A 57671-nucleotide genomic window follows, 5' to 3' on the forward strand; every position below is an offset into this window, starting at 1 on the left:
CGCTGCCTCTTGCCCGGCCAGATGGTCTGATACCGCTGAATATGCGATGTGTTCTCCGGAATGGAAAGCACCGGCAGAAACGGGAAAGGCTCCAAGTCGGCTACCCGATAGAGACCCTTGAACTCCGCGGCGCGGTCCGCGGGCAAAGCGACGCCGGCAAAGCGGCTTCGGCCCAACGTGACAGATGCCGGAAATTCGTAGATTGGAAAAAAGAACAGGGTGCGCGCATTCGGCCCCGTGCCGCCCGATTGGGCGCATAGTATCCGCGAGAAATCGTTGCCGCCCTGTTCGGTCTCGAAGCGAACGGCGACAGGGCATGGCGTTGTATTGGAGGCCAGTTCCACCACGCCGTAGGACACGCGCGGATCCATTTCGTAAGCATCGAAACCACTTCCGGAACGAGGAAGGGGAGCGAGCCACCGCGTATTCGGTTCGGGAGCGCCGGCGATTGTGTTCGGGGAGGGAAAGGGTTCCCATGACGTTGGCTTGAAGACATGCCAGTTCTTGAGCAGGCTTGTTTCGGTTTCGACCGATTCGAGCTTTGCCGTCTGATAGGGTGCGAGAAGCCGGCCCACTTTCACATACTGGTAAACGCGTGCGGCGTACAACGGCGCCGCCATCACCGCGAAAGACGCCAGGGCGAACACGGCCATGCGCCGCGTCTCGACGGTACGCCACCAGCCTGTTCCGCGAAACATGTCCAGCCGGAACGCCGCCGCGGCACGGACTCCGTTTTCGATGAGCACTCCCGAGAACCAGATCGGCACGAAGACGAGATGGAAACAATGACGCAATTGAAAAAGGAGCGCCGTGTAACTCCCAAAATACAGGAGCAGAAACAACATCGCGATCGCCACGCGCGGTTCCCTGCGGCTTGCCGCGAGCAGGACGACAACCGCGGCCAGAATACCGGCCGCATTCATGACCGCGGCCACGGGTGCGTGAAGTGAGTTCATCCGATCGAGAAATTGACTGTGAGGAGGGCCATACGGCGCCCGTTCAACGGATGTGCCGCCGAGAATAAAACGCAATGCGGCGAGGCCACGCGCGATGAAATCCGCCGGAAAGGTCTTGGCGACATCAATAACATATTCCTTCGCGACGCGCGCCCCTTCCACCGTTTGATAACCGATGGGATCCTTGTTGCCCTTGATGCGGCGCGCATAACTGCATCGGGCGGCATGCGCGAAATTGTCATTGCAAAGATACTCCATGTCATAAGATGCCTTGCCCACGCCAAGCAGGTCCGAACACTCAGAGGAAAGCCCCATTATGACATTGTGGAACATCAGCGTGCCTTCGTCGGTCGAAGTGGCGCGGCACGGCCATACGGCGAAGGCGTAACTGAGGATAAACAATGCAAGAGCCGCCAGACGCCGCCCCACGGACAAGGGGCCCATTCCGCGGGCAAAGAAGGCGATGATCAAAACGCTGGGGATCAGGCAAATGAACAGATCCTGGCGAAATCCCTGGCCAAACCCGATCGTCAAGCCGATGCCCGCCGCCAACCCGAACAGACGGCGCGGGGTAAGCGGCCGGGCCACAAGATGGCCGAGCATGAGAATCACGCCCAACAGAAATGGCGCTTTCGCAAAATCGCGCAGATTGGGAAGCGTTGTCAAGACCAGGGGGGCCGTCATGAAAAACAGCGCGCCCAGCGCGCTGAACAGCCGGTTCATGCCAAGCCGGAAAAGTCCGTAAACAACACCCGCCGAGGCGCAGTACAGAACCACGAACAGCAGTTTCAACACACGCCAATCCATTCCGAACACTTTCCAGATCCATCCCGCCGCCGTCAGCAAATAGAAATGATTGTCCGTGAACCGACTGTTGCGAAATGTGGGGAAAGTATCCGGGAGTTGTTTCGGATCGAACGTGTTCGTCTTCTGCAGGAGGAAGTCCGACAAGGCGGGAATCGTGGACACAACGGGCGTGATGAATCCGCGTCCGCAGGCAATCATGACGGAGGTGCTGAAAAAATCCGGCGCGACATTCGTCGCGGACAAGTCCGGAACTTCAAACATGAATGCGCTGCCGATGCACGCGGCAAGGACCAGAACGCCCGCAAGGATTCGGCCGTCGCTAAAAATAAAAAGCCAGCGTCGCATGATTTTTACCCGAAGCCTATGCCTTGAGGACCAACACGCCGTTTCGCGCGAGGGTTATCTTCGGCCCGACCGTCTCGCCCGACAGCAGGTCGGGAAACTGGCCCGGCAGCGTCAGGGTTTGGCGCTCCCGCGTGTTGTTGAGCACGAACACAATGCGGCCCTGTTTACCGCGGCGCATCGTGACTTCGACGCCATCGGGGATATCCTTCATTGGAAACTCGGGCAATATCCCACCGAGAAACGCTTTCAAAACCGGATTGGGTAAAAACACGCCGAGATAATAGACCTTGCCCTTGCCGACGGTGTTGCAAGTGATGGCTGGTTTACCGGCGAAGGGCTCATCGCGGAATTCGGCGACAGTCTCGGCGCCAGCCGCATGCAGAATTTCGACCCATGTGCCGACGCTGCACGTTTGGCCGGCAAGGACGCCCTGCCTGAACGCGATTTCGTTAGTCTGGCCGTGGTAGTAAGGCCGGACCTCGTCCACGGTCGCGCCCACGAGCGGCGCCAGCGGACCGGGACGCGACCGGTCCCACATGGCGTTGGCCGGAGTCCGCACGCCCGATTGCGGCGTGAACACAACCGTGCCGCCGGCGTCCGCGAATGCATGCAAACGCTTCGCCAGCGCATCGTCCGCCAGCGCGAGACTCGGCGCGACGACCACGCGATAGCGGGTGAAATCCGCATCGGCATTGACGATGTCGCAATTGTGGCCGTTCTGCTTGATCGCGCGATACATCTCGAAACAATGACCGTCGTAATGAAATCCGGCCACTCCGGGCTGGCGCTCGAAGGACCAGAGCGTGTCGAAATGGCGAATCAGCGCGACCCGCACCTCGACCTGCGTGCCTTCCAACTCCGGCGCGACCTTTATGAACTCCTCGGCGGTCTTTCGGACCTCTGCGTAACGTCGGCGCGGCACCCCGTCGTGGTCGAGAATGCCGTGCCAATACTGCTCCGCGCCGAACAGGCACACGCGCCACCGGAAATACACGACGCCGTCCGCGCCGTTCGCCACCGCCTGCCACGCCCACCGGCGAATCTCTCCCGGTTCCGGCTGCTCGCCCAGCAGCCCCGCCTCCGCATCGCCGGTCGGCCCGCTTTTCTCCTCCATCACCCAGAAGCGCCCTTTGAACGACCGCGTGATTTCATGCGCATACGAGGGATGAAACGGATCGCCGTACGAGTCGGGGTAGTTGTCCCACACGGGAAAATCGAGATGCTGCGACAATTTGTAATAGTCAATTTCAGGAAAACAGCCCATGTAATTGTGCGTGACGAAATGTTTCGGACACAGCGCCTTGATCAGGTCGTACTGCGTCTTCATGAATTTCACCTGGGTGTCCGACGAAAAGCGCACGAAATCGAGCCAATGCCCCGGATTCGGCCCCGTCGGCATCGTGCGCGGAAGCGGGATTTCGTTCCACTGCCGGAAATCGAATCCCCAGAACGACGTGCCCCATGCCGCATTGAGCGCCTCGATATCGCCGTATTTCGCGATGAGCCACTCCCGAAATGCCTTTTCGCAATGCTCGCAAAAGCAACGCGTCGTGTTATGGCAGCCGAACTCGTTGTCCACCTGCCAACCGATGACCGCGGGATTGTCCTTGTAATGGCGCGCCATTTCCTGCACGATGCCCTCGCACATGAACTGGTAACCGGGCGCGTTCTTGCAGCAATGACAGCGCGCGCCGGGATTGAGTGTGTGGCCGCCCGCATTTTTCTGAAGAATGTTGGGCTGTCGCGAATAGGCCCAGTTGGGGGGGATGGCCGTTGGGGTGCCCAAAACGGTTGCAATACCCGCCTTTGCCAGCGCGTCAATGACCGGATCGAGCCAGTCAAATTTGTAACGACCCGGTTCCGGCTCGAACTTGCACCACGCAAACTCGCCCATCCGCACAACGTTGATGCCTGCCTTCTGCATCAACGGAATATGCTGACGCGCTTGTTCCGCGGTCCAATGTTCCGGATAATAACACGCGCCATATCGCAACATCGCAACGTCCTCCCTGTTCATGCCTTCAAACGTAGCATAGCATTGGGATGGAAACGGCCACAAGACACGGCGAAATCCGCACATGCCGGCAAGGTCAGCATCCTCGCCAATCGTCATTGTTGGAGGAGGATTGGCGTCCTTTCCGACCGTCAATTACGCAAATATCCCTGATTGGACAGATCAACACAAAGCGCCGCGGACGTGCGTCATCCCAAACATCAAGGTCTTGCGATTATGATTCTCCTCTGAAACGCGGCCTGCACAATATGAAACGCTGTCCCGCCCGCCTCTTGCGTTCGGATCGTGGACAAGCACGGCGAATAACTTCCGTCATCGAATCAATTTCATGTCCGGTAAACCATTGCAACCCTGGAAAATATGATGCGCAACGTCGCAACATCGCGAAGAATCGCGTTTTCGAAGGGCCTTCTTTATGGACAGGGATAATTCGCAATATCCCCGCCTGCCGCAAAGGTGTTGCAGGCTGCAGGCCCACTCCTTCAGACGATCGCCCCATGCAGTCAAACCGCCGAAACATGCCGAAAACGCAAACTTTCTTGATCCGCTCCGTTTTCCTATGCTATTGTTTTCACGTTGACCTGTCGGGGTGTAGCGCAGCCCGGTTTAGCGCGCTTGGTTCGGGACCAAGAGGTCGGAGGTTCAAATCCTCTCACCCCGACCAGTTCCATCCTCAATGTGGAACCTACGGTGCATTAGAGGTCCAACGCATCGGTACGGTGCATTTCGTCCCGCATGCGGTTTCCCGTGTGCAACATGATGACCAATCCTGTCTTACTTCTCTTGCAATTGGGCAACCGGGAACTAGAAATAAGAAACTAATCCAGGATGATTTCGCTTGATGTTTGGGAGGGCGCGCTTCCTCGCGCTCCGTTTCGCGTCGCTCTACCCAGGCAGGGGGCTTTGTAAAATAATTGGCCGGAAGAGATGCCTTTCGACTCCCACTGTGCGCCCGGTTCTTTGGACACAAGATTGCGGGCCTGTCCTGCGGTTTTCCGGCTAATTATCCGACGCTGGACGGCATGCGGGCATCGTTGTGCCCAAGCCTCAGAACCCTGGCCGCAAGCGCGTCAGCTCGGATGAGCACTTGGCGCACTTGAAGCAAGAGAGCACCAAGGATCCCGACGCCATCCTTGCCGTTCTTCGCGAACGCTGAGGGTTCAACGTGTCCCTGGTGGCCATGTACAACACGCTTCGGCGCGAGAAGACCATGTCTAAGAAGGTCGCTACCGGCCCAAGAGCAACGCTGATCACTGGAGGCCTTTCATCCAATCCTGGAATACGCCGAATTGGACGGCATGGATGATGGCAATGGGAATCATGGTGCGGAAACTCAGGAAGTAGGCGCTGGCAATAAAACCCAGGCCCGCGACACCCGCCACGTGGGCGAGTTCAATCCAGAAGCGTTCGGCCGGTGCGCTCAACGGTCCCCATAGATGCATAACGCCGAAGCAGGCGGCCAGCGTCAACGAAAGCCGCAGCCAGCCACGGAAAATGCGCATTTTGCCGAGGCTGACGAGGCCGACGGAACACAGGAAGAATTGCTGCGTAAAGCCGCTGGAGATGTACTCAATCGAACCGGTGACCATCCCCATGCTAAAGGGTAATGTTCCCGCGATGTGGATTCTGTTGATGGCCAACACAAGAACGCCGATTCCGAAGAAAGCGCATGCCACAAGAATAGCCGGCGCAGAGAGCGGAGTCGTAATGCCCCACTCGTCGAGTTTATCTGGCTGTCGGCGCGCGCGAACGAGGATGTAGGCGAATGTCAGAAAGAAACAGACCAGTGGTTCAGAGGCGTTAAAATGCCACTCCAGCCGGTACAATACGATGTATTTCGTCACCGCAAATACACACCCCACAAGCACTCCGAACTTGATATCCCGCCAATCAACCTGTTGGCCTTGCTCAATAGTTCCTGTCTTATCTGCCAGTGCGGTTGCCATTGTTCGTTGATTTCCTTTCAGATGATCTGTGCAACCATCAAGACCTTGGTCTAGCGTTGGTCAACGACGTGCCAAAGTACGACTCCCCGCCGTGTTGCTTGTGACGCTGATTCCGGCTATATTGACGCCAATCATGCAGTACCCGGTTTCACAGCGTTGCGGTTCCCGCCTTGGAAATTACGTCGTGGTTGTTTCTCCTTTTGTACGGTCTATTCAGGCCGTTTCCGGCCAAGATCACATAAATCATTGTAAATCAATGCGTTAAAACGCTTTTCCGCGTTCTGCAACTCGATTCCGCGCTACGCGGAACCATTTTTCACAGCGCGGGACGAAGTTTCTGCACAGTTTTTTTGATCCGCGCTACGCGGATTCATTCCGCGCAGCAGAAAACTCAATCCGCGCACCCGCGCATCATTCCGCGCGCCGAGAAATCATCCCGCGTTGCGAGGAACTTCCGCGCGTGCTGAGAAACCGTTCCGCGCGATATATATCCCGTTCCCCGTAGCGGCGCTTCACTTCTCCGCACGAGGAATCGCGCGTGCCCGCGAGAACCCGCCGCGCGTTGAGAGCCAGGCCCCCGCGTTGCGCGCGATGACGGTAGTCCCGATGGTCCCGGTCTTGATGTTCACGGGACGTCTTCATTCAACTTTCAGGCCTCCATTCGGTGTGAGGCATCGGTAGGCCCACCGCCGCTATCAGCCACGGGTGGCGCCCCACGGCGCTCCGAAATCCGCAGCACAACGGTACTACTTCTCGATTAATAAAGTCATTGTGCTTCCGCTTGGTCAGCGAAAGTCAGTTTCTGCTCCCTTGGCTTTGGTGAAGCACATTTATCGCCCTTTCCGGTAAGTAACCTCCGAACGAGGTTTACCGGAGACGAACCTATGACGCTGCTGCGCGAAGTGGTCGAGACCTTCATCCGCCTGGTCAAGGCGGAGATTGCCCCCAATGCCGTTCTCGTCCACCCGGACGATGTGTTCGAAGCGCCCATAAAGTACATCTCCGCGCAAGCCACCAGCAGCGCCCGTTCGCTACGCTGCCACTTCGCCAGCGGGAAAGGCTCATACGGCTCAATACCCCGTGCCTGCGGGACCGACAGCGCCAGCTCGCCCATCCGCGTCTTCACGGTCCTCGGTTTATAGCCATTGCGATGTCCCCGACGTTCTGGCGTCCGCTCGTGGCACTGCGCACCAACATGGCGCGTCATCCCTTCTTCCAGTACCGTCTGCATCATAAGCCGCAACATCTCCAGCATTACGTCTTGGGCGCCGCTGTCTTGAATCTGACTCAGGAACCCGGCACTATCTTGTTTAGCCATCGTTACTCCTCCTCGCGGTTCGGCCACGTGGGCCTTGGTTTCGGTTTTCTCCAAGAGTGGAGCAAACGATGGCCTCGTTTGTCCAGTCACTTTTACAGAAGGTTTCTTACACTATCCCGTCCGTGGTCAGCTTCGTCTGTTCGTTGGCATCATCATATACATGAGCCGGCGTTGCCCTCGCGCTTGACAAGGCGCTGGATCTCCTCCTCACGTCGCCGAAGCCTGTACCTCAGAACGCTTAGACCGGCTAAATTTATGATAGACGTTTCCAACATGAATGAATTCATTGCGGACCAGATTGTCTTTTCTTGATCTCGTCCCATGATCGGTGCTACGAAGTCATTTCCATTGACAGACGGGTGGCAAGGTCTCTACAATCATGGCATAGGCATAGGCGAGGCATGGAGTTTGTGCAAGGTGTCCCCGACGGTGTATTTGACGGTAATGCTGGGCGTGATAGCGCTGGCCTGCGTGGTCAGTATACCGTCGTTGTTTCGCAAGAAGTGCCGGAAATGCGGCGCCCGCAACGGAATCGAGGCACGCGTGTGCATCCAGTGTGGCGCACCGTTTCCGGAAGATGAGTAGCGCCATGGATCCGCGGACGTAGCGCTTGCGCCCGGCAATACGCGGGCGTGCGCCCCGCCGTGGAAAAGGGAGTGGATGCCGTGCCCCAGATGATTAGTTGTCCGTATTGCGGCAAATTGACCGACCCCAATCTCGAACACTGTCCGCATTGCGGGGGCCGTGTCGAACCCAAACGCATGACGCCGTCCCCCAAAGGTTCGACCGGTTCCACGCAACGCCAGACATGTCCGAATTGCCATGCGCTCGTGCAGGATGGCGACATCATTTGCATTGCGTGTGGCACGAACTTGCTAACCGGCCAGAAGATTGTGGGCGGACAGCAAGCCGCGGTGTCCGTTTCGGCGCCGTCGCGGAACATGACGTGGATTGTGGCTGCGGTGGTTCTGGCGATTCTGGCGTTGTTGGCGGGTATTTTTCTTTTTTTTCTCTTGACGCGTGACCCGGTGGCGCAAGCCATCGAGCTGTCACGCGCGGGCAAGGAACTGGAAGCCTCCACGGTTCTTGAAAAACATCTTGCGAAACACGATACGGATCCGCGCGCCCATTATGAAATGGGACGGATCCAATGGCGCATGAGCCAGTATTCCGCCGCGGCCGTGTCATTCGAAAAGGCCTCGCAATTGCAGCCCGGTAACAAGGATGCGGCGTGGCTGGCCGTCGTCGCGCTGGGCCAGCCGGGCGCAGGCGCCGACGCCCGTAGCCGCCAGTTGGCGGTTCTCAAGCGCCTGACCGAAAACGATCCGCGGGACGTACGGGCATGGAGGCTTACCGCCTTGCTCAAGGCGGACGGTGGCGATTCGGCGGGTGCGCGGGAAGCCATCCAACGCGTGCTCGAATTGGCGCCAGGCGATTCGCTGGTTCTCCAGCAACAGGCCATCGCAAAAGCGCTGGAAGGCGATTACGCGGGCGCCGCGCAGGATCTCAAGTCGCTTCCGCCGTCCGGGGATGTCCAAGCAGCCCTTGGTTTTGTCGCGGATGCGCAAGGCAATGCCGACGAGGCGCTGGCGAATTTCAAGGAAGCCGTAAACGCCGGCACATCGGTGCGCGCTGAAACGCTGGCGCGTCTCGGCGCCTTGCTGGTAGCGCGCGGAAACTATGAAGAGGCCACGCCGATCGTGAACGAGGCCAATTCCGCCGACAAGTCCAATGCCGCCGTGCAATTTCTGAGGGCGTCCTGCCTGCGTGTAAACGGTCTGCTTCCCGAAGCGGCGGCTGAATACGAGGCGATTGGACAGGCGGGCGGCCCGCAAGCCGCGGAGGCGCTCGTGCGCGCGGCGGATTTGTACATCGAGCAGGGTAATCCGGCAAAGGCTGCGGAACTCCTCGACAAGGCCGAACAGACCGGAAAAACCAGCGCCGCCATGCACACGATTCGCGGGCGTCTGTTCGCCGTGAACGGCGAGATGGACCGCGCCTTGGAGTTCTTTCGGCGGGCATTGCAACTTGACGCCCAATATGCTCCGGCCCATCTGGAATCGGGTCTTCTTTATGCCCGGCGCGTGGCATTTCCGGAAGCGATAGCCGCGCTGGAAAATTATATCAAGGCACTGGGCGATCGCCGGGAGGGGATGCACGCCACCGAGGTCGAATTGCTCATCGAACACCTGAAACAAGCCGCCGGCCAGACCGCCGGATCCGGGAGGATCCCGTCATGAAACGCGCTTCCATGTTTGTGTTGGCGGTATTGCTGGCGCCGGTTACCGCCGTGGCATGGTCGCCCAAGACCGATCAGGCCGTGGTTTCCACCGCCATACGCCTTCTCTCGAAGGGCCGCGTCATTCAATTGTCCAAACTGGACCGTGAAGTCATGCAGGGCGCATCCGTTACCGACGAAACGCTGGAGCGTCTTTTCCCGGGATTTGAAGCCGGTCCCATCACGGTCATTCAGAGCGAAATGCACCTGCTGGATGCCGTCCGCGGCGATGCCATCGATCCCTATCTGGCGTATCGTCTAGGCATATTGGGGCGGCTGGTGGCGCGGATTTCCGCGCCGCTCGCCCGCGATAATTCCCCCATTCGCGCCCGATATTACGCAGACGTCGAAAAGGCCCTTCCTCAGACCTCGTTGAAACCCTCGCCCAGTAAAAAAATCGAACTCGCGGCGTACATCGAACAATTGCAGCGCACGGCGGATGCACGAAAAGAGTTGATTGTCAAGGATTACCAATCCGGTCCGGGGTTCGACGGGGTGGCCCGGGCGGCGCTGTCGGACGATCTCAGCCGGTCCATTGACGCCGTGGCGAACGTGTGGTACACCCTTTTGACCGAACGGGTCGTGCAGGCCGGAGTCAGCGACACACAACGGCGGAATTACGCCGTGCAGGCCATGGCGTTTTACGTCGCGCGCGGCAACGAAAACGAGATCGAACTCCATTACAACCGCCTGACGCAATCGCCGCCCAAAACGCCGGAAATGGTCAAGCAAATCGGGGATATTTTGTATAACGGCGGATTCGCCGAACGCGCCATCAAGGAATACGAGTATGTGCTGGCGCTTGAACCGCAGCGTAAGGACGTGGTCGAACGGATTTCGGGGTTCTACATCGCCCAAGGCGACAAAGCGCTTGAAAGCAACCGCCTTGAAGAAGCCCTCGACGCCTATTCACGTGCCTCCAAGGCCGATCCCCTGCATCCGACCGCAGAGGCAAAACGCCTCGAGGTCTCGCGGATGATCGCCGAACGGGATGCGCGGCTCGAAGCGGCGCGAACCGCAATAGACGAAGGCGGGCGCTTTGAGGCCGAAGCCGAACAGTTCATTTTGAAGGGCCAAATACCCGAAGCTTTTGACGCGTTGAAAAAGGCCCAAGCCGCCTATAACCGAGTCACCGACGAATTCCGCACCGAAGCGCAGGCCGCCGCCGCCGGCGTCGGCAACATCAACGCGCGTCTGCGTGAATTGAAAAACGAACTCATCGGCAATGCACAGGCGTTGAGCGGAAGCGCATTCCGCTTCGACATCGAAAAGATGGCGGCCGCCGCCACGCGCAACACAGGCGAATCCGCGCTGCGTAAGATAGTCGCCAACCAACTGGCCGCCGAAATGGCCAAACTCAAGAACGACTATCAGAATCTCATTGCCGGAAACAAGAAGCAACCTTGATCCGCTTTGCGAAGACCTTCGCCCCAAGCGCTATTCCGAAGCGGCTTCGTTTTCCCGCGCCTTCAACAATCGCTGCAAACCCTCAAAAGGACGAAATCCCAACGACGGTTCGCCACCGCTGTCCGGCAATCGCCCGCCGGCGCGCTCATACGCCTCGTGGGCGTCGTCATGGCAGTACAGACAAAGCAATTCCCAGTTGCTTCCATCGGGCGGGTTGTTCATGTGATCGTTGTCTTTATGGTGGACAGTCAGTTCGCGGAGACGCTTGCCCGAAAATTCACGCCCGCACCGCGCGCACACATGCGGAAACAACTTGAGCGCCTGTCCTCGATAACTCTGTTCTCGATCCGCCTGTTCCTGCCGTATTCCCGCCAGAATCCGCAACTTCGCTTCCGAATCCAGCGGTTTGCCGCCGCTCGGCAACCTGTGCATAGACCATCTCTCCCGGTTCTTCAACATGGGCGCCACACGCGTTTCCAAACAAGACAAAAAATTTGGCCGCCGGGGCATCCAAGTAAATAGCCTATTTCAACCCGGCTACCCGATCAAATTGTCATGCGGATTCGTTTTCTGGAACCGGGACGGACGTTTTCGTAAAATCCCTTCCCGGGAAGGAGCGTTTGGGCATGTTGCGATGGCGTGAGGACCGTTACGGGACCGGTATCCCAATCATTGACGAGCAGCACAAGGCGCTGTTTGGCCATATCGTCGAACTGTTGAAAGCGTCCGAAGCGGAAGAACGCGTTGCGGAATTTCAATCCATGATCGAATTTCTCGGCGAGTATGCCAACAATCATTTCGACTGCGAAGAGGCCCTGATGGAACAACGCGGTTGCTCGAAACTCCGCGAAAACCGAGAGGATCACCATTGGTTTCGCGACGAATTGGGACGGATTCGCGCCATGCTCTCCCAATACGGAAACACCGAGCCGTTGCGGGAAATGGTCATGGGCCTGCTCGTGCAATGGCTCGAAGTCCATATTGCAGGCGTTGACACCGGCCTTCGCGAGCCGGTGCGCGCATGAAGGAGACCTGTCCGATGGAAGCCAATCCGTTCACGGCATGGAACCTTGGCATGATCCCGATGATCAGCGGGGCCAAAACACGCTCCATCAGCGCGGAAAATCCGACGGGCGCGCCCGGCTCCGGCGCCATGGCAGAGCCCGAACCCGAACCCGACGGGCGCGCCAATCCCGCCCGTGTGCTCGGCAAAGGCTGGAAGGCGCGGCCTTTCATTGGGATTGCCGCGGGCGCCACGGCCACGCTGGCCGATATCGAAGGGCCGGGCGTCATTCAGCATATCTGGATCACGACACGCCCGGAAGCCTACCGGACCTGCGTGCTCCGCTGTTATTGGGACGGCGAGACGGAACCCAGCGTCGAAGTTCCGCTCGGCGATTTTTTTGCGTGCGGCCATGGCCTGCGCACCCTTGTGAATTCGATGCCCATCGTGGTCAATCCCGTCGGCGGCTTCAATTCGTACTGGCCGATGCCCTTCGGGCAATCGTGCCGGATAACCATTGAAAATCAGGGCGAGGAATTTCTGCGGCTGCTTTTTTACCAGATTACCTATGCGCTGACGGATGTACCCGCCGATGCCGGCCGTTTTCACGCGCAATGGAGGCGTTCGATGACCTCGCGCGACTGCCCGGAGCATGTCATCGTGGACGGTCTTGAAGGCCGGGGCCATTATTCGGGCACATATCTGGCGTGGACCCAACTTTCCAACTGCTGGTGGGGTGAAGGCGAGGTTAAATTTTATATTGACGACGATACGGCATATCCGACGATTTGCGGAACCGGAACCGAGGACTACGTCGGCGGCGCATGGTGTTTCGCCGAAGGCGGCCAACCGCCGCAAGTGTATTCAACGCCTTTTCTCGGTCTCCCGCTCGCCCGGCAAATCGCCGGCGAAGCGCCCCGCTACGGCATGTACCGCTGGCATATTCCCGATCCTATCCGTTTCGAGCGGAAATTCCGCGCAACGGTCCAAGCCTTGGGATGGTGGCCCGGGCACCGCTTCCAGCCTCTTACCGACGACATTGCCAGCGTGGCGTACTGGTATCAAATAGAACCCCATGCACCGTATCCCGTGTTCCCCCCCATGGATGAGCGATGGCCGCGATAGCCAAACGTTATTTTATGGGGCAGCATATCGCCTTGATTCTCGGTCGAAATGCGAAAAGCGATAATTCAACGAAATCAAATCAATCCATCCAAGGCGTTTCCATCTAACGAGAAACGACGGCATACAATCTTGATTCTTGCGCTTTGCTGAAAATAATGGTATCTTTGTAAAGTGTAATATGGGGATCTGGGATGGCCAGTGCAGTAAAAGGGTATCTGGTGCTGGAAACCGGAATGCCGCAGGGTTTGCGGAAACCGGTCGGTTCATCCATTATTATTGGACGGACCCCTGATTGCGGCTTTGTGATCAATGATCCCTCGGCGTCCCGGCACCATGTCGAAATTGTGGCGCATGGGACGGTGTTCAACTGGCGGGATCTGGGCAGCACGAACGGCACCATCCTCAACGGGACGCGGATGATCGAAGGCGAACTGCGTCACGGCGACAAAATCACCATCGGCGCCACCGTGCTCCGGTTTGAAATCGAGGCGGATACGCCCGCGCGCCCGACGCCCAAGTCAAGCGCCGTCTCGGAAAGCACACTGACCTTTGGGACCGATTTCAATCCCTCCGCCCAGCAGGGTCACAGCCCGGCAGAACTACTTGAAGCCGCCTATAGCGTGCTTAATGCGATCTCGTCGAACTACGAAACATGCAGTCTTCAGGATCAAATCCTCGAAACCACGATGAAGGCTATTCGCGGACAGCATGGGGGCATCTTCTTCGCCGGCGAAGGCGAGAACCAACTCGCTCCATGTCCGGTATGCCATAAAGTCCATACGATTCGCGAAGGACGCCTTGAGCGGGTGAATGTGGACGCTGTCCGAATCAGCCGGACGGCCGCGCGGCGGGTGCTGACGGGCGGCGAAAGCGTATTGTACCGGGACAAGATCACGGATTCGGATTTAAACATGGCGGACAGCGTCATGGCGTTGAACCTGCGATCGATTATGTGCGTACCGTTGCGGGCCAAGTCAAAAATCCTCGGGATTCTTTATGTGGATGCCGATCGGGAAAACCACACGTATTCTCGCGACGATCTCCTGTTGTGCGCCGCAGTGGGCAACGGGGCCGGGTTGGCCATCGAGAACGCCTCGATGCACCAGCAAATCCTCGAACGGCAGCGCATCGAGCAGGAAATCGCGCATGCGTGGATGATTCAGCAGGGTTTTCTTATCCGCGAATGGCCAACAGCCGGCACGGGCCGGTTCGAGGTATACGGTGAAACAAGGCCCGCGCGCGTGGCCGGAGGCGATTTTTACGATTTCGTGCACGTGGACGCCGACCATGCCGGCATTCTGATAGGAAACGTAAGCGGCAAGGGCGTACCAACGTCGCTTTCGATGGCGCAACTGCTGGCGGAGTTCCGCCGGTGCGCCCATTATGTCGTTTCGCCCGTCGAGGTGCTCAAATCGCTCAACGCCGACCTTGTCAAACAGTCCCCAAACAGCACGTTCTGCACCTTGTGCTATCTCACGGTCAATTTGGCGACCGGCCGGACGCTTTGCGCCAACGCGGGACACCATCCGGCATTGCTTATCCGGCCGGATGGCGTCGAACTCGCAGGGCACGCATCGGGACAGCCGGCCGGCGTTTCGGCCTCGCCGACATGGGTTGACGCGGAATGGAACTTGTCCGCGGGCGACACCGTCCTACTGTATACGAATGGCGTTGTATCGGCGCGCCATTCGGAATCCGGCGACGAACTCGGCATCGAAGGGCTCGCTCGCATCGCCCGGAATTTTCACGCGCATCCCCCACGCGGATTGATAGAAGCCGTCAACGATGCCGTCACCGCCTATTGCGCGCCCGCCCGGCCGCACGACGATTGCACGATGATCGCCCTACGGCGGCTCTGAGCACTCGTAACGCCGAATTCCAATTCGGCCAGGCGGCCCATGTCCATGCCGATGGGGAATTCGACGTTACCGGCCCCGTTGCAATGAATTTGTTCACAGGCGCCGAGTCGAAACGGTAAGCCGCCCATTATGAAAGGTATCGCTTCTTTTCTTCGATTCGCTCCGGCGTCTCCTCGTACGACATGGCTAGGATGTCCTCCGGCGTGTCCACGACCACCACTTTGATCGCCTGTTCGGGAACCAGCCTTTCCGAAGCGACCTCGTAGGAGAATCCCTCGGCGACCAATCGCCGGACCAGTTCCTTGAAGTCTTGACACCAGCGCCTTTCCTGCCGGCGGATCTCCATCCAGTCGGACGGTGTCAAAATCCCGGCCTTGTCCAGCCGCTCATGCTGCAATTCAAAGTGGATTTGTTCATTTTCCGTGATGGCGATACAGATGCGGTCACCGCCGGGGATCTTGAAACTTGCCTCGAGATTGGGCGTTTCGGGATCGGATGGGAACGCCGAGACCATGCCGTAGCCCATGGTTCCAAGATGCCGGGTGATGGATTCGCACAGGCCTGTCCGGTGCGCTGTCCGAACGACCCGCTGTGCAATGCCCTTCTTGATCGCTTCGAGCCGCTTCTCCATCAATTCGAGTTGGCCGGTCTTGACCGTGCGCCGTTCGAACAGCGTGACGGCTTGACTCAGCAACGCTTCCAGTGCGGAACGTTCCTCATTACCCCGGGCCAATTCGCGGTGGAACAGGAGGTCGTCCAGCAGGATTTCAAGCCGGGCAAGCGCGGCCTCGTCGTGTTCCCGGCGCGCGGCCGTCCGGGCTGCATAATCTGCAACGGTGCGCGACAACGTTTCCTTAAACGAGGCCACCTCGCGCCAAGACGCGCGTCCACCGCCCGCGAATTGCGCTTCGAGACGCTTCCGCTGCTTGGCCAGTTTCGGAAAAGGTGAATCCTCCGCCGCGCGAAACGTCTCCGGCAGCGCCTCGAAGATGGCGGTCATATCGTGGAACATGGATTGGACTTGTTCAGGGGTCATGCGCGACGCGCCCAGCGAGAGATAGGCTTCTGCGGACGGCGCGGACGGTTCCCCCGCCGTTTGCGCCGCGCGTTGGGTTACGTCCGCCAGCCCCAACGAAGCCAAACGTTCCTCGGCGGCATGCAACGCCGCCTCCGTCTGGCGGAAGAGTTCCATCGAACGAAGCTGCGCCGCCTGGAACTGCATCCATTCGGCCAGCCGCTGTTTTTCCGCGGCCATGCGCGAGCGGGCGCCATCCACTTGCGACTCAACCAATTTCTTTACACCATGCGCAAGCGCATAGACGGCCAGACCCGCGGTCAATGCCGTGCCGGCCGCCGACATCGTGGCTGTCGCCACTTCCGGCGCAACGCTGGGAATCAACACCGAATGCCCGCTCACCGCCAACCTCCTTGGTCGTTGAACGCCAGCATGAATGAACATACCGTCGCGTGTCAATTCAATCCGGAATTGCACGGACTTGAGAGCGCCGAGTGCTTGCATGTATACACCTGTTCTGAACGCGAACGGAAAATTCTTTGGGCGCGCAACGCAGGACAGACTGTCCCGTCTGCCTTTTCCGAAACCAAACCGTGCCTGCGGATGGACAGGCTGGACAGATTGTCCCACATATTCGCCCCTATTTCTGCCATGCCGGGACTCCAAGATCAACGCTTCAGGACAATTCCATAATCCGCTCTACAGGAATAACGCCCGCCATCAAAGTCCTTTACGACCGTTCGCAAGCGATCCTTTCGATCGCTAACCGCCGATAGACGTTTCAAGAGGCCGCCGGGTTCAAAATGCGCCATTTGTGTTGGAAGCGCAGCGGATGATACACTATCTACAAGGCTGGCGAGGGCGTTTGTTACATGAGGTAAAAAACGTCTTCGCCATTGTTTTCGCAGACGGCCGGGCCGTTTTGTAGCCGGTCGTCCCATGTTTCCGAAAGGACACTGTTACATGCCGGAAGATCGTGGAATCGTTCAGGACGCGCCCAGCGTGGAAGAAACCTTGCGCCGCATGCAGGCCAAGCTGAACGGTGTCGTGCCTGAATTCGAATTGCCGCCCAAGGCCGAACTGGCTTTTCGTATCAATCGCATGAAACGCGAACGCAACGCGGTGATTCTCGGCCATAACTACATGGAACCGGCGCTGTATCACAGCGTGCCGGACTATACGGGCGATTCGCTGGAGTTGTCGCGCATTTCCGCCCAAACCAGCGCGGATGTCATTATTTTCTGCGGTGTGCAATTCATGGCGGAAACCGCCAAGGTGCTAAATCCCAATAAAACGGTGCTCATTCCGGCGGAAAAGGCCGGCTGTTCGCTTGCCGAGGGGATCGGCGTCGAGGATGTCCGCCGCCTGAGGGAACTGTATCCCGGCGCGCCTGTCGTGACCTATGTGAACACCTATGCCGCCGTCAAGGCCGAAAGCGACTACTGCTGCACCTCGGGCAACGCAACCGCGGTTGTCCGGCACTTGTTCGATCAGGGACACGAGCACGTCGTTTTTCTACCCGACGACTATCTCGCGCGGAATACCGCCGCCGACCTGGACGCGGCCTATGCCGCCGCGCCGGAACCCGCCACGCCGGGCCGCAAGACGGTCATCGGATGGAACGTGCGCTGTGAAGTTCACGAGTTGTATACGGTGCAGGACGTCGAGCGCCTGCGCGGGCAATTTCCCGACGCGGTCATTCTGGCCCATCCGGAATGCCACCCGGACGTCATCGCCCTTGTGGATTATAAAGGCAGCACCAAGGGCATGCTCGAATATATCCGAAACGAGGATGCGCCCCGCTATATCCTGCTGACGGAATGCACGATGGCGGACAACGTCGCCGCCGAGTTCCCCCACCGCGAAATGGTCCGCGCCTGCAATCTCCGATGCAAACACATGAACCTGATTACGCTGGAACAAACCCTTGCCGCGCTTGAAAACCTTCAGTTTGCCATCGAACTGCCCGGCGACATCATCGATCGCGCGCGGGTGCCCATTGACCGCATGCTGGCTATCCGGTAGGCGCATTCCCGGGGATCAAGCCTTCAGCGCCCATTCGCAGAATTTTGACCGGCGCAGCGGGGTCTTCATCCAAGATTGATCGGGTTCGGGATCCTTCAGCACCTCCTCCACCGTCTTGAGCCGGGGCATGTAAATTTCGCGGACGGCGCCCTTGGCGGCGATCCATCGAATCCGCTTGTGCTGCTCGATGGCCAGAAAAATCCGATTGGTCAGCCGGCAGTCCCCCATGACGTATTCCATGACGATTTGATGGTTGCCGGCCTGCCATTGTTTCGGCGCGTCGGCGGCGTCCATGGACTTGGCCTGCCCGATCTTCATGCCCTTCGAGACCGCATCAAGGCCGACCGGATACCCTGTCTGGTTGAAGAACTGAAACATCGGATCGTAACTTTTCAGCGCGATGCGCGCCGCGAGTTTCATGTCCTGCGCGACATGGCCAATCCATTTCAGGTCGAATCCGAGACCGTTCCATGAGCACAGGCGGTATCCGTCCTGCTGCATGCCCGCCAGATAATCGAGGAGTTCATGCGCTTTTTCGCGCGTCATATACGGCGCGGGTTCGGGGCTGCCCGGTTCCCTCGTGGAAAACCACAGGGTTTCCGCGCCCTCCGGGATGGCGGTGGCCGCGATGGCAATGTGAAATGGCGCATACTTCTCGATGTCTTCGTACCGGCCCAGTTCGAACACATCCGCGATTTCGATGTCCACGCTCATGAGTTTCATCGTTTTATCTCCCGATTACAAAAAACCTGCGGGCGAACTCCGATTTCCGGGAATTCTCTTTATTCGATAACGGCCAAAGCCGTTTGCACGTTTCCAAAGGGCGGGCTGATCTGCACGCCCGCAACGCTGTCGCGCAACCGTTCGATCGCCTCGCGGGCAATCTCGATGCCGACACGGCGCTGGTCCTCCTTGCCGCCGGCCGCAGCCATGCGATCCATGATGCTATCCGGAACAGTCACGCCCGGCACCTCGTTTTGCAGGAACTGCGCGTTTCGCAGGCTGGCCAACGGCCAGATTCCGGCCAGAATGGGGATGTTCAGGCATGCCACACGGTCAAGAAACCGAAACAAGGCGTCGAGATCGAAGACCGGTTGCGTAATGGCGAATTCGGCGCCCGCCGCGATCTTTTCATGAAAACGCCTGATTTCACGCTCGAAATCGAGGGCGGTTGGATCGGCGCCGACTCCAATGGCCGCGTGGGTTTGCGGTTCGATGGCTTGCCCTCCAAGATCAATGCCCTGGTTGAGACGCCTTTGGACCGCGCACAGACCGATCGAGTCCATGTCGAACACACCGCTCGCAAAGGGATAATTGCCGAGTTTGGGCGGATCGCCGGTGACGAAGAGGATATTTCGGATCTCGCACGCCGCGCAGGCGAGCAGGTCCGCCTGCATGCCGATGAGGTTTCGGTCGCGGCAGCAGAAATGCAGGATCACTTCGATTTGCGCTTCGCGTTGGATTTGCTGCGAGGTAATCAACGGCGACAGGCGCGAACTCGCGCGGGGACCGTCGGGAATATTGACCGCGTCCACGCCGTGATGGTGGAGCGTTCTTGCTTTCTGGATCGTGTCGCCCAAGTCGTATCCGCGCGGCGGAATCAATTCGACCGACGTGGACCACTTCCCGTTGGCGAGACGCCACGCGAGCCGCGACTTATGCTGGAACGCCATCGGTTCCTTCGCGGGCGTTTCGGATGCCACGACGATTGCGGCCGCCCTGCCGGAACTGCGCGCGAGCGGCTTGATCCGTTGGGCGATTTCCTTGATGTGATCGGGCGTCGTGCCGCAACAGCCGCCGATGCCGCGAACGCCGAGATCCAGGTAACGCTTGGCGTAGCCGCCGAGATAGTCCGGCGTGCAAAAAAGGATTTGCCGCCCGGCAACTTCCTTGGCCCGTCCGGCGTTCGGTTGGACAATCAGCGGCCGGTCAATCAATCCGACGGCGCGTTCGGTGGCCGTCAACAGCGCATCCGGCCCAATCCCACAGTTCATACCCCAAGCCACGGGCATGGGCATGCCCTCCGGCAACGGCGCCATAAGCCGTGAAAGCGGCTCGCCCGCCGCGCTCTCGCAATCGTCGAACACGCGATAGGAAAGGACAAAAGGAAAATTCGGCCACTCCTTCATGATCTCCGCGCAGTTTTCCGCCGACTCGCGCGTCGGCAGGGTTTCAAACAGGATGCAATCGGCCCCCGCGTCAATCAGGCTCCCCGTCTGTTCGCGCAACGCGCCAAGGACGTCGTCGTCGGGCGATTCCCGCAACACCGGCCCCACGGAACCGCCCACGTAGACCGTGCGATCCGCCTGAAGGGCCACTTCCCGCGCCAACGCCACGGCAGCGGCATTGATTTCCCGGACCCGATCCCCCAGCCCATATTTGTTCAATGCAAGACGGTTCGCCCCGAACGAATTCGTCGTCAGAACGTCCGCCCCCGCGTTGCAATAGGCCGCATGAATGCCGCGAATAATGCCGGGATCCGATACGCAGAGTTCGTCGAAGTTCCGAAACGACTGAATATTGTGTTTGTAAATCTCCGTGCCCATTGCGCCGTCGAAAATGAGCACGCCCCCGCGCAGGGCTTCCGCGAAACCGATCTTGGTATCCATGCAATTCTCCCGTCCGAGTGCGCGCGCGGAAAGATTATGGAACAAATTGTCCCGTCCGTTTCGTACAACGCAGACGGTTTTGGGACGGGCCGGGTTGACCGTCTGTCTTCCGTTCCGCGCCCCAAGGACTTTCCGTGCATACTTTGAGCAAAAAATAAGTTTATATTTTAGCATGGTCGGCCTGGACAAGGGGAACCCGGCATATAGAAAAAAGATCCGCCCCGCCACAGGAAAAAGTGTATTCCGTTGCGTTTGGCGCAAAAGGCTGCTACACTGTCACACGGAGGAAAGACCGGCAGTCAACCGGTCCATGCGCCGTGTGTATTTTTTCATGGCGGCAAACGGGTGGAAAACGACGATGAGCGAGTCGAGTCATACAGCCGGCAGCGGACGTTCAGAAGAGTTCGAGAAGATGGTTCTCGAACATCTGAACATGCTGTATGCCGTGGCGTTGCGTCTCACGCGCAATGCCATGGACGCCCAGGATCTGACTCAAAACGCCGTCGTCAAGGCCTTGCGGTTTCACGACAAATTCCAGGACGGGACCTATATCAAGGCGTGGCTGTTGACCATCCTGCGCAACACCTTCATCAACGAATACCGAAGCAAGGCCCGGCGGCTGGATTCGGTCGAATTGACCGGCGCGGAAGCGGCGCCGGTCCCGAGTCCGGAATCGGCGGCCGTCGGAAAAGATCCGGTGGAATCCAAGGCCGATCTATTGGAATTGTTGGATGACGAGGTCAAGGCCGCCCTCGATTCACTGCCCGAAGATTTTCGCGTGGCAGTCATCATGGCCGATCTGGAGGAGAAATCCTACAAGGAAATTGCCGACAGTATCGGGTGCCCCATCGGAACCGTCATGTCGCGCCTGTTTCGCGGTCGAAAACTCATGCGAAACCGCCTACAGAACTATGCGCGCCAACACCGTCTTCTGCCGGGCGGCAAAACCGGAAAGCCGGCCACGCGCCTCGCCGACGCGCAATAACGACAGACACTATCCCCCCTTGAGAGTACCGAGTTCTTGAGACAAAAGATGAAAATTTCCACGAAGATTGGCATTTCCGGGCAATTTCATGTCAGATCAGGCAAGGAGATCTTGTATTGAAATTGAAAATGGCCGCTCTGTAGCGCCGATTTCCCAATCGGCATGTCGTGTTTCAGCAAGCCGATTTGGAAATCGGCGTTACATTCCGAGACCTTCACGACTCCGAGAACACGGTCCTCTCAAGTATCCCCCCCCTCTTGCGCCGCTATTCCCTCAACAACACGTCACAGGCAAGTTGCACGCGCTTGAGCATCTTGTGGAGCAATCCGTGCTTCTTGGCCATGGCGCGAAGACGGATGATGGCCTTGCGTTCAAGGCGGTATCGTGTCAGTTTTGGAACTTTTCGGACAATTTTCGTTCCGTCAACCTCCTCAAGCGGTTTGAGCAGCGTTCCGAGCGGATAGCCGATGGTTTCCAAGTCTTCCTGCGGGATCTGCTCGAGGATTTCGATCATCAGATTGAGGCGCGAGGTGTCCGTGGCCAAATCCTCGACCCATTTCTTGACCGAGGCCGTCGAGGGCCGCGTATGCTGCCGCACGCCAATTGGATCGCCAAGTCCTTTGGTTCGCTGATCTTCCGAGGCATTTTTCCCATACTCGATGGTTTCCCTTTCAAACGGCACGCCGATGTAATCGTAGATGCGTTCCATCCACGTTTCGGGATTTTTGACCAAGTCCTCGTATTTAACATGGACATAGGGCGTTTCCTTCTGGCGCAGAAAGTTCGCCAGCGCGGGCACATAGCGGTTCAGGATCGGGTTGTATTGTTGCGCCGCATGATAATCGCCGTCGAAAAACGAGTTGGCATACGACGAAAATGTCGCAATCGGATGCCGTGTAATAACGACGTATTTTGCATCCGGGAAGACTTTGGCCATAAAGGGGAGTATCAGCGCGTAGGCCGGGGTCTTGTCCATGCAAATGGGTTTGCCGCTTGTCTTGAGGTATTGTCCATAAAGCACATCACAGTACGCGCGGCAAGCCGTCCAATAGTCCTGTTCCTTGTTTGGCAGCGACTCGACAAAGAGTTTTTGCGATTCCGCGGCCAAGATGTGGTCATAGGGCGCCTTGTCCACTTTGGCCCAAACGCCCAAGTGGGCGAGCGGGGTCAGCAAATGCGGTTCGGGACCGCCCATGATCATTGAATGCGAGGCCAGCATGCGTTCAAGCATGGTCGTGCCCGAACGCGGCGCTCCTATCACAAACAGCATCTTGACCGGCATGTAAAACCCTTTCCCGTTGCAGAAGCCCGAAACCGGCTTTCAGGGAAGCCATTATCAACGGCGCGGGAATTGAATTCAATCCCTGCGCCAAAGACAATTTGAATCGAAAAGGCGCTTTTGATAGCCTTTCGTCGTCAACTCGTGCGCGTGAGGGACGATTGGCAACTGGCAGACATCCACACGCATCGCTGGCCGCCGCAGTTACCCTGTGCGGCGGAAAGGAGAGGGTTTACACTCATGAAAAGAAAAGAACGATTGTTCACGCCGGGGCCGACCCCTGTACCGCCCGATGTATTGCTGGCCATGGCCGCGCCGATGACGCATCACCGGCAGGCGGCGTTTGAAAAACTGTTTGCCTCGGTGTCGGCCAAACTGAAAACGGTATTTCAAACCACGAATCCGGTCGTGATTCTCGCCGGATCCGGCACCAGCGCGATGGAAGGCGCAATCGTCAACCTGCTCTCAGCAGGCGACAAGGCCCTATCCGTGAACGGCGGCAAATTCGGCGAACGCTGGGGCCAGATCGGAAAGGCATACGGCGTCAACATGCAGATTCTCGACGTGCCTTGGGGCGAGGCGGTGGATCCGGCGCGCATTGAAGCCGCCTTGAAAGCCGATCCCTCCATCAAGGCCGTTTATACAACACTGCATGAAACGAGCACGACGGTGTTGACGGACATCGCGGCCATCGGCTCCATCACCCGCAAGACGGACACCCTGCTGGTGGTGGACGCCATCAGCGGATTGGCGGCGGATGTGTTGCGCATGGACGACTGGGGCGTGGATGTGGTGGTGTCGGGTTCGCAAAAGGCGCTGATGCTGCCGCCAGGACTTGCCTTTGCGGCCATCAGCCCCAAAGCCCAGGACGCCATGAAAAAATCCACGCTGCCGAAGTTCTATTTGTCGTTCGACAAGGCCCTGAAAAATCTTGAAAAGAACACAACCCCATTCACACCGGCCGTATCCGTTGTGATCGCGCTGGATACGGCTCTTGGCCAGTTGATGGAGGAGGGCATGGAAACGGTCTGGGCGCGGCATGCCAAACTGGCCGCGGCCACGCGGGCGGGCATTCTCGGCATGGGCATGGCGCTGTTCTCCAAGGCGCCCTCGAACGCAGCCACATCGGTTTTGTTGCCGGAAGGCGTGGACGGTTCGGCGCTGCACAAGAAATTGCGCGATGAATACAAGGTGACCTGCGCCGGCGGCCAGGATCAGATGAAGGGAAAGATCGAACGAATCGCGCACATGGGGTATTACGATCAATTTGACGTGCTGGTTGTCATCGGAGCAATCGAACTTGCTCTAAAGGACATGGGCGCCCCCGTGAAAATCGGCGAAGGCGTCGCGGCGGCCCAACGCTGCTTTGCGGAGAACTAGGCCATGGCTCGTGTGCTGGTGTTGGACGGTTTGAGCGAAGAGGGCGTTGAAATCTTACGCGAAGCAGGCATCGAGGTGGACGTCATGCCACCGCAGAAGCCGGAAGAATTGGCCGCCATCGTTGGCGAGTACGACGGGCTCATTGTGCGCAGCGCCACGAAAGTAACCGCCGCCGTGTTCGAAAACGCCGGGCGCCTGAAGGTTGTGGGGCGTGCAGGCGTCGGCACGGACAACATAGACAAGGACGCCGCAACGAAAAAAGGCGTTGTCGTGATGAATACCCCCGGCGGCAACACCATCTCCACCTGCGAACATGCCTTTGCGCTGCTGTTTGCATTGCTCCGCAACATTTCCGCCGCAGACGCCTCAATGCACGCCGGCCGCTGGGATCGCAAGAAATTCATGGGCACGGAAGTCTGCGGCAAGACACTGGGCATCGTGGGATTGGGGCGGATTGGTTCGGCGGTGGCCAAACGCGCACAGGCGTTTGAAATGAAAATCATCGCACACGATCCCATCATGACCAAGGTCAAGGCGGATGCGCTCGGAGTCGAACTGGTTTCCTTGGACGAACTGGTCGAACGGTCCGACTTTATCACGATTCACGCGCCGAAATCCGAGAAAACGAACAACATGCTGCGCATGGAGCACCTTCGGCGCATGAAGCCCACGTGCCGCATCGTCAATTGCGCCCGGGGTGGGATCGTCAACGAGGAGGATCTTGCGCAGGCGCTCCGGGAGAAAATCATCGCCGGCGCGGCCCTCGACGTCTTTACGAAGGAACCGCCGGAAAACAACCCCTTTGCCGGGCTGGATAATATCGTCATGACGCCGCATTTGGCGGCCTCGACGGACGAGGCGCAGTTGACGGTGGCGGTGGATATTGCGCGCCAGATTGTGGATTACCTCAATACCGGCACCATTGTCAACGCGGTCAATGTGCCGAGTCTTGACGGCGAAACGCGGCAGGCGCTGGCGCCAATGCTGTATCTCGCCGAGCGAATCGGGCGTTTCCAGTCGTCGTTCATCAAGGGTCATCCGACCAAACTCGACATCGAGTACGCGGGCGATCTCGGCGTTTCGGACACCTACGCCATTACCGCATCGATCATGACCGGCTTTCTTTCGCCGCTGGTTGAAACGGTCAACATGGTCAGCGCTCCATCCCTCATGGAAGGCTACGGCATCGCGGTAACCGAAACGCGCGCCGTCCGCGCGCCGGATTACGCTTTTGAAATCGGCGTCACCGTGACAACCACCAAGGAGATCCACCGCGTCGCGGGCACGCTTTTCAGCAAACATGATCCGCGCATTTGCAGCATTGACGGGATGCGTGTGGACGCCAAGCCCGAAGGCTGGATGCTGATTTGCATGAACGAGGACAAGCCGCTGATTATCGGGCGCGTGGGCATGATCATCGGCGAGGCCGGCATCAATATCGCCAACCTCATGCTCGGTCGCGACGCCCAGGGAGGCCGGGCGCTTACCGTTTTGAATCTCGACGCCCCGATTGACGACTCGACCATGGAAAAGATCCGCAACGTCCCACACGTCACCGAAGTGCGGCTTGTGGCCCTTTGATAATGGCCGGTTAGGCGGAATAGACGGAAATCATGAGCAAATACAAACATATCCGCGTGCCCGAAGGCGAAAAAATCACGGCCAATGCACACGGTGTACTGGCAACGCCCGATCGGCCGATTATCGCGTTCATCGAGGGGGACGGCACAGGCCCCGACATTTGGCGCGCGTCGAAATATCTTTTCGATGCGGCCGTAAAGCACTGTTACGGCGGCAAGCGCGCGATCGCGTGGATGGAAGTCTACGCCGGCGAGAAAGCGAACGACGTGTGCGGCACGTATCTGCCCGACGAAACGCTCGATGCCATCCGCGAACACCTCGTCGCCATCAAAGGCCCTTTGACGACGCCGGTCGGAGGCGGATTCCGCAGTCTGAACGTCTCGTTGCGACAACTGCTCGACTTGTTCGCCTGTGTGCGGCCGGTGCGCCATTTCCCCGGCGTGCCCAGCCCCGTCCGGGAACCGGAGAACGTGGACATGATCATCTTCCGTGAAAACACGGAAGATGTGTACGCGGGCTACGAGTTGCAATCCGGCACGGCGGAATCCGCCAAATTGCTTGCGTTTCTCAAGCAGGAATTCGGATGGACCATCCGGCCTGATTCCGGCCTTGGCATCAAGCCCATCAGCGAAAGCGGCACGAGGCGCATCGTGCGCGCGGCCATCCAATACGCCGTCAAGCACAACCGCCGATCGGTCACGCTGGTCCACAAGGGCAATATCATGAAGTACACGGAAGGCGCATTCCGCAAGTGGGGCTACGAACTCGTGCGCGAGGAGTTTTCCGACGTAGCCGTCGGCTGGGACGACTGCGGAGGCAATCCCGGCGGCAAGATCCTGGTCAAGGACACGATAGCCGACATTTTCCTGCAGCAAATCCTGACGCGTCCCCGAGAGTTCGATGTCATCGCGACCATGAACCTCAACGGCGACTTTATGAGCGACGCCTTGGCGGCGCAGGTCGGCGGCATCGGCATCGCGCCGGGCGCCAATATCAACTATGAAACCGGCACGGCCGTCTTCGAGGCGACGCACGGAACCGCGCCGAAGTACGCCAATCTCGACATGGTCAATCCCAGTAGCCTGATCCTGTCCGGTGTGATGATGTTCGATCATTTGGGTTGGCCTGAGGTGTCGGAAGCGATTACGTCCGCCTTGGTCAAGACTTTCCAAGCCCGGACGGTTACCTACGATTTTGCGCGGCTCATGGACGGTGCGCGCCAGGTGAAGTGCAGCGAGTTCGCCCAAGCCGTCGCCGAGGCCTTGTAACCGCACGGAAACAGCGCATGAACCTTGAATTTCCGGAACACCTTGGCGCAATCCAACGGGTGTTTCGCGGCCACCTGGCCGGCATGTGTGCAAACAGCGTCGCGCACGATCTCAATAACCTACTGGGCGCCATTCTTTCCTATTCCGAATTGATTGTTTCCGGAGACCATTTGCCGGAGGAGTCCCGGCGCATGCTTGCCCAGATCACCCTCGCGGCGCAGCGTTGCGGATGCCTGGTCCAAACCCTTGCGGACGTCGCGCGCAAGGAACAACCCGGGAGCAGCATGATCAACCCCGGGCCGTTTGTGGAAAACACGATTGCTCTCTGCCGCCACGACTTTCGCCGCGCACGGATGGAACTGGAATACGAGGACGCCTCGGCCGGCTGTTCCATGGCGGTGAATGCCCAACAGTTCCAATTGGCGCTGCTTTGTTTGTTGATCAATGCGTGCGAGGCGGGCGCGGGCAAGAAAAACGCGAAAGTCCGTGTGCGAACCGTGGCACAAGCGGGCGCCTGCTCGGTCGCTGTGCAAAACATGGATATCGAGATCCCGGACGAGATCCGCGAACGGATGTTCGAACCGTTCTTCACGACCAAAGGCGCCGATCACCTGGGGCTGGGACTCTCGATTGCCCGTGATTTTGCGCGCAGGCGCCAAGGCGATCTTACGTTCGACGAAAACGCCGGTTTCGTGCTGGAATTGAAGACATGACGGGCATTTGCGCGGCGATGATCCTCGTGCTCGCGCACGACATTGCCGCGCAATCTCCAGGACGTGAATTGTTCGCCGACACCACGTTCGAGCGCGGGTTCCTTCTAACGGCCGCCAGCCATCCCGCGCCAAAAGTCGAACTCGGCGTCTTGCGGACGACCGCGCGGGCGTCCGCCCTTCCGCCCACATGGCGCATGGCCCAGTGGGCATCGCGCTACCTACTGGAACCCGGCGCATGCCGGGACATCGGCAAGAACCGGTGGCTTGCGGAAACGCCCGGCAAGCGGGTCGTTATCATCCGCACCAAACCGGAGCGAACCTGCGTTCGTCTCGAAGTGTTTGGAAAGACGGAATATGCGGGTCGCATGCGCGCCTACGGCGAGCCATGGCCGCATCTTCTTATTGAACAACGATTTGACAAACCGATTCCGCCGGCTCCGCTGAAGCGACTTGCATTTGCCGTCGAAATGCGGATCCCGTACTGCAAGCCTCTTTCGGAAGCGACCCTGAATCCAAGCCTGCACACGGCGCACGTCACGGCCTTTTGGACGGTTCATAATATGAAGCCGGGCAATCCCGATTTCCAGGACATGATCTGGTTTGGCCTACCCCTTTTCGATGCGCGACAGGAAATTCCCGGTCCCCATTACGCCCTCGACACCGGCAAGGCGGACGCCTCCCATAAATTCATCTGCACGTTGGACGGCAGGCGGTTCTGGGATGGCCCGACCGGCGACGGACGGTGGCGATCGATCGAAACGGACCTGCGGCAACTGCTGCGCGAAGGACTGGCCATTTCACAGGAACACGGTCATTTGAAGAACACGCAATTCGAGGATCTGGCCATCACGACCTTCAACCTCGGATGGGAAATCCCCGGTCCTTACGATGCGGCGATCGAATTCCGTGGCCTTTCACTGAAGGCCTTCGACTGATTGCTCACGCGGACGGGAGGCGCGCCCGCCAATGCGGGTTGGCGGTAATCAGGGCGGGTCTGCTAAAATCAGCACCGGAAGCGACGGTAAAGACGCCAATTGCGCAATGGCGCCATTCGACGCCGGTTGCCCTTGGAGTTGGACAAGTTCCTCATGTCCAAGGGTATTGGTCGAATGGAGGCTTAGGCAACGTAACGGGATTGCGGAACAATCGCCATGGGAATCGTATCGCCCCAATTGTCAACGAAGACGCTGGTGCCGCTGTGCCGGCAGTTGGCCACTTCGTACGATGCCGGCATTCCGATTCTCCGCACGTTGGAGATAGTCCACAAGAACACGCGGGACCGCGCCGCGCGGGAAGTGCTCGAACGCATGGGCCGCGCGATTCGGAACGGCAAGACCTTGGGCGAGGCGGCGCGCGCACAAAAGGACCGGCTGCCGCCTATCATGGTCGAGTTGCTGGCCAGCGGCGAGGTCGGCGGCAATCTGGACGCATCCCTTCGGGATCTGGCCGGTTATTTTGAAGAGCGCCAGCGCATGAAGCGCACTATTATCGGCAAGTCGATCTATCCCGCGCTTCAACTCGCCGCGGCGTGGTTCCTGGGATCGTTCGCATTGATGCTGATCCGGCAAATGAGTTTCACCGACACCAGTTTCAATTTCAACACCTACCTCGAATACTACATGCGGTTTCAGGGCGCCGCGATGCTGTTGTTCGGCAGCGGCGCGGCCACGTCCGTTGTCCTTGCGCGGCTGGGCATCTTCAAATGGATCTGGGGATATGTCGCGACGCATGTCTGGCCCCTCGCGCCGGTCACGCGGCGTTTCGCGATGGCCCGGTATTTCCGGAGCCTGTCGTTGCTCATCGGCAGCGGGGTGCCCATCGTGCGCGCGTTGGAACGCGCCGCGGCCACCTGCGCCAATCCCTATATCGAGCGCGATCTGTTGAAACCGGCGCCATTGGTCGCGGGCGGCTCGACCTTGGTTGAGGCATTCGCCCATTCGGAATACCTGCCGGAAACTGCGCGAGAATTGCTGCACGTGGGCGAACAGTCCGGGAAACTCGAAGCGGCATTGAACAAGGCCGCCCAATATCAGATGGACGAGGCGGTTCATGCGGTAAATGTCGCGACGCGCGTCGGCGAGGTCGCCATCAGCCTTGCCGTGGCCGTCGTCGTCGGTTACATCGTCATATCGTTTTATTCAAGTTATCTGGGAAAATTCGATGAACTCACCTGACATGGAAATGGGAGAAGAGCCGAAGGATCGCACCCGATGGATCTGGCTCGGCGTCATGTTGCTGTTCGCGGCGGCGGTGGCCGCGCTTTGGTTCACGAGCCGGATGGGCGCCAATCTCACGCAGGTACGCGCGAAACATATCCTAATCCGATGCAATAAAGACGATCCGGTTGATCGCGCCCGCGCGCTGGAACTGATCAACGACCTGCGCAGCCGCATTCAGCAGGGCGCGAACTTCGGCAAACTGGCCCGGGAATTTTCGAACGACGAAGGCAGCGCCTCCCGCGGCGGTGACCTCGGATATTATCCGCGCCGGACTTTCGAGACGGAATTCGAGGAGTACGTCTGGACCGCGCCCCTTGGACAATTGAGCGAGATCATTCAGACCTCAAGCGGCTTTCATCTCGTGGTCGTGACCGACCGGCGCATTTCGGATGCCGATGCCTACGAGATGGAACTCGAACGCAAGGCGGCCGAAGAAAAGAAAAAGTCTCAAGACGCGGCGGAGCCGGCCCATCCGTAAGGTGGAACGGGATACGGCCACGCCCTTTTGTTACGAAAGCCGGACACTTGATTTCTCGAATACGCGAAAGGAATTCATGGTATGGACTATCGCATCGAACGTGACAGCATGGGCGATATGCCGGTTCCGGCGGATCGTTACTACGGATGCCAGACGGCGCGGTCGCTGGTCCATTTTCGGATCGGGACGGAACGCATGCCGCGCGAATTCATCCGTGCGTTGGGTATCGTCAAGAAGGCATCCGCACTGGCCAACCGTGACTTGGGCCTGTTGCCCGAAAACCTATGCACGGCGATTTGCCAAGCGGCGGACGAGGTCATCGAGGGGAAACTCGATGACCATTTCCCGCTGGTCATCTGGCAGACCGGCAGCGGCACCCAGACCAACATGAACGCAAACGAGGTCATCGCCAATCGCGCCATCGAACTGCTCGGCGGGGAACTCGGCAGCAAGAAACCGGTCCATCCGAACGATCATGTGAACATGTCGCAATCATCGAACGACACGTTTCCCACGGCGATGAGCATCGCGGCGGTCGAGCGCATCCACCGGGATCTGTTGCCGGCTTTGCGCGGCCTGCATGAGGTGCTCGTCGCAAAGGCCGACGCGTTCGGCGGCATCGTAAAAATTGGACGGACGCATCTCATGGATGCGGTGCCGTTGACGCTCGGACAGGAATTTTCCGGTTATGCACAGCAGATCAACAACGCGACGGAACGCATTGTCTCGACCCTGCCGCGTCTGAGCGAACTGGCTCTCGGCGGCACGGCCGTCGGCACGGGCCTGAACACCAAAAAGGCGTTTCCCGTCGAGGCGGCCAAGCGTATCAGCGAACTGAGCGGCCTGCCGTTTCGGACGGCGCCGAACAAATTCGAGGCGCTGGCCGCGCACGACGCGCTGGTCATGACATCGGGCGCGCTCAAGACGCTGGCGTGTTCGTTGATGAAAATCGCAAACGACATCCGCTGGATGGGTAGCGGCCCGCGTAGCGGCCTGGGGGAACTGCAACTGCCGGAGAACGAACCGGGTTCGTCCATCATGCCGGGCAAGGTCAACCCGACCCAGTGCGAGGCGGTCACGATGGTGGCCGCGCAGGTAATCGGAAACGACACGACCATCGCGATTGCGGGCGCTTCGGGCAACTTTGAGTTGAACGTATTCAAGCCCGTGATCATGTACAACGTCCAGCAGTCCGTGCGCCTGCTGTCGGACGTCATTCGATCGTTCACCGAACATTGCGTGGCCGGCATCGAACCGAATCTTGCGCGCATCGAGGAGCATGTTTCGCGGTCGCTCATGCTCGTGACGGCGCTCAACCGCACGCTCGGCTACGACAAGGCGGCCATGATCGCCAAGGCGGCGCATGCGCATGGAACGACGCTGTTGCAGGAAGCCGTGGCATTGGGTTTTCTGACGGAAGACGAGTTCAGGAAGTTGGTGGATCCGAACAAAATGATTGCGCCGGAAGATTGATAACCGGCGGCGACGGATGAATGGAGTGCAATGAACACGGAAAAGCAATTCAAGCGGACGTTGGTGACAAGCGCACTACCCTACGCGAACGGGCACATTCACCTGGGACATATCGCGGGCGCGTACCTCCCCGCGGACATTTACGTGCGCTACAAACGCCTGCGCGGCGAGCGTGTGCTGTATATCGGCGGATCGGACGAATACGGCGTGCCGATTACGCTGACGGCCCTCAAGGAAGGCGTGACGCCGAAGGACGTGATAGACCGGTATCATGCGGCGAATGCCGCCGCCTTTGCGGAACTGGGCATCTCCTACGATATTTACGGCCGCACATCCTGGCCGTTGCACATAGACACGACCCAGTCGTTTTTCACGCAATTGAACAAGGGCGGTTTCATTGAACGCCAAACGATGAAGCTGTGGTATTCGGAAAAGTCGCAGCGATTCCTGCCGGACCGCTATGTCAAGGGCGTCTGCCCAAAGTGCGGCTACGAGGACGCAAGCGGCGACGAGTGCGAGAATTGCGGCGCGCAGTACAGCGCGCAGGATCTCAGAAATCCGCGCGCCAACATCCCCGGCGACCAATCAACGCCTGTCCTGCGGGAATCGGCGCATTGGTTTCTGAGCCTCCCGGCCTTCGCCGACCGCCTGAGGGAATGGCTCGATTCGCATCCGGAATGGCGTTCCAACGTGCGCGGCATCGCATACGGATGGGTGAACGATCTGCGCGCGCGCTGCATCACGCGCGACACGGACTGGGGCGTGCCGATTCCCCTCGAAGGCGAGGACACCGAAGGCAAACGCATTTATGTGTGGTTCGACGCACCGATTGGTTATGTCACGAATACGCGCCAATGGGCCATTGAGGCCTGCGGCGACGAGAGCCGCTGGATCGAATGGTGGAAAGACGCCGGCACGCGCCTGATTCATTTCATCGGCAAGGACAACGTGCCGTTCCATGCCGTGATCTTCCCCGCCATGTTGATGGGCCAAGGCGATTACATTCTCGCAGACAATGTCATCGGAAATGAATATCTGAACATTTTCAATCGCGAGACGGGCAAATCGGAAAAGGGTTCCAAATCGCGTGGAAACATGATTACGGTCCGTTGGATGCTGTCGAAAGTGTCGCCGGACGCGATTCGCTACTACCTCTGCGCGAACGCGCCCGAAACGAAGGATGCCGCGTTCGATTGGGACGAATTTGCCGCACGGTACAACGGCGAGTTGTGCGACGTGGTGGGCAACTTCGTCCATCGCAGCCTCACAATGACTGTCAAGAACTTCGACGGCCGCGTGCCCGCGCCCGGTCCGTTCGACGACGACGACAAGGCGCTTCTCGCCTTCCTGCCGGAACAGATGGATGCCGTGGCGGAAGCCATCGAGACCTTCCGTTTCCGGCTGGCCGTGGAGCGATTCATCGAAATCGGGCGCCGCGCGAACCAGTATTTCGACGCGAAGGCGCCGTGGATCACGCGCAAGACGGACCTCGAACGAACCGGCACGACGCTCCATGTGTGTTGCCAGGTCGTGCGCGCCCTATGCACGACGATGGCGCCGTTTTTCCCGAATGCCGCCGGCGTGCTCGCGGACGTGCTCGGTGCGACATTGCCCCAAGGCGGCCCGGATGGCGGTCCGGACGGCTGGAACGCCGGCAAGGAGCGGCTGCCCGCCGGCGCCGCCTTGAAGCCCCCCGTGGTCCTATTTCCGAAGTTGGACAAAGATCAGATCGCCGAATGGGCCGATCAGCACGCCCGCGGCGAGGCGCAATAAAAGCGCCGCCGCTTACAGCCGGAGTTCCGGGAGGATTCCACATGACACCGCGTGAACGATTTATTGCCGCTTTGGAACGGCGGCCCGTTCCGGGGCGCGTGCCCCATTTCGAGCTGGTGTTTTTCCTCACGATGGAAGCCTTTGGCAAACTGCATCCAAGCCAGCGCGTCTATCATCAATGGGATCAGATGACCGAACGGGAGCGGCAACTGCATCGAAACGAAATGGCCGATCTTTATATCGCCACCGCCCGCCGTTACGAACACAACGCCATATTCCTGCATCCAAACCCCGGCAGCGAGGAGGAAACCTTTCGCCTGATAGATCTCGTCCGCGAAAAATCCGGCCATGATTTCTTCCTGATGATCCACGGCGATGCAACCTATTCGATTCCGAACGGCGAGCACATGGCCGCATGGACCGAATGGCTGCTTACCCACTTCGAGGATGCCCAAGCAGAAGCCCAACGGCAGGTGGACGGCGCCTTGGAACGCGCCGGACGCTTTCTACAACATGGCGGACTCGACGGTTTCGCGCTGTGTGCGGACTATTGTTTCAACACGGGCCCGTTTCTCAGTCCGGCCCTGTTTTCAGACATCGTCGCGCCCTATCTCGCCCAATTGTGCCAAGGATACCGGGACATGGGCTTCTATGCCATCAAACACACGGACGGCAATATCATGCCGATTCTCGATCAACTCGTCGAGGCCGGTCCGCACGCATTGCATTCACTCGACCCGCAGGGCCATGTGGACATCGCCGAGGTCAAGCGCCTGTACGGCAGCCGTGTGTGCCTGATTGGCAATGTCAACTGCGGACTCCTTACTTCCGGCACGGACGAAGAAGTGATCGAATCGGCCCGGTACTGCATCCGCCATGGCATGCCCGGCGGCGGTTACATCTTTTCGACCAGCAATTGCGCCTTCACGGGCCTTCCGCTCGAACGGTACGAATTGATGTGGCGCGTCTGGTACGAAGAGGCGATTTATAACGGACGATAGGGCCGATCCGATGGAGCCGGCCGATCCGACGGATCGGACGGATCGCGTGGTGGAAGCAAGCGGCCGTCTTCAAGGCCCCATCACCCGGAAAGTCTGCCCGGGAACCGCAAGGTACTCCAATACAGCACCCCTTCGCTTGCCGATAATCTCCACAAAACGAAGTCCATAAAATTCATCCCCCACGCGCGCCTGAACACGCTTTTCTTCATTGCCGGGATGCAGAATGAGGTGGAAAAACGCGTATGTGTCGTTCTTTTCCTTGTCAATGAAAAAGCCCTTGAGAGCGACTTCGGGACAATTCAACTGGATTTGGGCGCGTTCCTTGAGCCGGGCTATTTTAAGGGTACCCGGGTTGATCGTTTCATAGGCTTCGATGAAGCCCATCATGGTGCGCCAGCGAAATTGCGATTCGGCTTCGGCCATGGACTGTTCCAGTTCGGCATTTACAATGTTCAGCGCTTCGGCGTAGTGTTTGCAGGCGGAATACTGATCCTTGACCTGTCGCACATTCTCTACCACGGATGCCTTGATCTCGTCGGTCATGAAAGCCGGTGCGCCGCGGCCGCCATCGCCCCAACCAATAACACCCGGCGTGGTCGCCAGCAGCGATGTGATGGGATAGAGGGCCTGCCGAAACGCACCCGCAATCTCGATGGCCGACGGCTCCGCCACGGTGGGCGGCGGGACCGGCGGCGCACAGGCGACCATCAGGATCATGGACGGCGCAACGACAACCGCCGCCCATCGGGACAATGAACCATACAACAAGGCCTAACCTCCTCGATCCGGGGCGCCCTGTGGCGGCGCCCGGATTCACTCGTTCCGCAACCATCCAAATACCTTCCAAACGACGCTTGCGCGGATTCCGTTTATACGGTATCATAATGAGTGTTCTTTTACATTAAGCGTGGCGTGTGTGCCCGGGGCGGCTCTTTCCGCGCGCAAGGGTCGTGCGCGAACGCACGGCAACCACTTTAACTGGGAGTACGGGTTTCATGACCAAGGTTCTAATAGTTGACGACGATGTGGATTTGGCGGAGCTGGTGCGCACGAAACTGGCGGCGGACGGCTACCAAGCCTTTGTGACCAACACCGGCGAGGGGGCCTTCGAACTGGCCAAGCAGGTCAAGCCCGACATCGCCATCCTCGACATCATGCTGCCCGGCGTGACGGGCTATCAGATCTGCCGCCGCCTACGCAAGGATCCCGAACTGTACCGCATGGCAATCTTGATCCTGACCGCTCTCGGCGAGGAACCGGAGATCCTCCACGGACTCGAACAGGGCGCCGACGACTATCTCGTCAAGCCGTTCAAACTGGATCGCCTCACGGACAAACTGGCATCGCTGGTCGGCCTGCTGGAATCCATGGACAAGCGAAACCCGGTTACCAATCTCCCCGGCACCGAAGCCATCAAACGGGAAATCAATCACCGGCTGGCAAGGGGCACCGCCATTGCCGCCATTTATATTGACATTGTCGGATTCAAGCCGTACTGCGCCTCGCGCGGCCAAGAAGGCATGGCCAATGCCTTGCGGTTCATGGCGAGGATTCTCTCCAACCTCATGCGCAACGCGGGCATTTACGAGGGCTTCACGGCCCACATGGGCGGCGAACATTTTGTGGTGCTGGTAAACATCGAGGATTATGAACGCTTCTGCTCGGCCCTCATGGACACATTCGATCAAAACGTGCAGTCGCTCTATTCTCCCCAGGAAGTGGCCCAAGGCCATATCATCGCCACGGACAGACGCGGCAATGAAGTGCGATGTCCGCTCATGGCGTTGTCCATCGGCGTGGCCCACACCCAGCACCGCCAGTTCAAAAGCGCCAAAAAAATGTTCGAAGTGTTAGCCCAAGTACGGCAAATGGCACAGCCCAACAAACGGAGCATCATGTTCGTGGATCGGCGCCGGACGGACCGCTAGGCACGGGCATCGTGCTTCGCACGCATCGGCTCTTGCAAAATGGACGGGGTGGAAGAAATGGACAAAGTGGACACGCGCCTTCGGCCTTCGTCCGCTTTCCCCTTTCCCGTTCAGCCCAACCGAGGGTTCTTTAGCGCGGCAATCGGTCTCTTGGCCGCGATCCTGCTCGCGGGATGCGGCCAAGGACCGTCGGACAATGAACTCGCGGCGCGTATAGCCCAAAGCAATCCGGCATGGGAAAGTTATCAGGAAGACATCAAGGGCCAGATAGGCGCGGGACCGGTCGCGGAATGGGGCGGCGATCCGTCGAAGCTATGGATGGAAAACGATCATATCGTCATTGTGTTCAGGCTGCACGGTCCGTGGGCTGCGCGCGAGGCCGCTCTTCCAATCCTGTTGCGGGACCCTTCCGGCCATGCCCAAAAAAATCTATGCGCCGAGCGTGAGAACGGCGGAACGGTTCGTTATATGTTCACAAACCCGAATCCCGGCACAATCCCGGCTTGGCTGGAAATCAAATACCCCCGCACAGAACGACGGCTGGTGCTGTCCGAACGCGGATCATGGCAGGAAAAACAATCATGAAAAATGTGTGTATGGCGTCGAGAATCTGGGCGGTGTCGGTCTGCGCAATGGTGTTGGCATCCCATGGCCAGGCGGAGGTAGACGTATGGATTAGTTCCCTGGACATGCGAGATTGTCTGGCATCCAAGCCCGCCATCGCCCTCAAGAAAGATCGCGGCGGCAAGGCGGACGACATCATCGTTGATCTGACAAAAACGCGGCAGTCCATCCTGGGCATCGGCTCGTCGCTCGAGCACAGCACCTGCTACAACCTCTCCCAACTCGATCCGGCCACGCGCGGCGAGGCAATCGAGCGCCTGCTCGATCCGGACAAGGGGATAGGCATGAACCTGATGCGGCTCTGCATCGGCACGTCCGATTTCACCGGCGATCCCTGGTATTCTTACGATGACCTGCCTGAAGGACAGACCGATCCGAACCTGGAACGCTTTAGCATCGCAAAAGACCACGACTACCTGTTGCCGATCATCAAGGCGGCCCAAGCGGCCAATCCGGACCTGCTCTTCTTCGCATCGCCATGGAGTCCGCCGGCATGGATGAAGGATTCGGGAAACCTCTGCGGGGGCAGGCTCCTGCCGCAACACCACGATGCCTATGCGCGTTATCTGGCGCGATTCATAAAGGCCTATGAAGCCGAAGGCATCCCCATCCACGCCATCACGATTCAAAACGAACCCGGCGTCAACGTGACCACCTATCCTTCCTGCGCATGGACGGGCGACGTTCAGCGCGACTTCATCAAGAACAGCCTGGGGCCATTGTTTGCCTCGGAAGGCATCAAGGCGCTTGTCTGGTGTTTCGACCACAACTTCAACAATGTGGCATTTCCACAAGCCATTCTGCGCGATCCCGATGCCGCGAAATTCGTGGACGGCACGGCGTTTCATCTATACGAGGGCAAACCGGAAGCAATGGGCGCGCTCGCCCGCGAATTTCCGGACAAGCACGTCTATTTCACGGAAGGTTCGACCTACAACCTCGGCGGCGCCATCCAAATCATGAACTATTTCGCCAATGGGGCGCGCAGTTACAACGCGTGGGTGACGGTCATAGACAAGAAGGGCAAACCAAACAACGGCCCCCATCATTGCAGCCCCACCTGCATCGTATTCGATCCCGTGGCGAAAACGCTCGCCTACCGTTTCGATTACTACATGTACGGCCACTTTTCCAAGTTCGTCAAGCGCGGCGCGCGCGTCATTGAAACGGTCCGCGGCGATCCTCGCTTCAATCACATCGCATTCCTGAATCCTGACGGAACAGCCGTTCTGGTTGCGGCAAACAACACCCGGGAAAAGCGCAAGTTCGGCGTCCGTTGCCAGGGCCAGGCGTTTCAGGCCGAACTCCCGCCGCAATCCATGGCCACGTACTCTTGGATTGCGTCCCGTTGAATCCAAGTCCGCACGCATGCGCGAGCATCCGATCCTGAACATTCCACGCCATCCGATACACCGGCTTGATACAATGGTTCAATTTGGGCACTCTTGACCCAAGGAGGACATGTGGTGGATATGTTGGTTCGAGGAACGTTGATGGGCCAAGCGGGCGCGTGGGACATCCACATCGCCAAGGGACGTATTGTTTCAATCCGGCGCGCGGGCCGCGGGCGCGCCGATTGGGGTTCGCGTCATTCAATTATCGCGCCGCCGCTGTTCGATATCCAAGTCAACGGGTGGGGAGGCATTGACCTGCAGTCCCCCACGCTGTCCGTCGAGGATGTGTGCCGGTTGTCCCGCGGCATGGCCGCACACGGGGTCGGCTACTGGATTCCAACGCTGATTACCGGACCTCTCGGCCTCATGGAACGCACATGCCGGATCATTGCACAAGCGCGGCGCGACCCCGTCATTCGCCGCGCGATTCCCGGCATCCACATCGAGGGCCCGTTCATTTCCCCCCACGACGGGCCGCGCGGCGCGCATGCAAAGGATTATGTGCGCAAGCCGTCCCTGCGCGCATTCGCGCGATTGCAACAAGCAGCCGGAGGCGCCATTTGTTATATCACCCTCGCGCCCGAATGGAATGGCGCGCCGGCATTCATCCGCGAGGCAACGGCACAGGGCGTGACCGTGGCCATCGGCCATCACGACGCTTCAGCGGAACAGATTTCGGGGGCCATCGAAGCCGGCGCGCGGCTATGCACGCACTTGGGCAACGGCATCGCCTCGATGATTCACCGTCATTTCAATCCGATCTGGCCCCAATTGGCCGACGACCGGCTGGCCGCCAGTCTGCTTGCGGACCTCGACCATCTGCCCGAACCCGTCTTGAAATCATTTGTGCGCGTAAAAGGTCCCGAACGCACGATTTTGGCCTCGGATTGCGTACACCTTGCGGGCCTCAAGCCGGGCCGCTATGCACTGGGCGGCATGGCCGTGGAACTGCTGCCGACAGGCCGGATTTGCCTCAGCGGAACGGACCTGCTCGCGGGAAGTTCCTGCATGTTGCTGCAAGGCGTCATCAACGCAGCGCGCACAACCGATTTGACCCTCGAACAGGCCATCGCCTGCGCCACGACCGTGCCCGCCCGAATCCTGCGCATCCCCCTGCGATTCAAGCCGCCGCGACCGGGAGCAAAAGCCGAATTCATCGTGTTCGACATAAAGAAAGATCCGGCTCGCTGGCAGGCCGTTTTGCGGGGCGTCTTCCTCGACGGCAATCCCGTCTGAACGTGCTTCATAGAATCAATGTATTATTATTCATATGAATAAGTAGAACAATAGGACATTGAAGCCCGTTTGCTGGAAATAATGGCCCACAGTTACTATGGCGCCGCCTTGGATATGGCCTCGATAAGTCACGGATTCGACATCCGAACACATTCTCTTTTCATCTGAGGCCACGTAGGTCGAAGTCCGGCCAATGCGCGTGCGTCCAAGAAAAAGGGCCGGAGAATCCACGGAGGACTTGTGGCAGGCGCACAAAAAGAACGGCGGGCAAGATATAAAACCTCGCCCACCCTGGGTTTTCTTTGGTAGCGGCGGACGGGATCGAACCGCCGACACGCGGATTATGATTCCGCTGCTCTACCAACTGAGCTACGCCGCCAAACTGCCTTGATGATACCAAATGCGCGCCCCGCTTGTCCACCGTTTCATGCGCATGGGGATACCTAGTACTCGCGTCGAAAAAACACGAGAAAATAACCGTATCCGGCAGGCAACCGTCAGGCGTCGCCGGATCGTCCCGCAGCGTAAAGGCGGTTGAGTGCGCGTTTCAACGCGATTTCCGCGCGGTGCACGTCGGTGTTTTCATTTGGATGTTCAAGGCGCTTTTTTGCGCGATCGCGTGCGGCTTCGGCGCGTTCGATGTCTATTTCGTCGCCCGCCTCCGCAGTCTGGCTCAATACCAAGACTTTGTTGTCCAGAACCTGGACGAATCCGCCGCTGACCGCGAAGGATCGCTTTTCGCCGTTGGGCAACACCGCTTGCATCACGCCGAGTTCGATGGTCGAAAGCAACGGCGCATGGCCGGGCAACACGACAAACAAACCTTGGGTGCCGGGCACGGAAACTTCGGCCGCGTCGCAGCGCAGCGGCGATCGGTCCAGCGCGCAAATTTCCAGATTCAGCGTTTCCGCCACAATCAGCTCACTCCCATGGCCTTGGCCTTCTCGACGGCGTCTTCGATGGCGCCGCAGTACAGGAATGCCTGTTCAGGCAGGTGATCGTAGTCGCCGGCCAGCAGTTGGGTGAAACTGCGGATCGTGTCCTCGATGGCAACGTATTTTCCGGCCATGCCCGTGAATTCCTCGGCCACGAAGTTGGGCTGCGAGAGGAATCGCTGGATACGGCGGGCGCGCCCGACGATCTGCTTGTCTTCTTCGGACAGTTCGTCCATGCCGAGGATCGCAATAATGTCCTGCAAATCCTTGTAGCGCTGAAGAATGCGCTGCACGCCGCGCGCAACCCGGTAGTGTTCGTCGCCCACCACGCGCGGATCCAGGATGCGGCTCGTCGAGTCGAGCGGGTCCACGGCGGGATAGATGCCGAGTTCGACGATTTGTCGCGACAACACTGTGGTGGCGTCGAGATGCGCAAAGGCCGTGGCGGGCGCCGGGTCGGTCAAGTCGTCCGCGGGAACGTAAATGGCCTGCACCGACGTAATCGAACCCTTTTTGGTCGTCGTGATGCGCTCCTGCAATTCGCCCATTTCGGTGGCGAGGGTCGGCTGGTATCCCACGGCGCTCGGCATGCGGCCCAGCAGCGCCGACACTTCCGAGCCGGCCTGTGTAAAACGGAAAATGTTGTCAATGAACAGGAGCACGTCCTGTCCTTCCTGATCGCGGAAATATTCGGCGACGGTCAGGCCCGTCAATCCGACGCGCGCGCGCGCGCCGGGCGGTTCGGTCATTTGGCCGTACACGAGCGCGGCCTTGTCAATGACGCCCGAATGTTTCATTTCGAGCCAGAGGTCGTTGCCTTCGCGGGTGCGTTCGCCGACACCCGCAAACACGGAATACCCCCCGTGTTTCTTGGCGACGTTGTGGATGAGTTCCATGATCAGCACAGTCTTGCCGACGCCCGCGCCGCCGAAAAGGCCCGTTTTGCCGCCGCGGCAATAAGGCGCCAGCAGGTCAATGACCTTGATGCCGGTCTCAAAAATTTCAGTGCGGGTGTCGAGATCCGCGAAATCGGGCGCGGGACGGTGAATCGGCCAGCGTTCGCGGGTTTCGAGCGGCCCCATTTCATCCACCGGCTGGCCCACCACGTTGATGATGCGCCCCAAGACTTCCTTGCCGACGGGCGCCGTAATGTATTGGCCCGTATTGACGACTTCCATGCCGCGGACCAGTCCGTCCGTGCTGTCCATGGCGACGGTCCGTACGCTGTTTTCGCCGGTATGCTGGGCGACTTCGAGCACCAGGGTCTTTCCGCCCGGTCGGGCAATTTCGAGCGCGGTATAGACCGGCGGAAGTTCTCCGGGTTCAAACTTCACGTCCACCACCGGTCCGATGACCTGCGAAACATGTCCTGTCTTCATGCGTTCCTCCACGTTGGCGCAAAAACGTTCCGCGCCTATCAACTAGAGTGCTTCGGCGCCGCTTACGACTTCCACCACTTCCTTGGTAATCGCATCCTGGCGCGCGCGGTTGTATTTGAGGGTCAAACGGTCTATGACATCGCCCGCATTCTTCGTGGCGGAATCCATCGCCGCCATGCGCGCGCCCTGCTCGCTGGCCGCGGATTCAAGGAAGATGCGGTGCATCTGCACATGGATGTTTTTCACCAACAGCGAGAACAGGATCGCGCTCTCGCCGGGTTCGTAAATATAGGGAATGTCGGCGCCCGGGGATTCCTCGGGCAATTCGTACGGCAGCAGCCTTTCGACAATCACTTTTTGCGAAATGGCCGACTTGAACTCGTTGTACAGGCAGTACACTTCGCCATACCGGCCGTCCACGAAATCGTTCGCGGCCTCTTCGATAATCCGGCCGGAAGCCGTAACCGAGTATTTCTCGAAAACGCCGACATGGGTGGCCCGGATGGTGCAGGGGCGGCGTCGCAACGCCTCGACGCCCTTGCGCCCGATAATAATCAATTCAACCGGCTTGCCCGCGAAATCCTCGCGCAAGACCCGCATCGTCGTATTTACGAGGTTTGAATTGAAACCGCCGCAGAGTCCCCTGTCGGACGTTACCACGATCAACGCCACGGTCTCACTGCGGCCCGGACTCAGTAACGGATGGCTTTCGCGATCGGCGCGTGCCGCAAGGCGTTTGGTCAGATCGCGCATATTGTAGGCATAGGGCCGCGCGCTGACAATGGCGTCCTGTGCGCGGCGCAACTTGGCCGCGGCGACCATTTTCATGGCCTTGGTGATCTTCTGCGTGCTTTTGACGCTGGCAATCCGCCGCCGTATGTCCTGCAGGCTGGGCATTACTCGTGTCCGCCCTCTTTCCAGACGTTTTCGGTAAAGTACTTCACGGCTTGTTCGATTTTTGGCATCAGCGAATCGCTGAGATCGCCGGTTCGCGCAAGTTCATCCTGGAGATCCTTCGCCTGCGTGTCGAAATACGCGTACAATTCCTGCTCGTACCGCGCGATGGCCTGTACCGAAATATTGTCCAGATACCCTTTCGTCGCAGCGAAGATAATCAATACCTGCTTTTCGACCGGCAATGGCTTGTACTGCGGTTGTTTCAGGATTTCGACGAGCCGCGCGCCGCGGTTCAATTGCGCCTGCGTGGCCTTGTCGAGGTCGCTGCCGAACTGGGCAAACGATTCGAGTTCGCGGTATTGCGCCAGATTCAAACGCAACATGCCCGCGACTTTCTTCATAGCCTTGACCTGCGCGGCGCCGCCCACGCGGGACACGCTGATGCCGGGGTTGACTGCCGGGCGCACGCCCGAATAGAACAGGTTGGATTCGAGATAGATCTGGCCGTCGGTGATGGAGATGACGTTCGTCGGGATGTAGGCCGACACGTCCCCGGCCTGTGTCTCGATGATAGGAAGCGCGGTCAACGATCCCCCGCCTCGCGCATCGCTCATGCAGGACGCGCGTTCCAACAGGCGCGAATGCAGGTAGAACACGTCGCCGGGATACGCCTCGCGGCCGGGCGGACGGCGCAGCAACAACGAAAGTTGGCGATAAGCCGCCGCGTGTTTTGACAAATCGTCATAGACGATCAACGCATGCTTGCCGTTGTCGCTAAAAAATTCACCCATCGCGCAGCCCGAATAGGGCGCCAGATATTGGAGCGGGGCGGCTTCCGACGCCGCGGCGCTGACCACGATGGTATAGTCCATCGCGCCGTGCTCGCGCAGTTCCTGGATGACGCGCGCCACGGTTGAGCGTTTCTGGCCGATGGCCACATAAATACAGATACAGTCCTGACCCTTCTGGTTGATGATGGCGTCAAGAGCGATGGCCGTTTTTCCGGTTTGGCGGTCGCCGATGATCAATTCGCGCTGTCCGCGCCCGATGGCCGTCATCGAGTCTACCGCTTTCAATCCGGTCTGAAGCGGACGCTTGACCGGTTGGCGGTCCACGATACCCGGCGCGATGCGTTCGACCGGATTGTACTGCGCGGATTCAATGGGCCCACGTCCATCCACCGGAACGCCCAAGGCATTCACGACACGCCCAATCAGCGCCTCGCCAACCGGAACCGATGCGATACGTCCCGTGCGCTTGACCGTGTCGCCCTCGCACACACGCTCGTATTCGCCGAACAACACCGCGCCGACATTGTCCTCTTCGAGATTGAGGACCATGCCGGTCACGCCGTGATCGAATTCGAGCAGTTCGCCCGCCATGGCCTTCTCAAGGCCGTAGATGCGGGCGATGCCATCTCCCGCGAGAATGACCGTCCCGACTTCGGCGACGTCCACGTTCCACTTGAACCCACTAATCTGCTGGCGGATGATTTGGGTAATCTCGTCCGCGCGCGCCTTAATTTCCATGCGTCATCTCCTCCGTAAGGAGTTTCTGTTTGAGCCGTTCCAATCGCGTTCGTACGCTGAAATCGAAGAATACGCCCCGCATATACACCGCGAGACCGCCGATGATGCCGGGATCCACTTTGCACTTCAGATACACGGTCTTGCCGGAAAACCGCTGCAGGCTGTGCACGAGTTTGGTTTCCAATTCCGGGGTCAGCGGCACCGCCGTCACGACCGACGCCTCGACGCGGTTCAGCCACTCGTTGATATGGCTTTCAAATCGTGACGCAACCTGCGGCAACGCCGCCATGCGGTTGCGCTCAAGCATTGTATGCAAAAGCCGCGACACTTCCGGGGGCGCCGCAAGGGCCTCCAGCACCGCATCGAGCAGCCGGCGCCGGGCCGCCATCTCAATCACGGGATTTTCCATCGCCATCCGGAAATCGGAATTGCCGGCATGAAGCGCCGCCAGCCTGTTGAGCACATGCGAGGCCTCTTCAAGCAGCGCCGAATCGGTAATCGCCCCGCGCAGGGCCCGCGCGTATCGGTCCGCCAGCAACGTTCCTCTCATGACAGTCGTTCCATTAGTTTGGTAAACGTATCCACGTTCTGGTTGAGACGTTCCAGGGTCGCTTCCGTGCGGTAACGGTTCTCGACGGCCGCAATGGCCTGTTCCACAAGTTCCGTCTTGATCGTGCGTTCCGCCCGGTACTGTTCGGCCAGTCGGCGATCGGCGAGTTCCTTTTCGAACTGGGCCTTCGACTGCTCGAACTCTTGATTGATCTTGGCCAGATCCTTTTCGAGCGCCTGATCGGCTTCCTTGATGATCGCCGCCTCGACCTCTTCCCAATGTTCAATCTTGCCCCGGGCTTGCTCCTTGAGACGCGCGGCTTCCTCGCGAGCCTTCGCGGCCTCGTCGAGTTCGGACCGGATTTCCGCAATCTTGCCGTCAAGATAATCGCCAAGCGGCTTGCGCAACGCAAACGCCATCAGGGCGATGAAAACCGCCGAGTTCAGGAAGCGAAAATAAATCGTGTAACGGAACGCGCGCGTCTCCTCGGCGTGGAAACGCGGATTGGCCTCGTAATGTTCGACGAATTCGATCTGTTCCCGTTGATGCTCGTTGACGGGCGGGTGCAGCGCGGGCCTTTCCTCGTACGCCTTGAACCAGTCCGACTTCTTGATCTTAAGGAATTCCTTGTGTTCCTTGCCGAATTCCTTCAGATACGCGCGGGAAAGCCCCGGCGAACGAAACAACGCCACGCCGACGACGGCGCCCGCCACGTAGAGGGCAAGCATGATATACAAGAACTTCTTCGTGCTCATGCCGAATCTCCGTTCAGGGCGGCGAAAAGGGCCTGTGCATTCCTCACAGCAGACTGCCCTCCGCGTCAATTTGGCGATCCATCGCCTCGACTATCCCCGGAAGCAGTTCCGGAAACTTCCCGCGTTCCATCTCAATACGCGCATCCATCGCGGCGCGTTCCGCCGCCACCTCGGCATCCGCCCGGCGCTTCTGCTCCTCGAGAAAGTCACGGTTGCGCTGGTACACCTCATGTCGGGCTTGGTGCAGCCGATGCGCGGCGGCCTGGTGGGCTTCCGCAAGACGGCGGGTGTACACCGAATCCAGTTCCTGCACTTCACGGGTTTCGGCGTCCGCCACCGCCCGGTCGTTTTCAATCTTGGCCTTGCGGTCGTCCATGACCTTCAGAAGCGGGCGAAAAACCATCGTGTTGGCTCCCCACAGGAAAATGAGGAACAACACAAACTGGAGGATCAGCGTGAAATTGAGCGAAATCATCGCGCTTCCGTCAGGGATGCTTGCAATTGAAGATTACAGGACAAGCCAGATCAACAGCGCGATAACGAGCGCGTAGATCGAGTTCGATTCCGTGATGGCCTGGCCGACGATCATGGTGCGGGTGATAAGGCCCGCCGCGCCGGGATTGCGGGCGATGCCCTCGACGGCCTTGGCCGTCGCATATCCTTCCATCAGACCCGGGCCCAGAATGCCGACGCCGATGGCGAAGGCCATGGCAAGCGCCTTGCCGATGATGATCAAATCCGCGCCGCTGATCCCTTGTGCGCCTTCCGCAGCCTGTCCGACCACGGTTTGCATCAACGTCATTACCGTTCCGATATCCATAACCGTTTCTCTTCTCCTTTCGATTTCTGTAATCAACCACACGGAGACCGGCAGGCGGCCGCCATGCTACGGACCCGACTACCCCGCCGCTATTCGTGCTCCATGTTTGTCGCGATATAAATCAAGGCAAGCATGGAAAACACGAACGCCTGTACGGCGGATTCAAACACGAGGAAAAACGCATACAATCCAAGGGGCACCACCATGCCGTAGGTCAACGCCGAAACCACGGTAATGATAATGGCCGCACCGGTGATATTGCCGAATAGACGGCACGAGATCGAAAGTACGCGCGAAAACGTTTCGATGATGTGCAGTGGAAAGAAAAAGCCGATGCCGATCAGTTTGCCCGGCAACGCCGCCAGCGTGAATTTGCCCTCGTGATGCCAGAATGGGCCGCACATCTCCGCCAGTTTACCCTTGATTCCGTGCGCCTTGAACCCACAATACATCGAATAGGATACGACCATCAGGCCCAGTGCCAGCGTGCAATTCAGATCGCTCGTCGGTTCCTCGATGTGCGGAAGCGGCAGCAGGGGGATGCCGTTGCAGAGTAGAATGAAGACAAACAACGATGCAATCAGGGGAAAGAAGTGGCGGTTCTCTTCTTTCTTGTGCAACTGCAGCGTTTCGGTCACCATCGCGTCGAACGCCGACACATAGGTTTCCACCAACAATTGCCCACGTCCCGGCACCCATGCAAACTTGCGGGCGCCAAGCCACAGCACCGCCCAAAGAATGAGCATGACAAGGACGCTGTTGGCCACCGTCAGGATATTGATTCCATCCAACGGTATGGGAATATCCGTAAAAGGCACATAGTGCCAAGTCAGCCGCTGACCGATCTCTTCCATCAACCGGACGCCTTCTTCAAATCCACACCCGTTATACCAACCACCATTACCACCACTCGCACAATCAGCAAGCCCACAATCGCACCGAAGAGACCGCTGTACTGCACCGTATCCAGGCTATGACCTTTCCACAAAGCCGCCGCGTAGGCGAGGAATCGCACTACCCACCAGATACGGAGCCGGAACTTTACCTTATCTCCACCACCCGTTTCAAGTCGAAACGTGCGCACCGAAATCTCGAAGCCAAGCAACGCCGCCGTTCCGCCCAGCATGACCCCGTGCGCCGCCGGTTTTCCAAACAGCAACGCCGCTAACGCAAGCGCTGCCATCAAACCCAGGGACAGCAACACCACGATACGGCGAAAGCGCGGCACCACGCGGCAATCCGGCACGCAATCCACCGGCTCATTTTTCAACAGTTCCGTCATTCGTATTTTTCCCGCACAATCGGGGAAAACCCCGTATGAATCGCGGAATTATGCCGGGACGGGAAGATTAAGTTCAAGCCAATTTCCGCCGCGCGAACGGGGAGGATCGGCGTACTCGCCGATCGGACGAACAGGAACACGCGCCTCTCGAACATCAAGCGCCTGGTGATCATGTCCCTTCATCGAAACGCGGCCTGCATGGCATGAATCGCATCCGCCTCATCTTGCTTGCCGTTCGAGGATCCGCCGGCGTTCGGGAAATCCTCTGAAGGAAAACGATAAATAAGAGACATAAGGCATGCGATGTAATGGTTTCTTTGTCCGCAACTTCTGTGTGTGAAACACTGAAGTTGCGGACAAAGAAATCATGCCCTTGATTGATGTATTGCGGCTGAGCCGCCTTAGGCTTCAACGCGGAGTTGCCGTTCTTGAGGTCTTTTACGTCCCTTATGCCCTTGATCGTCTTGCCTTGAAAGCGTACCGTGAAGATTTTGATGGATCCTTGAAATATCGTGTAGGCTCAATGGCAAGGAGGGATGCAAGATGACATCACGCGAACGAGTGCTGGCGGCCATCAACCATCGCGAACCGGATCGCTTGCCGATAGACGTGGGCGGCACAGAAGTGACGGGGCTGCATGGCATCGCATACAACCGCCTGAAATCGCATCTGGGCATACATAGCGGCCCCACGCGCCTCTTTCACGTCTATATGCAGTTGGCGCGGGTTGATGACGAAGTACGGCGGTATTTCGCGGGCGACGTGATCCGGCTGAGCTTCGAGGCGACACAATGGAAACCGAGCGTGTTGTCGGACGGTTCGCCGTGCGAAGTACCCGCAGGCTGGAATCCGGTGCGTCTCGAGGACGGTTCGGACGTTCTGATGGGCATGGATGGCAAGCCGATGCTCCAGCGTCATGCAGATTCGCCGTGGTTTTCTCCCGCTGGTCCCATTTGCCCGTTCATCCAGACGGCTGAAGACGTCGGGAAATACACGCCGGTGTTGCGGATGATGGATCGTTCCGCATGGCTGGACGAGGATCTCGCCGCGTTGGCCGCACGCGCAAAACAGATTCGCGAGACGACGGACTGCGCCATCGCGGGCGTCTTCGGCGGCCATATCTTCGCCGCGGCGCAACTCATCCGGGGCATGGAAAATTTCATGTGTGATCTCGTGGCCGGCGAATCGCTGGCCACGGCCCTGCTCGAGACACTCGCGGAACTCCACATGGAAGAATTCGAGCATTATATCGCGGCGCTCGGTCCCTATCTCGATGTCGTGACGGTTGCGGACGATCTCGGTATGCAGGGCGGACCGCAAATCGCCCCGGCGTTGTGGCGGCGTGTCGTCAAGCCGCACATGGCCCGGTTGTACGGTTTCATGAAAAGCCGGATGAAAGACGCCAAACTGTTCATGCACTCCTGTGGTTCCGTCTACGACTTTATTCCGGATTTGATCGAAATGGGCGTGGATATCCTCAACCCCGTTCAGGTCAGCGCCGCCAACATGGACACCCGGAAACTCAAGGCCGAATTTGGCCGGGACATCGTTTTTTGGGGCGGAGGATGCGATACCCAGACCGTTTTGCCGCGCGGCTCGGTGGAAGCAGTGCGCGACGAGGTGAAGCGGCGGATTGAAGACCTGGCCCCCGGCGGCGGTTTTGTCTTTGCCCAAGTTCACAACATCCAGCCGGACGTTCCCCCTGAAAATATGGTCGCCATGTGGGAAACGGCAAAAGAGCGGGGATAAAAACGTTTTTTCCCCTAAGGCGGCTCAGCCGCAACGCCTCAATCAAAGAAATCTAAAAAAAGCCCCGAGTTTTTAAAAAGATATTTCACTTGCAACTTGACCCAAAACATGGCACAATTAGGGTGTCGGAAAATTACGCGTGTAAGAAGCGTCGAAGTTTTCAGGCCAACTTACATAACAAGGGCGGCAGGGCTACCAAGAGGAGGCAACATGAGCCGGAGACGGAGATCGCGCGAAAGGATACGCGATGCCTTTCATGCGGAAATTGAATCCGGCATGCCGGTCATGGGCTTCCGAACAGGGGTTGTAAAATGGTGGATTTAAAGGAAAGCACCGTACTTGTCGTGGACGACGAACCCGATTTGTGCGACATGGTCGCATTCGAGTTCAAGCTGCAGGGAAGCCGCGTCTTCGCCGCCAACAACGGGCGCAGCGCGCTCGGCATCGTCGAGTCGCATCACGTCAATGCCGTCATTACGGATATCCGAATGGCCGGTTACAACGGCATCGAACTCCTCGACAACATCCGATCGCGCAACATATCCGATCCCGCCGTGTTTTTCATCACGGCCTACGAATCCGATTTGGCGCCTTCGGAAGCCTACCACCGGGGCGCCGAGGGCATCTTTCCCAAGCCTTTCAGCCTCAAGTCGCTGGTGGACAATGTCCAAAAGGCGCTTGCGCCGCCGAAAGAACGCTGGGCGCATCGTCCCGCTTCGATGCCGGTGCGGATTATCGATCGGCAATTCCCGTCCATCGAAAAGGCCCGCGAAGAAAGCCTGCTGCAACTGGGACGGGGCGGTTTCGCGTTGACCACGATCGGCGAGAAACCGCATGTCGGCGAATTGACAGGGTTCAAATTCGTCTTCGATGATCCGGAATTGCCGCTGCTCGAAGGCACGGGCACGATCCGGTGGGTCCGGCCCGGTTTTCGCGGCGACACGTGCGTCAGCGGCATCGAATTCGATTATCTCAGCGATGCCTGCCGCGCAAATGTCCTCGACTGGATTGAAGCGCATCATTTTGTGGCATACATCCCGCGGATGTAGTACGGCAAAGCCACCCCGGTCTTTTCTCCGTCATGAAATCGGGCGGCCATCCGTGCCACAATAATCCCATGGCGATTCCGGTCAAAGAGGAAGGAGTCTTTTCAAATGTATTGTTCCGTGCGCGATTGTATGGTGGCGATAGACGAATTTCCGAGTCCGGCCGAAGGGATGCGGCATCTGGGCGTGGACGCGGTCGAGATCGCGTTGTCCAGCGATCTCGACGTGCTGGCCATGGATTCAAAAGCGACGTTGAAACTCGCATCCGACGCGGACGCGCACGCCTACCGCGCCCATCTCGAATCGCTGGGCATTCGTCCGGTGGCATTCCTGACGGCGTGCGATTTCAGCGCGGGAACGCCGGAATCCAATGCGGCTTGGGTCGCGCGGGCCATCGAACTCGCCGATATCCTGGGCATGCCCGCCGTGCGCATTGATTCCGCCATGCGCCGCGAGCGCGAACTGGACTTTGAATCGCGCGTTGCGCTTTTCGCGGAAGGTCTCGGTGAAGCCCTCGAACGCACCAAGGGTTCGAAAGTCGCCCTTGGCATTGAAAACCACGGGTATCAGGGCAACAATCTCGCTTTTCAACTCAATGTCTACAAGGCCGTCGGGTCCGACCGGCTCGGTTCGACCATGGACACGGGCAATTTTTATTGGCGCGGCTACCCGCTTTCGGAAGTCTACGGCATTCTGCGCATCTTGGCGCCCTTTGCCAAGCATACGCATCTCAAAAACATCAACTATCCCGAAGACAAACGCGAAATCATGCGGGAAGCGGGATGGGAATACGGCGTGTATGTCGCGCCCATTGCCGAAGGCGACATTGATCACCGCAAAGTCCTTCGCATACTTGCCGACGCCGGTTACCAAGGAGACATCTGCTTGGAAGACGAATCTTTGGGCCGATTTCCCCCCGGTGAAGCCCGGGTCAAGGTGCTGGAAGAAGACGTCGCCTACATCAAAGCCGCGATAGCGGCGGCCCGCGCCGGATCGTAATTCGGATTGAGTTCCATTTCCTGCGCGCCGATTGATCGTCGCCACGCGCGCAACCGGGCGTGTAGATCGCGTGTTTTTTCGGGCATGATCGAAGCCAGATTGTGGCGTTCGCCGGGATCGGACTCGAGATCGTACAGTTCCAAGGCATCGTCGGGCATGGGCTCCCCGATGCTTTTCTCGAACCATTCGATGAGTTTGTACTTGCCTTTGCGGATGGCGCCGGAAGGCCCCAAGCCGATCGAGTGATAATGCGGGTAATGCCAGAACAGCGTGTCGCGTTCGAGGCGCGCCCCACCGCATAAAACGGGAACCAGGCTTACGCCGTCAAGTCGGCCGTCCTCCACGGGTACGCCCGCCAACTCGGCAAAGGTCGGCAAGAAGTCAATGCTGCACGCCAACGCATCCGATTCGCTTCCGGCCTCGATGGCGTTGGGCCAGCGTACGATCAACGGCATGCGTATGCCGCCCTCGTACAAGTCGGCCTTGTGCCCATGGAACGGCTGGTGTCTTTCGCGCCCGTAAAAATCGCCATTGTCGGAGAAGAACACCACGACGGTGTTGTCCGCGAGTCCGAGTTCGTCCAGCGCCGTCAAAATGCGGCCTATCTGCTTGTCGAGCGTTTCGACCATGGCGCCGAGCACGGGATTGTTGCCCTTGTCGTTTCCGGCTTCGGATTTCTGGGCATACTTGACGATGGCGGGCGCATACTCCATTTCCGGACGATGGATGAGGTTGTGCGCGATGTAGCAGAAAAACGGGCGATCTTTGTTCGACCGGATGAAGGCGACGGCGCGATCCGTAATGGCGCGGGCGTGATGCGCGTCGTAATCCGGATCGGCGCCGGCCGCCGCGGTTTCTTTGGAAGCCGGTTTCGCCGTAACCAACACGTCGTCAAAACCCTGTGTTTCGGGCATGCCGGCCCCGCCCGGCGTGTAACGCGCGTCGTTCTCCCGTGCCAAATGCCACTTGCCGAAATGACCCGTCGCGTATCCCGCGCTTTTCAACTTCTCCGCGAGCGTTACCTCTTCCGTCGGCAGTTCCTTGGTCCAGTCCGGCGTCTTGAGTTTCGCGTATGGATAGGGGTCGCCGGGGATGTAGTCGGTAATGTGCAGGCGTGCCGGATACTTGCCGGTCATGATGCTCGCGCGCGTGGGCGAACATACCGGGCACGCCGCATAGGCATTGCTGAATTTCACGCCCTGCGCCGCAAGCGAGTCGAGGTTCGGCGTTTCGTAAAAGGGGTTGCCGTAACAACGCACCTGGTGCCGTCCGAGATCGTCCGCCAGAATGAACACGATATTGGGCAGTTTCCGCGGTTTGCCCCATGCCGCGCCCGCAACGGCAAGACCGGCGGCGCCCGCACCCAATGCACCGATAAACGTCCTGCGATTCATGCGCGCCATCGCGAGTCCCTCCCTTGTCGAACCAATCGTGTCACCAGTATAAAGTCTTCACGCGCAGGTTTTCATCAAAAGGGGGATCTTGCGTGGAAGACGGTTTGCACGGTATAGTTCCGGCATGGCGCTCCCGGCACTGCGGCAACTCGATGCAAGTTCGATAGAACACGAAGGACAACATCTAATCTGCCTCCACGACATGGAAGGAATTGTCGAGGATAGTTTGGTGTTGTCGCCGGTCGCCTACTTTGTCGCCGCGAATCTGGATGGTCATTCCGACGTGGCCGATATCCAGTATGCCTTCGCCAAACACACCGGTTCGATGCTCATGTCCGAGGACATTTTGAAAATCGTCGAATATCTCGATGAACACGGCTTTCTGGCCACGCCGCGATTTCAGGCCATCCACGACAAGGCGCTCGGCGCGTTCAGGGCGGCTTCCGCGCGCGAACCGTATCTGGCGGGAAAATCGTATCCTGAAAATCCGGATGAACTGCGTGCCTTTCTCGACGATTGTCTTGCTTTGGCGAAAGGGCCGGAAGACGCGGCGCCGCCCGTTCGCTGCCTGATTGCGCCCCACATTGATTTCGGGCGCGGCGCGCGCGTTTACGGTCACGCCTACAAACGCCTCCAATTGCAAGCCGCCCCGGACTTGGCCTTCGTTTTCGGGGTCGCCCATGCGGGCGCATCCTCGCCTTACATTTTGACTCGAAAAGACTTTGAAACGCCGCTCGGTTTGATAGCCAATGCGCCGGAAATTGTCGAACGGATTGCGGAGGGCTGCCCGTGGGATCCCTTCGAGGCCGAACTGTTGCACAAGACCGAGCACTCCATCGAGTTCCAGGTGGTCATGCTCGCGCACTTGTTTGGACCGGATGTGCGCATTGTGCCGGTTTTATGCGGCGCGCCCGACGCCCGCCCTGAAGCGGCCGCCTTTCTCGACCGATGCCGCGCGGTGGTGGCCGAAAGCGACAAGCGCGCGGTTGTCGTTGCGGGCGCCGATCTCGCCCATGTCGGCCGGCGATTTGGGGATCCCTTCGACATAAACGAGGACATCATCGAATTCGTCCGGCAGCGGGACACGGAAGATCTGGCCCGCGTGGTTGCGCTCGACGCGGACGGATTCATGGAATCGGTGTGGCGCGACGGCAATGCGCGGCGCGTCTGCGGACTGGGCTGTATTCACGCGGCCATGAAAACGACGGGAGACCTCGCCGTCCGCGCCGAGATGCTCGCCTACGACTACGCGCACGATCCCGCAGGCGGGATCGTTTCGTTCGCGGCCGTAGCCATTACCTGATTGACGCGCCGCCTTGAACGAGGAGAGCCGCCCGATGATTTTCGGAATAGGCGTGGACATTGTTGATGTCGCGGATTTCGCGTCGCGGCTCGCATGCGGCCAACTGGTCCGGGTTTTCAGCGAACAAGAACAGGCCTATGCCGACAGCCGGCCTGCGCGGCGCGCCGAAATCCTGGCGGCCCGCTGGGCCGCCCGCGAAGCGTTCGCCAAGGCGGTAGGAACCGGATTGCGCGCGGAGTGGCCTCTCGATCAAATCGAGGTTGTTCACGACGGTGAAGGACGGCCGGGGATCAGACTCGGACCGGCGCTAAAGGACCTGTTGCCACCCGGAGTCCGAATCGCATGCGCCCTCTCGCACACCCCTTCATACGCCGTCGCCTTTGTCTGCATCGAACAGGACTGAACCGACTGCAGAGACAACGAGCACCAGCATAGCCGATGGTTTGAGGAAGACCCTTAAAAAGGGCCAGCAGGTTCGAGCACGAGCAAGAGCAAGAGCACGAGCAAGAGCAAGAGCAAGAGCAAGAACAGAGTGGCGGCCGGATGTATTTTCTGAATAGCACGAGAAATGCCGATGGAACGGTGAAACCGGATGGATTCTCACCACCAGAATAGGTGGCTTCGCGTTGATTTATTGGGTGCGCGCCGGCCGGCGGGGAATGCGTTGTTGGAATTCATAACGCTCCACCAGATGGGCCAGTGTGCGCGCGGCGTTGGACGGGCTGGCATACGCATAGACGCCAAGGCGTTCCATCTCGCGGATCGCCTCGTTGGGCGACGGCCCGTAGGCAAGCATGACCGTGTCGGACGCGGCAATGATGGGTTTTTCGTAAAGGTCAATAAGGCCGGAAATGCGTTGCACGTCGTGAAGTTCCATGTTGGTGGCCACTTCGATCAGTTTGGCCAGGCCGAGATCCTCGACGACCTTCGAATCCCGCAAGCGTGCGCTGCGGCTGCACATGTAGCCCACGCCGAGCACCAAAACGGCGTCCACCCCCTCGTTTTTCAGCACGGCCTCGACTGACCGGGACATGAGCGATCGGTCGTTGCCGGCCACGAGATCAATCGGATTGTTTCGGCTCCACCAACCGGGAAGGATCGCGTCAAGTTCGCGAATGATCTCGCCGGGCAACGGTATGACTTCAAGACCGGCCGCCGCGCAGGCGTCCGCACCGATTACGCCCCAGCCGCCGCCTTCCGACACGATGACCACCCGGCGGCCTTTGGGCAGGGGTTGATGAACAAAGGCCGAGGCGAGTTCCATGCCTTGGTAAATATCGTCCACGACGTTCGCGCCGGCTTGGCGGCAGGCGGATTCGAAGAGCGTCACGGCGCTTGCGAGCGAACCGGTATGCGAGGCGGCGGCGCGTTGTCCCGCGTCGGTGCGCCCGCCCTTTACAATGACCACCGGTTTACAGGCCGCGGTTTCGCGGAGCGCCTCAAAAAAACGGCGGCCGTCGCGGGTGCCCTCGACATAGGCGAGGATGGCCTTGGTATGCGCATCATGGGCGAAAAACCGGAGATAATCCTCGCAACGGGTCGCGGCCTCGTTGCCGCTGCTGACAAACCGCGCTATGCCGACCTGATGTAATTGGGCCCAAGTCAACGTGGTCATTCCGACGTTGCCGCTCTGCGACACAACCGACATCCCCCCGCCGCCCGGATAACGATAGAGCATGCCGCTGTACAGGCTGTTCGGATTCGGACTCGCCACGCCCGCGCAATTCGGCCCGACCAGCAGAATGCCGGTTTCCGCGGCGAGCCTGGCCAGTTCCTCCTGCGCGGATTGCGCGGCGGGATCGTCCAGTTCGCCGAAACCGGCTGTAATCACGATAACGGCCCGCACACCGCGCATCGCGCACTCCCTGACGGCATCCACCACATATTTCGGCGGCAATACGATGAGCGCGAGATCCACGGCTTCCGGCAAAGCCGATATATTCGGATAGCACGGGATATCGAGTATTTCGGAATGTTTCGGATTGACGGCGTACAGCGCGCCCTTGTAACCGCCCATGATGGTGTTGAACAGGATGCGAAATCCCCATTTCAAGGGCGACGACGATGCGCCGACGATGGCGACGCTCGCCGGTTCGAACAAGGCGTGAAAGCGTTGCCGGAGTTCGGTGGGCGGCAACGACCGCAGTGAATCGTTCGGGCAGGCATTCATGAGCGGGTTCCTTTCGCCAGCGTGATTAGCGCATCAACGGCCACCGGCCGGGCGCCCAGAAAAATTAGCGGGTTGACATCCACCTGCGCAATTTCCGGGCGATCGGCCATGATGCGCCCCACCGCGATAAGCACCTGCGCCAACGCCGCGCGGTCTACTGCCGGTTCGCCCCGAAACGCGCCGAAAAGCCTTTGTGCGCGGAGTTCATTCAGCATTTCGAGCGCGTCGCGTTCTTCGAGCGGCGCAAGCCGGAACGACACGTCCGCCAGCGCCTCGACGAGGATGCCGCCCAATCCAAGCATGACGCTGGGACCAAAAAGCGCGTCGCGCGTGCCGCCCACAATAACCTCGCGCTTTCCCGTAATCATTCGTTGCACCAAATAGCCCTCCACAGGCGCGGTTACGCTTGCTTGCATGCGCCTGACCGCATCGCGCACCGCCGCGCCGCCGGCAAGATTCAGCGCGACTCCGCCCACATCGCTCTTATGCATCAATCCCGCGCCGCAGGCTTTCACCGCCACCGGATAACCCAGTTTCTTGCCCGCGCGCACGGCCTCTTCCTCGCCGGCCGCCAGAATTTCCTCGACCACCGGCACGCCGTACGCCGCCAGCACACGCTTCGAATCGTATTCGGACAACGCCGTGACTCCGCGTTCGATGCCGCGCGCAATGAGTTCGTCAACCGATACCATGCAAAAGTCCTCCACGCCGGTAGCCTACACGGTTCCCCGTGTCGTATTCCATTGTAGCATGCACAATGGACTGCAAATTGAACCGGCATTGCGTATGGGGTATTGTCCATTCCAACCGCAAACGGAAAGGGA

The 57671-nt window shown here is 59.0% G+C and carries 50 protein-coding genes and 2 tRNA genes (1 of these 52 only partly in view); 29 read left to right on the plus strand and 23 right to left on the minus strand.

Annotation, left to right across the window (positions count from 1 at the left end):
* Positions 1-2108 carry the 5' portion of a hypothetical protein gene (locus P5540_04950; protein ID HRT64156.1) on the minus strand. 55 nt of this gene lie to the left of the window's left edge, so 2108 of the gene's 2163 nt are visible here — the first part of the coding sequence; it begins with the start codon at positions 2106-2108; its stop codon lies beyond the left edge, outside the window.
* Between the two features lie 16 nt (positions 2109-2124).
* Positions 2125-4104: a beta-galactosidase gene (locus P5540_04955; protein HRT64157.1), complete on the minus strand. Its 1980-nt coding sequence runs from the start codon at positions 4102-4104 to the stop codon at positions 2125-2127.
* Between the two features lie 603 nt (positions 4105-4707).
* Here P5540_04955 and P5540_04960 point away from each other — a divergent pair.
* Positions 4708-4786: transfer RNA gene (locus tag P5540_04960), tRNA-Pro, on the plus strand.
* Positions 4787-5372: 586 nt separating this feature from the next.
* Here P5540_04960 and P5540_04965 read toward each other — a convergent pair.
* On the minus strand, positions 5373-6068 hold the full coding sequence (locus tag P5540_04965) for a hypothetical protein (protein ID HRT64158.1): 696 nt from the start codon (positions 6066-6068) through the stop codon (positions 5373-5375).
* Between the two features lie 884 nt (positions 6069-6952).
* Here P5540_04965 and P5540_04970 point away from each other — a divergent pair.
* The 4 genes from P5540_04970 (at position 6953) to P5540_04985 (ending at position 11071) form a co-directional block, all read left to right on the plus strand.
* Positions 6953-7210, plus strand: coding sequence for a hypothetical protein (locus tag P5540_04970; protein HRT64159.1), 258 nt, complete (start codon positions 6953-6955; stop codon positions 7208-7210).
* 593 nt (positions 7211-7803) lie between these two features.
* Positions 7804-7971 carry a hypothetical protein gene (locus tag P5540_04975; protein ID HRT64160.1) on the plus strand — a complete coding sequence of 56 codons (168 nt, stop codon included), beginning with the start codon at positions 7804-7806 and terminating at the stop codon, positions 7969-7971.
* Between the two features lie 89 nt (positions 7972-8060).
* Positions 8061-9626 carry a tetratricopeptide repeat protein gene (locus tag P5540_04980; protein ID HRT64161.1) on the plus strand — a complete coding sequence of 522 codons (1566 nt, stop codon included), beginning with the start codon at positions 8061-8063 and terminating at the stop codon, positions 9624-9626.
* On the plus strand, positions 9623-11071 hold the full coding sequence (locus P5540_04985) for a hypothetical protein (protein HRT64162.1): 1449 nt from the start codon (positions 9623-9625) through the stop codon (positions 11069-11071). The genes P5540_04980 and P5540_04985 overlap by 4 nt, the downstream gene beginning before the upstream one ends.
* A gap of 30 nt (positions 11072-11101) precedes the next feature.
* Here the strand turns inward: P5540_04985 and P5540_04990 are convergent, their stop codons facing one another.
* Positions 11102-11503: a YajD family HNH nuclease gene (locus P5540_04990; protein HRT64163.1), complete on the minus strand. Its 402-nt coding sequence runs from the start codon at positions 11501-11503 to the stop codon at positions 11102-11104.
* 194 nt (positions 11504-11697) lie between these two features.
* Here P5540_04990 and P5540_04995 point away from each other — a divergent pair, with 194 nt between their 5' ends.
* The 3 genes from P5540_04995 (at position 11698) to P5540_05005 (ending at position 15058) form a co-directional block, all read left to right on the plus strand.
* Positions 11698-12096 carry a hemerythrin domain-containing protein gene (locus P5540_04995; protein ID HRT64164.1) on the plus strand — a complete coding sequence of 133 codons (399 nt, stop codon included), beginning with the start codon at positions 11698-11700 and terminating at the stop codon, positions 12094-12096.
* Positions 12097-12110: 14 nt separating this feature from the next.
* Positions 12111-13199, plus strand: a complete 1089-nt coding sequence (locus P5540_05000) for a DUF2961 domain-containing protein (protein ID HRT64165.1) — start codon at positions 12111-12113, stop codon at positions 13197-13199.
* A gap of 191 nt (positions 13200-13390) precedes the next feature.
* On the plus strand, positions 13391-15058 hold the full coding sequence (locus P5540_05005) for a SpoIIE family protein phosphatase (protein HRT64166.1): 1668 nt from the start codon (positions 13391-13393) through the stop codon (positions 15056-15058).
* Between the two features lie 127 nt (positions 15059-15185).
* Here the strand turns inward: P5540_05005 and P5540_05010 are convergent, their stop codons facing one another.
* Positions 15186-16475: a hypothetical protein gene (locus tag P5540_05010; protein ID HRT64167.1), complete on the minus strand. Its 1290-nt coding sequence runs from the start codon at positions 16473-16475 to the stop codon at positions 15186-15188.
* A gap of 561 nt (positions 16476-17036) precedes the next feature.
* Here P5540_05010 and nadA point away from each other — a divergent pair.
* Positions 17037-18098, plus strand: coding sequence for a quinolinate synthase NadA (gene nadA / locus P5540_05015; GenBank protein ID HRT64168.1), 1062 nt, complete (start codon positions 17037-17039; stop codon positions 18096-18098).
* Positions 18099-18113: 15 nt separating this feature from the next.
* Here nadA and P5540_05020 read toward each other — a convergent pair whose 3' ends face one another.
* Positions 18114-18821: a hypothetical protein gene (locus tag P5540_05020; protein ID HRT64169.1), complete on the minus strand. Its 708-nt coding sequence runs from the start codon at positions 18819-18821 to the stop codon at positions 18114-18116.
* Positions 18822-18880: 59 nt separating this feature from the next.
* On the minus strand, positions 18881-20707 hold the full coding sequence (locus P5540_05025; GenBank protein HRT64170.1) for a bifunctional homocysteine S-methyltransferase/methylenetetrahydrofolate reductase: 1827 nt from the start codon (positions 20705-20707) through the stop codon (positions 18881-18883).
* A gap of 358 nt (positions 20708-21065) precedes the next feature.
* Here P5540_05025 and P5540_05030 point away from each other — a divergent pair, with 358 nt between their 5' ends.
* The gene (locus P5540_05030; GenBank protein HRT64171.1) at positions 21066-21692 is read left to right on the plus strand and encodes a sigma-70 family RNA polymerase sigma factor; all 627 of its coding nucleotides are present in this window, start codon (positions 21066-21068) and stop codon (positions 21690-21692) included.
* Positions 21693-21957: 265 nt separating this feature from the next.
* On the opposite strand, the gene P5540_05035 is transcribed toward P5540_05030, so the two are convergent.
* Positions 21958-22974 carry a sulfotransferase gene (locus P5540_05035; protein ID HRT64172.1) on the minus strand — a complete coding sequence of 339 codons (1017 nt, stop codon included), beginning with the start codon at positions 22972-22974 and terminating at the stop codon, positions 21958-21960.
* A gap of 237 nt (positions 22975-23211) precedes the next feature.
* On the opposite strand from P5540_05035, the gene P5540_05040 reads away from it, so the two are divergent.
* The 10 genes from P5540_05040 to P5540_05085 all read left to right on the plus strand — a co-directional run bounded on the left by P5540_05040 (position 23212) and on the right by P5540_05085 (position 34857).
* A complete protein-coding gene (locus P5540_05040) occupies positions 23212-24351 on the plus strand; it encodes an alanine--glyoxylate aminotransferase family protein (GenBank protein ID HRT64173.1) in 1140 nt (379 codons plus the stop codon).
* Between the two features lie 3 nt (positions 24352-24354).
* A complete protein-coding gene (gene serA / locus P5540_05045; GenBank protein ID HRT64174.1) occupies positions 24355-25932 on the plus strand; it encodes a phosphoglycerate dehydrogenase in 1578 nt (525 codons plus the stop codon).
* Positions 25933-25964: 32 nt separating this feature from the next.
* Positions 25965-27200: an NADP-dependent isocitrate dehydrogenase gene (gene icd, locus P5540_05050; protein ID HRT64175.1), complete on the plus strand. Its 1236-nt coding sequence runs from the start codon at positions 25965-25967 to the stop codon at positions 27198-27200.
* Positions 27201-27217: 17 nt separating this feature from the next.
* Positions 27218-27913, plus strand: a complete 696-nt coding sequence (locus P5540_05055) for a HAMP domain-containing sensor histidine kinase (protein ID HRT64176.1) — start codon at positions 27218-27220, stop codon at positions 27911-27913.
* On the plus strand, positions 27910-28848 hold the full coding sequence (locus P5540_05060) for a hypothetical protein (protein ID HRT64177.1): 939 nt from the start codon (positions 27910-27912) through the stop codon (positions 28846-28848). Before P5540_05055 ends, P5540_05060 begins: the two co-directional genes overlap by 4 nt.
* Positions 28849-29064: 216 nt before the next feature.
* On the plus strand, positions 29065-30087 hold the full coding sequence (locus P5540_05065) for a type II secretion system F family protein (GenBank protein ID HRT64178.1): 1023 nt from the start codon (positions 29065-29067) through the stop codon (positions 30085-30087).
* The gene (locus P5540_05070) at positions 30074-30610 is read left to right on the plus strand and encodes a peptidylprolyl isomerase (GenBank protein ID HRT64179.1); all 537 of its coding nucleotides are present in this window, start codon (positions 30074-30076) and stop codon (positions 30608-30610) included. The genes P5540_05065 and P5540_05070 overlap by 14 nt, the downstream gene beginning before the upstream one ends.
* A gap of 81 nt (positions 30611-30691) precedes the next feature.
* Positions 30692-32083 carry a class II fumarate hydratase gene (fumC, locus tag P5540_05075; protein HRT64180.1) on the plus strand — a complete coding sequence of 464 codons (1392 nt, stop codon included), beginning with the start codon at positions 30692-30694 and terminating at the stop codon, positions 32081-32083.
* A 30-nt stretch (positions 32084-32113) separates the two neighbouring features.
* A complete protein-coding gene (gene metG, locus P5540_05080; GenBank protein ID HRT64181.1) occupies positions 32114-33856 on the plus strand; it encodes a methionine--tRNA ligase in 1743 nt (580 codons plus the stop codon).
* 41 nt (positions 33857-33897) lie between these two features.
* Entirely contained in the window at positions 33898-34857 is a 960-nt protein-coding gene (locus tag P5540_05085) for a uroporphyrinogen decarboxylase family protein (protein ID HRT64182.1), read from the plus strand.
* Between the two features lie 69 nt (positions 34858-34926).
* Here the strand turns inward: P5540_05085 and P5540_05090 are convergent, their stop codons facing one another.
* A complete protein-coding gene (locus tag P5540_05090) occupies positions 34927-35625 on the minus strand; it encodes a hypothetical protein (protein HRT64183.1) in 699 nt (232 codons plus the stop codon).
* Positions 35626-35852: 227 nt separating this feature from the next.
* Between P5540_05090 and P5540_05095 the strand changes: the two genes are divergently transcribed.
* The 4 genes from P5540_05095 (at position 35853) to P5540_05110 (ending at position 40039) form a co-directional block, all read left to right on the plus strand.
* Positions 35853-36785, plus strand: a complete 933-nt coding sequence (locus tag P5540_05095; protein HRT64184.1) for a response regulator — start codon at positions 35853-35855, stop codon at positions 36783-36785.
* A 57-nt stretch (positions 36786-36842) separates the two neighbouring features.
* On the plus strand, positions 36843-37370 hold the full coding sequence (locus P5540_05100; protein HRT64185.1) for a hypothetical protein: 528 nt from the start codon (positions 36843-36845) through the stop codon (positions 37368-37370).
* The gene (locus P5540_05105; protein HRT64186.1) at positions 37367-38761 is read left to right on the plus strand and encodes a glycoside hydrolase family 30 beta sandwich domain-containing protein; all 1395 of its coding nucleotides are present in this window, start codon (positions 37367-37369) and stop codon (positions 38759-38761) included. The genes P5540_05100 and P5540_05105 overlap by 4 nt, the downstream gene beginning before the upstream one ends.
* A 120-nt stretch (positions 38762-38881) precedes the next feature.
* Complete coding sequence (locus P5540_05110; protein ID HRT64187.1) at positions 38882-40039, plus strand: amidohydrolase family protein; 1158 nt, start codon at positions 38882-38884, stop codon at positions 40037-40039.
* 303 nt (positions 40040-40342) lie between these two features.
* Here P5540_05110 and P5540_05115 read toward each other — a convergent pair.
* The 11 genes from P5540_05115 to P5540_05165 all read right to left on the minus strand — a co-directional run bounded on the left by P5540_05115 (position 40343) and on the right by P5540_05165 (position 48186).
* Positions 40343-40418 (minus strand) — tRNA-Met (locus P5540_05115).
* Between the two features lie 118 nt (positions 40419-40536).
* Positions 40537-40953, minus strand: a complete 417-nt coding sequence (locus tag P5540_05120) for a F0F1 ATP synthase subunit epsilon (GenBank protein HRT64188.1) — start codon at positions 40951-40953, stop codon at positions 40537-40539.
* Between the two features lie 2 nt (positions 40954-40955).
* Entirely contained in the window at positions 40956-42353 is a 1398-nt protein-coding gene (atpD, locus tag P5540_05125) for a F0F1 ATP synthase subunit beta (GenBank protein HRT64189.1), read from the minus strand.
* Between the two features lie 42 nt (positions 42354-42395).
* On the minus strand, positions 42396-43250 hold the full coding sequence (gene atpG / locus P5540_05130; protein HRT64190.1) for an ATP synthase F1 subunit gamma: 855 nt from the start codon (positions 43248-43250) through the stop codon (positions 42396-42398).
* Positions 43250-44779 (minus strand): F0F1 ATP synthase subunit alpha, encoded by a 1530-nt coding sequence (gene atpA, locus P5540_05135; GenBank protein ID HRT64191.1) that lies wholly within the window; start codon positions 44777-44779, stop codon positions 43250-43252. The genes atpG and atpA overlap by 1 nt, the downstream gene beginning before the upstream one ends.
* On the minus strand, positions 44769-45329 hold the full coding sequence (atpH, locus tag P5540_05140) for an ATP synthase F1 subunit delta (protein HRT64192.1): 561 nt from the start codon (positions 45327-45329) through the stop codon (positions 44769-44771). Before atpH ends, atpA begins: the two co-directional genes overlap by 11 nt.
* Complete coding sequence (locus P5540_05145) at positions 45326-46084, minus strand: hypothetical protein (GenBank protein ID HRT64193.1); 759 nt, start codon at positions 46082-46084, stop codon at positions 45326-45328. Before P5540_05145 ends, atpH begins: the two co-directional genes overlap by 4 nt.
* A 43-nt stretch (positions 46085-46127) precedes the next feature.
* Complete coding sequence (locus P5540_05150) at positions 46128-46559, minus strand: hypothetical protein (protein HRT64194.1); 432 nt, start codon at positions 46557-46559, stop codon at positions 46128-46130.
* 33 nt (positions 46560-46592) lie between these two features.
* Positions 46593-46793: an ATP synthase F0 subunit C gene (gene atpE, locus P5540_05155; protein HRT64195.1), complete on the minus strand. Its 201-nt coding sequence runs from the start codon at positions 46791-46793 to the stop codon at positions 46593-46595.
* Between the two features lie 200 nt (positions 46794-46993).
* A complete protein-coding gene (locus P5540_05160; GenBank protein HRT64196.1) occupies positions 46994-47758 on the minus strand; it encodes a F0F1 ATP synthase subunit A in 765 nt (254 codons plus the stop codon).
* Positions 47758-48186: a hypothetical protein gene (locus tag P5540_05165; protein HRT64197.1), complete on the minus strand. Its 429-nt coding sequence runs from the start codon at positions 48184-48186 to the stop codon at positions 47758-47760. Before P5540_05165 ends, P5540_05160 begins: the two co-directional genes overlap by 1 nt.
* A 543-nt stretch (positions 48187-48729) precedes the next feature.
* On the opposite strand from P5540_05165, the gene P5540_05170 reads away from it, so the two are divergent.
* From P5540_05170 to P5540_05180, 3 genes are all read left to right on the plus strand, one after another.
* The gene (locus P5540_05170; protein ID HRT64198.1) at positions 48730-49935 is read left to right on the plus strand and encodes a uroporphyrinogen decarboxylase family protein; all 1206 of its coding nucleotides are present in this window, start codon (positions 48730-48732) and stop codon (positions 49933-49935) included.
* A 311-nt stretch (positions 49936-50246) separates the two neighbouring features.
* Entirely contained in the window at positions 50247-50984 is a 738-nt protein-coding gene (locus tag P5540_05175; GenBank protein ID HRT64199.1) for a response regulator, read from the plus strand.
* Positions 50985-51089: 105 nt separating this feature from the next.
* A complete protein-coding gene (locus P5540_05180; GenBank protein ID HRT64200.1) occupies positions 51090-51980 on the plus strand; it encodes a sugar phosphate isomerase/epimerase family protein in 891 nt (296 codons plus the stop codon).
* Here the strand turns inward: P5540_05180 and P5540_05185 are convergent.
* Positions 51938-53383, minus strand: a complete 1446-nt coding sequence (locus tag P5540_05185; protein ID HRT64201.1) for a sulfatase — start codon at positions 53381-53383, stop codon at positions 51938-51940. The genes P5540_05180 and P5540_05185 overlap by 43 nt on opposite strands.
* Before the next feature lie 115 nt (positions 53384-53498).
* On the opposite strand from P5540_05185, the gene amrB reads away from it, so the two are divergent.
* Positions 53499-54677, plus strand: a complete 1179-nt coding sequence (gene amrB, locus P5540_05190) for an AmmeMemoRadiSam system protein B (protein ID HRT64202.1) — start codon at positions 53499-53501, stop codon at positions 54675-54677.
* A gap of 34 nt (positions 54678-54711) precedes the next feature.
* The gene (acpS, locus tag P5540_05195; GenBank protein ID HRT64203.1) at positions 54712-55080 is read left to right on the plus strand and encodes a holo-ACP synthase; all 369 of its coding nucleotides are present in this window, start codon (positions 54712-54714) and stop codon (positions 55078-55080) included.
* A gap of 228 nt (positions 55081-55308) precedes the next feature.
* Here acpS and P5540_05200 read toward each other — a convergent pair whose 3' ends face one another.
* Complete coding sequence (locus P5540_05200; GenBank protein HRT64204.1) at positions 55309-56847, minus strand: CoA-binding protein; 1539 nt, start codon at positions 56845-56847, stop codon at positions 55309-55311.
* Positions 56844-57539, minus strand: coding sequence for an acetate--CoA ligase family protein (locus P5540_05205; GenBank protein ID HRT64205.1), 696 nt, complete (start codon positions 57537-57539; stop codon positions 56844-56846). Before P5540_05205 ends, P5540_05200 begins: the two co-directional genes overlap by 4 nt.
* Between the last annotated feature and the right edge of the window lie 132 nt (positions 57540-57671).

This window comes from Candidatus Hydrogenedentota bacterium, assembly GCA_035450225.1.
GTDB lineage: Bacteria > Hydrogenedentota > Hydrogenedentia > Hydrogenedentales > SLHB01 > DSVR01.

What these genes read in the sequence shown, in the direction of transcription:
- P5540_04965 (HRT64158.1), bottom strand. Translation starts at nt 6,068, where the DNA reads ATGGCAACCGCACTGGCAGATAAGACAGGAACTATTGAGCAAGGCCAA.
- P5540_05100 (HRT64185.1), top strand. Translation starts at nt 36,843, where the DNA reads ATGGACAAAGTGGACACGCGCCTTCGGCCTTCGTCCGCTTTCCCCTTT.
- P5540_04990 (HRT64163.1), bottom strand. Translation starts at nt 11,503, where the DNA reads ATGCACAGGTTGCCGAGCGGCGGCAAACCGCTGGATTCGGAAGCGAAG.
- P5540_05205 (HRT64205.1), bottom strand. Translation starts at nt 57,539, where the DNA reads ATGGTATCGGTTGACGAACTCATTGCGCGCGGCATCGAACGCGGAGTC.
- P5540_05175 (HRT64199.1), top strand. Translation starts at nt 50,247, where the DNA reads ATGGTGGATTTAAAGGAAAGCACCGTACTTGTCGTGGACGACGAACCC.
- P5540_04970 (HRT64159.1), top strand. Translation starts at nt 6,953, where the DNA reads ATGACGCTGCTGCGCGAAGTGGTCGAGACCTTCATCCGCCTGGTCAAG.
- atpG (HRT64190.1), bottom strand. Translation starts at nt 43,250, where the DNA reads ATGCCCAGCCTGCAGGACATACGGCGGCGGATTGCCAGCGTCAAAAGC.
- P5540_05185 (HRT64201.1), bottom strand. Translation starts at nt 53,383, where the DNA reads ATGGCGCGCATGAATCGCAGGACGTTTATCGGTGCATTGGGTGCGGGC.
- P5540_05200 (HRT64204.1), bottom strand. Translation starts at nt 56,847, where the DNA reads ATGAATGCCTGCCCGAACGATTCACTGCGGTCGTTGCCGCCCACCGAA.
- acpS (HRT64203.1), top strand. Translation starts at nt 54,712, where the DNA reads ATGATTTTCGGAATAGGCGTGGACATTGTTGATGTCGCGGATTTCGCG.
- P5540_05060 (HRT64177.1), top strand. Translation starts at nt 27,910, where the DNA reads ATGACGGGCATTTGCGCGGCGATGATCCTCGTGCTCGCGCACGACATT.
- P5540_05025 (HRT64170.1), bottom strand. Translation starts at nt 20,707, where the DNA reads ATGGATACCAAGATCGGTTTCGCGGAAGCCCTGCGCGGGGGCGTGCTC.
- P5540_04985 (HRT64162.1), top strand. Translation starts at nt 9,623, where the DNA reads ATGAAACGCGCTTCCATGTTTGTGTTGGCGGTATTGCTGGCGCCGGTT.
- P5540_05095 (HRT64184.1), top strand. Translation starts at nt 35,853, where the DNA reads ATGACCAAGGTTCTAATAGTTGACGACGATGTGGATTTGGCGGAGCTG.
- P5540_05005 (HRT64166.1), top strand. Translation starts at nt 13,391, where the DNA reads ATGGCCAGTGCAGTAAAAGGGTATCTGGTGCTGGAAACCGGAATGCCG.
- P5540_05105 (HRT64186.1), top strand. Translation starts at nt 37,367, where the DNA reads ATGAAAAATGTGTGTATGGCGTCGAGAATCTGGGCGGTGTCGGTCTGC.
- P5540_05020 (HRT64169.1), bottom strand. Translation starts at nt 18,821, where the DNA reads ATGAAACTCATGAGCGTGGACATCGAAATCGCGGATGTGTTCGAACTG.
- P5540_05055 (HRT64176.1), top strand. Translation starts at nt 27,218, where the DNA reads ATGAACCTTGAATTTCCGGAACACCTTGGCGCAATCCAACGGGTGTTT.
- P5540_04955 (HRT64157.1), bottom strand. Translation starts at nt 4,104, where the DNA reads ATGTTGCGATATGGCGCGTGTTATTATCCGGAACATTGGACCGCGGAA.
- P5540_05035 (HRT64172.1), bottom strand. Translation starts at nt 22,974, where the DNA reads ATGCCGGTCAAGATGCTGTTTGTGATAGGAGCGCCGCGTTCGGGCACG.
- P5540_05150 (HRT64194.1), bottom strand. Translation starts at nt 46,559, where the DNA reads ATGATTTCGCTCAATTTCACGCTGATCCTCCAGTTTGTGTTGTTCCTC.
- nadA (HRT64168.1), top strand. Translation starts at nt 17,037, where the DNA reads ATGCCGGAAGATCGTGGAATCGTTCAGGACGCGCCCAGCGTGGAAGAA.
- P5540_05085 (HRT64182.1), top strand. Translation starts at nt 33,898, where the DNA reads ATGACACCGCGTGAACGATTTATTGCCGCTTTGGAACGGCGGCCCGTT.
- amrB (HRT64202.1), top strand. Translation starts at nt 53,499, where the DNA reads ATGGCGCTCCCGGCACTGCGGCAACTCGATGCAAGTTCGATAGAACAC.
- P5540_05180 (HRT64200.1), top strand. Translation starts at nt 51,090, where the DNA reads ATGTATTGTTCCGTGCGCGATTGTATGGTGGCGATAGACGAATTTCCG.
- P5540_05030 (HRT64171.1), top strand. Translation starts at nt 21,066, where the DNA reads ATGAGCGAGTCGAGTCATACAGCCGGCAGCGGACGTTCAGAAGAGTTC.
- P5540_05040 (HRT64173.1), top strand. Translation starts at nt 23,212, where the DNA reads ATGAAAAGAAAAGAACGATTGTTCACGCCGGGGCCGACCCCTGTACCG.
- atpA (HRT64191.1), bottom strand. Translation starts at nt 44,779, where the DNA reads ATGGAAATTAAGGCGCGCGCGGACGAGATTACCCAAATCATCCGCCAG.
- atpD (HRT64189.1), bottom strand. Translation starts at nt 42,353, where the DNA reads ATGAAGACAGGACATGTTTCGCAGGTCATCGGACCGGTGGTGGACGTG.
- icd (HRT64175.1), top strand. Translation starts at nt 25,965, where the DNA reads ATGAGCAAATACAAACATATCCGCGTGCCCGAAGGCGAAAAAATCACG.
- P5540_05000 (HRT64165.1), top strand. Translation starts at nt 12,111, where the DNA reads ATGGAAGCCAATCCGTTCACGGCATGGAACCTTGGCATGATCCCGATG.
- P5540_05160 (HRT64196.1), bottom strand. Translation starts at nt 47,758, where the DNA reads ATGGAAGAGATCGGTCAGCGGCTGACTTGGCACTATGTGCCTTTTACG.
- P5540_04995 (HRT64164.1), top strand. Translation starts at nt 11,698, where the DNA reads ATGTTGCGATGGCGTGAGGACCGTTACGGGACCGGTATCCCAATCATT.
- atpE (HRT64195.1), bottom strand. Translation starts at nt 46,793, where the DNA reads ATGGCCTTCGCCATCGGCGTCGGCATTCTGGGCCCGGGTCTGATGGAA.
- P5540_05145 (HRT64193.1), bottom strand. Translation starts at nt 46,084, where the DNA reads ATGAGCACGAAGAAGTTCTTGTATATCATGCTTGCCCTCTACGTGGCG.
- atpH (HRT64192.1), bottom strand. Translation starts at nt 45,329, where the DNA reads ATGAGAGGAACGTTGCTGGCGGACCGATACGCGCGGGCCCTGCGCGGG.
- P5540_05065 (HRT64178.1), top strand. Translation starts at nt 29,065, where the DNA reads ATGGGAATCGTATCGCCCCAATTGTCAACGAAGACGCTGGTGCCGCTG.
- P5540_04980 (HRT64161.1), top strand. Translation starts at nt 8,061, where the DNA reads ATGATTAGTTGTCCGTATTGCGGCAAATTGACCGACCCCAATCTCGAA.
- P5540_05110 (HRT64187.1), top strand. Translation starts at nt 38,882, where the DNA reads ATGTTGGTTCGAGGAACGTTGATGGGCCAAGCGGGCGCGTGGGACATC.
- metG (HRT64181.1), top strand. Translation starts at nt 32,114, where the DNA reads ATGAACACGGAAAAGCAATTCAAGCGGACGTTGGTGACAAGCGCACTA.
- serA (HRT64174.1), top strand. Translation starts at nt 24,355, where the DNA reads ATGGCTCGTGTGCTGGTGTTGGACGGTTTGAGCGAAGAGGGCGTTGAA.
- fumC (HRT64180.1), top strand. Translation starts at nt 30,692, where the DNA reads ATGGACTATCGCATCGAACGTGACAGCATGGGCGATATGCCGGTTCCG.
- P5540_05070 (HRT64179.1), top strand. Translation starts at nt 30,074, where the DNA reads ATGAACTCACCTGACATGGAAATGGGAGAAGAGCCGAAGGATCGCACC.
- P5540_05170 (HRT64198.1), top strand. Translation starts at nt 48,730, where the DNA reads ATGACATCACGCGAACGAGTGCTGGCGGCCATCAACCATCGCGAACCG.
- P5540_05165 (HRT64197.1), bottom strand. Translation starts at nt 48,186, where the DNA reads ATGACGGAACTGTTGAAAAATGAGCCGGTGGATTGCGTGCCGGATTGC.